We start from the raw sequence: 57,671 nt of genomic DNA, 5'->3' as shown, positions 1-57,671 counted from the left end.
CAGGATCTTTTTGCGGATGCGGATGCTCTTGGGCGTGATTTCGAGCAGCTCGTCGTCCGAGATGAACTCGAGCGCCGCTTCGATCGACATCTGGCGCGGCGGGATCAGGCGCAGCGCATCGTCCGAACCGGCAGCACGCATGTTGGTCAGCTGCTTTTTCTTGCAGACGTTGACCGCCATATCTTCGCCGCGCGGGTTCTCACCGATGACCATGCCTTCGTATACCTGCGTGCCCGGGCCGATGAACAGCGGGCCGCGCTCCTGCGCGTTGAACAGGCCGTAGCCGACGGCTTCGCCCGTCTCAAACGCGATCAGCGAGCCGGTGGTGCGCTTCTGGATCTCGCCCTTGTACGGCTGATAGCTGTGGAAGACCGAGGACAGGACGCCTTCGCCCTTGGTGTCGGTCAGGAATTCGGTGCGGTAGCCGAACAGGCCGCGCGCCGGGATCAGGAACTCGAGGCGCATGCGGTCCGAGCCCTTGGGGTTCATGGAGACCAGTTCGCCCTTGCGGCTGCCCATCTTCTCCATGATCGCGCCCACTGCGTCCTGCGGTACGTCCGCGATCATGCGCTCGATCGGCTCGCATTTCTTGCCGTCGATTTCCTTGAACAGCGCCTTGGGTGCGCCGACCTGGAACTCATAGCCTTCGCGGCGCAGGTTTTCGATCAGGATGGACAGATGCATTTCGCCGCGGCCGCACACGCGGAAGGAATCGGTCGTGTCGGTCTCGTTGACGCGCAGGGACACGTCCTTCAAAAGCTCGCGGAACAGGCGCTCACGCAGGTGACGCGAGGTGACGAACTTGCCTTCCTTGCCGGCAAACGGCGAATCGTTGACCGAGAAGGTCATCTCGACCGTCGGCTCGGAGATCTTGACAAAGGGCAGCGGCTCGACGTGCTCGGGGTCGCACAGGGTCTCGCCGATGGTGACGTTCTCAATGCCCGAGAAGCACACGATCTCGCCCGCCTTGGCTTCGTCCACCGGCTGGCGGTCGAGTTCTTCGATCGTGTACAGCGTGACGACCTTGGCGTTATACGGCTGGGTGGAGCCGTGGTAGTCGCAGACCATGACCTGCTGGCCGACCTTCATCGAGCCGCGCTCGATGCGGCCGATGCCGATGCGGCCGACGTACTCGTTGTAGTCGATCGAGGAGACCAGCATCTGGGTCGGGCCTTCGGTATCGACATGCGGCGCCGGGATGTGCTCGAGGATCTGCTCGAACAGCGGGGTCAGGTCGGTGCCCGGCACGTTCGGGGACATGGACGCGGTGCCGGCGCGGCCCGAGCAGTAAACGATCGGGCTGTCCAGCTGCTCGTCGGATGCGTCGAGGTTCAGCAGCAGCTCGAGGACCTCGTCGCCGATCTCGTTGAGGCGTGCGTCCGGACGGTCAATCTTGTTGATCGCAATGATGATCTTATGGCCGAATTCCAGCGCCTTCTGGAGGACGAAACGGGTCTGGGGCATCGGGCCTTCCGCCGCATCGACCAGCAGCACAACGCCGTCCACCATCTTGAGGATACGCTCGACCTCGCCGGAAAAGTCCGCGTGGCCCGGGGTATCGACGATGTTGATCTTGACGCCCTTGTAATGTACCGAAGTGTTTTTTGCCAGAATGGTGATGCCGCGCTCACGCTCGATGTCGCCCGAGTCCATGACGCGCTCCTCCACCACCTGATTTTCACGGAATGCGCCCGCCTGCTTGAGCATCTGGTCGACCAGCGTCGTTTTGCCGTGGTCAACGTGTGCAATGATGGCGATGTTGCGCAAATCGTTACGAACCATATCTATTCCTCCATCTGCGGATAATTTTCATACAGATATATTATACCCGCTTTCCGGTAGGTTTTCCACCTGTGTTATCATCAAAATTCGCGTGAAATACGCGCGCAAAACTGGCAATTTTGGCGCGTTTATGTCGGTATGCGCGGATTTTCGCACGGGGGATGCATGTCTTGACAGCGGTGGGGCGGCACAGTATACTGAAAGCAGAACAGACGGCGGAACGCCGGCAAAAAGGAGGATGCCTTATGCGAAAATGTGGGAAACGACTGTTGTGTGCCGTGCTGACGGGCGCGCTGTGTCTGGGCGCAGCGGGAGCTGCGGGCACGGGGAACCTGACGCCAAAGGGGGCGCGGGCGTATCTGGACGCGATCGTGCAGCTGCAGCAAACGTACGGCACGGCATGGACGGCGCCGCAAGGCAGCCCGCTGAGCGGCATGTGGCAGGGGCTGTCGCTGGCGCAGCTGGTGGATTTTGATGGCGACGGCACGCCCGAACTCTACTGCGGCAGCTATAGCGGCCAGCATTTGTACACCTATGACGGCGCGCTGGTCGATCTGGAGATCCCCCGGCAGGTGAGTAACTTCGGCACGGACGTCTCGCCGACCACGCTGCTGTATGTCGATGCGGACAAGGCGTATCTGGTGGACGGCCATGAGGTGATGAACGGCGGCGAGGTGCGGTATCTGACCAAACAGGGCGGCCAAATGGTGGCTGCGCTGACCTATACGGACGCGATCGGGGAAAATCCGGACGGCACTTGGGGCGCGCATCTGTGCACGGTCAACGGGCAGTCGGTGTCCTCGGAGGCGCTCCAGGCCGCGTTGGAGCAGCTGACCGCGGGCATGACAAAACTGGATTACACCTATTGGAATATCCCGTTGGAGCAGCAAAACGTGCGGGGCACGGTGCAGCAGACCATCACCGCGCTGCGCGCGCTGACCAATCCGACGGCGGCGGTCTCCGCGCACAAGGTTACGATCGACGGCAAGTCGGTGTCGCTGGCGGCCTATGAGATCGGCGGCAACAACTACTTCAAGCTGCGCGATCTGGCGCAGGCGCTGTCCGGTACGGCGGCGCAGTTCGAGGTCGCCTGGAACGGTGTGGAGCAGCGCATCGACCTGACCGACGGCGCATCGTACACGCCGGTCGGCGGCGAACTGGCAGCCCTTCCGGCGGGCAGCCGGCCGGCTGCGCTGACCGAGGCTTCGGTCTATCTGGGCGGCAAGGCGCTCGACCTGACCGCTTATGAGATCGGCGGCAACAACTACTTCAAGCTGCGCGATCTGGGCGCGGCGCTGGACTTCGGCGTGCAGTGGGACAGCGCTTCGCAGACCGTGGTCATTGACACGGATGCGCCGTATACCGAATAACGATCCGGCGACAGCGGCGGCCCGCCTGCGCGGACTGCCGCTTCGCATTTTGGGCCGCGCCCAAAGCGGGCGAAATCCCGACCGGCTGTGCGGGATTTGGCCATTTTCCTATGGCAACTCGCGGGGAAATGTGCTATAATGGTTTCGCAATACAAAACAAAGATAGAGGAAAACCATATGAAAGGAATTATTCTTGCCGCAGGCAAAGGCTCGCGCCTGTATCCGATGACGCGACCGGTGTGCAAACCGCTGCTGCCGGTGTACGACAAGCCGATGATCTATTACCCGCTGGCGGTGCTGCTGCAGGCGGGCATCCGCGACATCCTGATCATCATTCCGCCCGGAGAGGAAGGCCCGTTTTATCGTTTGCTTGGTTCGGGCGGCCGCTTCGGCGTGGACATCACCTATGAGGTGCAGGAAGTGGCGCGCGGCATCGCGGACGCGCTGCTCATCGGTGAGCAGTTCATCGGCGAGGATGATGTTTGTCTGGTGCTGGGCGATAATATCTTCTATTCCCCGGATTTTGAATCCTATCTGCAGCAGGCGCTGAGCTGGGGGCAGGGCGCTTGTGTGTTCGGATATTATGTGGACGATCCGCGGGCGTTCGGCGTGGTCGAGTTCGACGAAGAGGGCCGCGCGGTTTCCATCGAGGAAAAACCGCGGTACCCCAAGTCCAACTATATCGTGCCCGGCCTGTATTTCTATGACAATACGGTCATGGAGATCGCGCATAACCTCAAGCCGTCGGCGCGCGGCGAGCTGGAGATCACGGACGTCAATCTGGAGTACCTGCGCCGCGGTGCGCTGCGCGTGGTCAAGCTGGACAAGGACTTCGTCTGGCTGGATGCCGGCACGGCGGAAAACCTGCTCGATTCCGCGCAGGAGGTCAAGCGTGTGCAGGATGAAACCGGCCGCTATATTGCCTGTCTGGAAGAGATCGCGTATCAGCGCGGGTACATCAGCCGCCAGACGCTGCTGCGCCATGCGTCCGATCTGGATAAAACGTTGTATGGCCAATATCTGCAATGCCTGTAAAGGAGTTTTTTACCAATGGCAGTTTATACCGAAACCAAAACTTACCGCACCCGCGCCCATATGGGCATGATCGATGTGACCGATGATTTCCGCGCGGCGGTGCACAACGCTTGCCGCAACACAGGCATAAAGTCGGGCATCATCACCGGCTTCACGACCGGCGGCGTGGCGGGCCTGACCACGCTCGAGTTTGAGCCGGGCATGGTGCACCACGACCTCAAGGCCGCGCTGGACGTGTTTTCGCCCTATAAGGACGAGAACGGCCGTGTGATCTACTACCATCACCACGACACTTGGCACGATGACAACGGCTCGTCGCACATCAAGGCGGCGCTGCTCAGCCCGTTCATCGTTATCCCCTTTGTCGAAGGGGAGATCACCATCGGCCCGTGGCAGAACCTGACGCTGGTCGAGTGCGACACCCGCGACCGCACGCGCGACATCGTCTTTCAGGTGATGGGCGAATAACCAAAAACGGAGACAGAAAAAGCCGGCAGCATAAGCTGCCGGCTTTTTTGCGCCTTTGCGCCCGCAAACGGACAGGGAAAAGCCGCAGGGCAGCAGCCCTGCGGCTCTTATGAGGATTATCCACACTGAAACGGGAAGGAGAACAGCACCGGACCCGTCGTTGGCTTCCGGCGGATCGCACACCGCGGGATGCTCCGGCCCGTGGCGGAGAATAGGAGGTACAATCGGTGCTGCCCGGGGGATCAGTGGGAGAGAGGAGGCTGAATTACTTGGAAGCCTTTGCAGCCTTGATCGCGTCGATCATCATCGGAACAACCTTGAACAGGTCGCCGCAGATGCCGTAGTCTGCTACGTCGAAGATCGGAGCGGAGTCAGACTTGTTGACCGCTACGATGCACTCGGAATCCTGCATGCCAGCCTTGTGCTGGATCGCACCGGAGATACCCAGCGCAACATACAGCTTCGGATGTACGGTCTTGCCGGTCTGGCCAACCTGATGGTCGGCAGTCAGCCAGCCAGAGTCGATCGCTGCACGGGAACCGCCGACAACGCCGCCGAACAGGCCAGCCAGCTCTTCCGCCAGCTTGATGCCGGTCTCAACGTCCTTAGAGATACCACGGCCAACGGAAACGACTACGTCTGCGCCGGTCAGGTCAACGAGCTCCTTGGCTTCCTTGACAACTTCCAGAACCTTGGTCTGCAGATCTGCCTCAGACAGCTGTGCCTCAACCTTCTCGACAACAACAGCGTTTGCCTTCGCTTCGTTGTACTCGCCCTTCTTCAGAACGCCCGGACGAACGGTCGCCATCTGGGGACGGAAGCGCGGGCAGATAATGGTCGCCATCAGGTGGCCGCCGAATGCCGGACGGGTCATCTTCAGGTTGCGGTCGGCACGATCAAGCGCGTCGATCTGTGCTTCGGGCAGGGTGGAAGCTTCCTTCAGGAAGGCAGCGTACTTCTCAACGTCAACGTCGAGGTGCGTGCAGTCTGCGGTCAGGCCGGTGTGCAGGCGAGCTGCGCAGCGCGGGCCCAGGTCACGGCCGATGTTGGTAGCCGCGATCAGCAGGATCTCCGGCTTCTTGGCCATAACGGTATCGCAGATTACCTTTGCGTATGCATCGGTGGTGTAGGTCTCGAGCAGGTCGTTCTCGCAAACAAGGACCTTATCCGCGCCGTAAGCGCCCAGTTCCTTGACCATGGAGTCGCCTACGCCCTTGCCGCCCAGCAGCAGGCCGCATACCTCGACGCCCATGTCGTCCGCCAGCTTGCGCGCCTCGGAGATCAGCTCAAGCACGGTCGGCTGGAGCTTGCCCTGGCGCTGTTCACAAAATACCCATACGCCGGAAAAATCGGCGAGGTTGGTGTTATTGAAATCAGCCATTGTTCAATATTCCCCTTTCAGTTAAATGATGTGCTTCTTCTGAAGCTCGCCGACCAGCTCTTCGCAGGTGGACATATCGGCACCTTCGAGCATCTTGCCCTGGCCCTTCTGCGGGGGCGTAAAGGACTTGAAGATGTTGGTGGGAGAACCCTTCAGGCCGATGGTAGCCGGATCGATCAGCGGATCATCCTTCAGGGCGTTGTAGTCATAAACCGTAACCGGCTTGTCATAGCACTTCATGATGCCCTTGATGGACATGTAACGGGGAACGTTCAGCTCCTTGATGCAGGTCAGCAGGCAGGGAGTGTGGGTCTGGATGGTCATGTAACCGTCTTCCAGCATACGCTTGACGGTGATGGTGTTGCCTTCCTTCTTGATATCGGCAGCGTAGGAGATCTGCGGGATGCCGAGCTTCTCCGCGATCTGGGAGCCTACCTGCGCGGTATCGCCGTCGATAGCCTGACGGCCGCAGTAAACGATGTCGTCATCCTCAAGGCCGAGCTTCTTGATGGCTGCGGCGAGGATCTGGGAGGTTGCGAAGGTATCCGAACCGCCGAACTCACGGCCGGAAACCAGAATCGCTTCGTCCGCGCCCATAGCGAGCAGCTCACGCAGCATGCCCTGCGCCGGGGGAGGACCCATGGTGACAACAACAACCTTGCAGCCGGTCTCGTCCTTGAGCTTGAGGGCGGCTTCCACCGCGTTCTTGTCGTCCGGGTTGATGATGGTGGCCATGGATGCGCGGTTCAGGGTGCCGTCGGGATTGACCGCAACCTTGCCGGAGGTATCCGGAACCTGCTTTACACAAACGATTGCTTTCATGTTCTGTTTTCCTCCTATTCTTACTTGCCGAGAATGTTGCCGGAGATAACGACGCGCTGGATCTCGCTCGTGCCTTCGTAGATCTCGGTGATCTTGGCGTCACGCATCATGCGCTCAACCGGGTAATCCTTGGTGTAGCCGTAGCCGCCGTGGATCTGAACTGCCTTGGTGGTGATCTTCATGGCAGCCTCGGAAGCGAACAGCTTTGCGGTTGCAGCGTCAACCGTGAAGCGCTTGCCTTCGGTCTTGAGGGAAGCAGCCTTGTAGGTCAGCAGGCGGGCAGCCTCGATGGCAACGTGCATATCGGCAAAGACGAACTGGGTGTTCTGGAACTTTGCGATCGGACGGCCGAACTGCTCACGGGTCTTGGCGAAGGCCATAGCCTCTTCCATTGCGCCTTCGGAGATGCCGAGCGCCTGGGCAGCGATGCCGATACGGCCGCCGTCGAGGGTCTGCATGGCGATCTTGAAGCCCTTGCCTTCCTGGCCGAGCAGGTTTTCCTTCGGAACGATGCAGTCAGTGAACACGATTTCCGCCGTGGGCGAGCCGTGCAGGCCGAGCTTTTCCTCGTGCTTGCCGACAGAGAAGCCCGGGAACGAGCTTTCCACGATGAACGCGGAAATGCCGCGGGTGCCCTTGGATTTATCGGTCATGGCGAACACAACGAAAACGTCCGCAACATAACCGTTGGTGATGAAGATCTTGGAACCGTTCAGTACATAATGGTCGCCGTCGAGGACCGCGGTGCAGGTGCCCTTGGCAGCGTCGGAACCAGCGTCCGGCTCGGTCAGCGCGAACGCGCCTACCTTGTGGCCTTCGGTCAGCATGCGCAGATACTTTTCCTTCTGCTCAGGGGTGCCGTGCTGGATGATCGGGCCGCAGCACAGGCCGTTGTGGGTAGCGAGGATGTCGCCGGTGGAAGCGCACTGCTTGGACAGTTCTTCGATGGCGATGGCGGAGCAGATGTCGTCCGCGCCGGCGCCGCCGAACTCTTCCGGTACGATCATGCCCATAACGCCCAGATCAAACAGCTTTTCGATGGTCTCACGGGGGTAGGTAGAGGTTTTGTCGGTTTCCGCAGCGATGGGCTTGACTTCGTTTTCGGTGAAGTCATGCATCATCTGGCGAACCAGTTCCTGTTCACGGGTCAGATGGAAATCCATGTTCAAGTCTCCTTTTTTGATGGAAATTTATTGCCGATGCCGACGGAGAGCCGGCGTTCTGCCATAAAAAGTGCCGTGACGAACGGCAGGAAAAGACCAAGCCATCGGTTTTGCCGCGCACAACAGATGGTTTGGTTTCGGTTTTGTTTTGTGTATCTTTTTGTTAAGTCTTGCTTTCGTCTACCAATATACCACACGGAAAATCATGCGTCAATTGTCAAAATTGACGGAATAAAATGAGAAATTTGTTAATTTGTAAGTATGTTTTGGGCATGTTGTGCAACTTAGCAAAAAGCATGCACAACCCCTTGGGGAAAAAGATGAAAAAATGGGAAAAACAAACAAAAATACAAAGGGCTTGAGAAGGGCGGCGGCAGGCAAAAGACAGCGGCCGGACCCAAGTGGGTCCGGCCGCCGAAAGGGGGGAGAGAATGGATCGGGATTCAGAAGCCGACCAGCGCGCCGCCGTCCACGGGCAGGCACACGCCGGTGACGTACTTGGCCGCGTCCGAGCACAGGTATACGGCGGCCCAGCCGATGTCGGCCGGCTCGCCGACGCGGTTCATCTGGATGCGGCCGAGGATTTTGGCGCGGCGCGGGGGATCGTTGTCGGTCGCCGCGCGGTACATGGGCGTGTCGATCCAGCCGGGCGCGATCGCGTTGACGCGCACGCCGTCCGCTGCGACCTCGGCCGAGAGCGTGTGCACCATGCCGAGCACGCCGGATTTGGCGGCCGAATATCCCATGACGTAGGGCTGGCCGATGTAGCTGGTCATCGAGGCGATGAACAGCACGCTGCCGCTTTTCCGCGCACGCATCTGGGGCAGCAATGCGCGGGTCAGCGCGAACGAGCCGACCAGATGGGTTTGCAGCACGCGGGAGAAGTCGGCCGGCTCCATCTCTTCGATCGGCTTTTTGCAGTGGTTGCCCGCGTTGTTGACCAGAATGTCCACGCAGCCGGTCGCAGCGAGAATCCGGTCCGCCAGCGCGGGGGTAGCGTCGGTCTGCGCGACGTCGCTCGCAAAAAACAGCGCTTTGTTGCCGAACTGGGCGCAGTTTTCGTCAAAATGGGCCTTGTCGCGGCCGACCACGACCACGCGTGCGCCCGCTTGGATCATGCAGCCGGTCATGGCAAGGCCAAGCCCGGTCGCGCCGCCCGTGATGAGCGCGGTTTTGCCTTCCAGGGAAAACGGATGATTCATCTTTCAACACTCCTGTTCACAGCGGGGCGTCGCCCCGACTTGTTTGTCCTGATATTTATAAGGAATGCAGTATTCCTTGTGACCGAGCGCTTCGCTGCACGTCTGCTCGCCGGACGCGACCGCGATCACCTTGTCCGCCAGCCGCAGGCCGAGCGCTTGGGGCGTTTCCGCACCGGTCAGCACCGGTCCTGCGTCAAAGTCCATGTCGCCCTGCATGCGGCGGAAGGTGCGGCTGTTGCCGGTCACCTTGATGACCGGCGCGACCGCTGAGCCGACCACGTTGCCGCGTCCGGTGACCAGAATGGTCAGGTGGCAGCCCGCGGCGATCAGATCCATCAACCCTTCGTTGTCGTTCGGGTTGGTGATGCCGAACTGCATCCAGTGCGGGTCGGGCGTGGAGTCGAGCAGCCACAGGCCGGTGTGCGGTGGGCGCTGCCCGACCTTGATGACGCCCTCGATCGGCTGGCTGCCGCTTTTGACGACCGCGCCCATGCTTTTCTCTTCAATGGTGGACAGCCCGCCCGCGAAATTGCCCGGACTGACCGAATATTGCCGCACGGACTTGCAGTAGTCCATCGCCTTGTGATAGGTGTATACGATTTCGCGCCGCGCCTGTTCGTTTGCTGCGCGCCCGGCCAGCAGATCGACCAGCCCGACCGCTTCGACGATTTCCTCGAACACGGCCGTGCCGCCGTGGGCGACCAGATGGTCGTAAAACCGGCCGACCGCGACATTGCCCGCCAGTCCGCTGGTGTAGTCCGAGCCGCCGCACTCCGCGCCGACCACCAGATCGCGCAGCCGCATGGGGACGCGCGGCGTGTCGCGCAGCTGCGCGCGCAGCCAGCGGACGCAATCCACGCCATGCGCGATGGAGGAGGCGGTGCCGCCCATGTCCTGAATGAAAAACCAGCTTGCGGGGCGTCCGGCCTGGCGGGCGGCTTCGGCCAGCCGCTCGGGCTGGGTGTATTCGCAGCCCAGTCCGACCGCGAGCACCGCGCCCACATTGGGATGCCGGATGAGCGCGAGCAGCAGGCGCACGGCATATTGGTTGTCCGTGCAGCCGGCAAAGCCGACCAGCTCGGTTTCGCTGTCCGCCGCCTGCCGGACGATCTGCTCGGCGACAAAGTGCGCGCACTCGACCGTGTACACGACCAGCACCTTGTTGCGGATGCCGATCGAGCCGTCCGCGCGGCCGTAGCCCTGCCAAATGACTTGTTCGGGTTGCATCTTGCCGCCCTCCTTATTCATAGCTGATGTCGGTGGGCGCGCCGGTCACCACGTCCAGATGGGACGAGCGCTCGTCCACCAGACTGCGCATGCAGTGCAGGTGCACCCAGCTGCCCGCCGGGATGGGCGCGGTCGCGCGGCCGATGACCACGCCGTACTTGACAATGTCCTCGCCCGCCGCGATGTCGCGCAGCGCCAGCTTGTGCCCGTCCGGGATGTCCTGCGTGGCGGTGGTTTCCGGCTGCACCGGCTCGCCGGTCAGGCGCACCGCGCCCGGTGTGAGCGCGGCGAGCGCGGTCGCGACATTGTCGCGCCGGTCGATGACGAAAGCGGTCTGTTCCAGCGTCATGCCGCAGTCCTCCTCACAAAATGCCGAACACGCGGAAGGCTTCGGTTGCGGACATGCCGCCTTCGATCGCGGCGCGCACCTTCTTTTCGCCCGCGGCCTTCTCGAGCGCCTTTTCGAGCACCTCGTCCGCGACCTCCTGCGGGATGACCAGCACGCCGTCTACGTCGCCGAAAATTAGATCGCCGTCGTGGATGGTGACCTGGCCGATTTCGATCGGGCAGCGGAAGTCCACGACCTGCGTGCGCACGGACGAATCCTGCGCCCATGCGCCGCGCGAGAACACCGGCCAGTGCTGCGCAAGCACCTGCGGTGTGTCGCGGTGGTAGCCGTTGACGACCGCGCCTGCCGCGCCGCGGGTGCGGGCGGTGGCGGTCAGCAGCTCGCCCCAGTAGGCGCAGCGGCCCGTGCCGCCGGTGGCAAGGTAGATCTCGTTTTCCTTGAGCTGGTCGAGCGCTTCGGTCAGCAGGCCGAACGGTTTTTCCTGCGGGCCGAACACGTCGATCATCAGCACGGTCATTGCGTATCCGGCGAGCTTCATCTCCTCGCGCAGCGGGCGGATGTCGGGCGGCAGGAACTGGTGCGTGTAGCCCATCGCGTCCAGAATGTCCCCCACGACCGGGGTGTACAGCTTTTCCTTCATCAGGCGGAATTTCTCCGCCTCGTCCTTCCAGAGCGGCATAGGACTTCCCTCCTGTGATATATCAGTAAATACAGCATAGCACGCCGTCTGCCGGAATGCAAGCGCCAAGCCTTGCGTGGCTGAAAAAAATATGATAGGATAATCCCGTAAGGGCATGCTCTGCCCGCAGGAGAGGAGAAGCAAGTCATGGCGGAAAAACCCATTTCCTTGACCGAACAAGCCTATCAGGTGCTCAAACAGCGCATACAGGACTGCGAATATATGCCCGGACAGCCGCTTTCTGAAAAAGGGCTATGCGAGACGCTCGACTGCGGGCGCACGCCGGTGCGCGAGGCGCTGCTTGCGCTGCGGGGCGAAGGGCTGGTTGAGATTTTCCCGCGCAAGGGCATCCGCGTGGCGGGTTTCTCCCATGCGCGCATCAGTGAGATATATCAGATTCGCAAGCTGATCGAGCCGACGGTTTGCGTCAAATATTGTCTGCGGTTCGACAAGGCCGCGCTGCTGGATTTTGACCGGCGGTTTGCGTCGCTCGACCGCGCGGACGACCGCGCCTACTATCAGCTGGACACCGACTTTCACCGCTGGCTGGTGGCGGCGGCGGAAAACCGCACGCTGGACACGTTTTTCGCGGGGCTGATGGAGGTGCAGTACCGGTTCGGGGTGTATTCCGTGCGCGTGGGCACGGCCGAGAAGCGGGACTATTACACCGAGCACCATGAGATCATCGAGGCGCTGCTCGCGGAGGATCTTTCGCGCATTGAGCGCGCGCTGGTGTCGCACACCAACTACTCCGAGGTGATCGCGCTCAAGACACTCGAGGCGGTGCACGCGCTGTAAAAGCCCCTTGCGGCGGCGCAAAACGCGTAGTATAATAGCGGATACATCCGGACGGGCTTTTCGCGTGAAGCGCCGGACGGGAAACCGGAAACAGGGGGAATGGACCATGCCGCCGATCAATATCCTGATCAAACCCGCCTCATCCGCCTGCAATATGGCGTGCCGCTATTGCTTTTACCGGGACGTGGCCGAGCACCGCGCGCAGGCGTTCGAGGGCATGCTGTCGCTCGAGGACATGGAACGCGTCATCCGGGCGGGCATGGAGTATGCCGAGCATATCTGCTCGTTCGCGTTTCAGGGCGGCGAGCCGACGCTCGCAGGGCTGGATTTTTACCGCCGTGTGGTCGAGCTGCAAAGCAAGTATGCGCGGCCGGGCGTGGAGATCCGCAACGCGATCCAGACCAACGGCCTGCTGATCGACGAGGCATGGGCGAAGTTTTTCGCGGAGCATCACTTTCTGGTCGGCCTGTCGCTCGACGGCCCGGCGGACCTGCACAACCTCAACCGGGTGGACGCCGCGGACGACGGGACGTTCAACCGCGTGCTGCGCGCGGCGCAGCTGATGGAAAAGCACGGCGTGGAGTTCAACATCCTGTGTGTCGTGACCGGGCGCAACGCGCGCGCGGTCGAGAAAATCTACCGCTTTTACCGCAGGCAGGGCTTCCGCTGGCTGCAATTCATCCCTTGCCTTGAGCCGATGGAGCAGCAGCGCGGCGAGGAAAAGTACCATCTGTCCGCCGAAGGCTACGGCGACTTCCTCATCCGCCTGTTTGACCTGTGGTATGACGACCTGCGGCACGGCGAATATGTCAGCATCCGCCATCTGGACAACTGGCTGTCCATCCTGCTGGGCGACCGGCCCGAAGCCTGCAACATGGCGGGACAGTGCTCGGTGCAGTTTGTCGTCGAGGGCGACGGCGGCGTGTACCCCTGCGATTTTTATGTGCTTGACGAGTGGCGCATGGGCACGGTGGGGGAAACCTCCTTTGCGGAGATGCAGCAGGGCGAGGTCGCGTGGCGGTTTGTTGAGGCGTCGCTGCGCGTGCCCGAGCAGTGCCGCGCCTGCCGGTGGTACGGCCTGTGCCGCAACGGCTGCCGGCGCGACCGGCTGGTGCTGCCGGACGGCGCGATCGACCAGACCTGTTACTGCGCGGCGTATCGGAAGTTCTTCACGCAGCGCGAGGGCAAGCTGATGGACGCGGTGCGGCTGATTTGCCGGATGCGCGGCTGAGAAAACCGAAGAAAGTGCGGAAAACCGCGGTACATGGCGACATGTACCGCGGTTTTTTGTTGCAATTATGCAAAGTGCGCGGGTATGCGCCGGGCGTGCTTGTCGAGAATGCACATAAAATTGAAAAATGACATCAGATATTTGAAAGATTTACAGACGGGCGAAATTTATAATGGTCCTATCATGGGCGGGGTGTGTGCCGCCCGAAAAAACGGCTTTGCCGGAAAAGGGGAGTTGCGCATGAAAGCGATCCTTTTGCTGTTTGATTCACTCAACCGCCATTGTCTCGAGCCCTACGGCTGCGACTGGACGCATACGCCGAATTTCCGGCGGCTGGCGGCGCGCACCGTGCAGTTTGACCGCTGCTACGCCGGTTCGCTGCCCTGCATGCCCGCGCGGCGCGAGCTGCATACCGGGCGGTACAACTTCCTGCACCGCAGCTGGGGGCCGGTCGAGCCGTTTGACGACTCCATGCCCGAGCTGCTCAAGCGGCACGGCGTGTACACGCACCTGATTTCCGACCATCAGCACTATTGGGAGGACGGCGGCGCGACCTACCACACGCGGTACAGCTCATGGGAGTGCGTGCGCGGGCAGGAGGGCGACCCGTGGAGGGCGCAGGTCGCCGACCCGGACATTCCGCCGCATCTGGGACAGGCCGGACGGCAGGATGAGGTCAACCGGCAGTATTTCGGCAGCGCCGATGAGCAGCCGTTGGGACAGGTGTTTTCGCTGGCATGGGAATTCCTCGACCGCACCCGCAACGCGGACAACTGGCTGCTGCACATCGAGCCGTTCGATCCGCACGAGCCGTTTTTCACCCAGCCGGCATATCAGCGGCTGTATCCCGACGATTACGACGGCCCGCGCTTTGACTGGCCGCCGTACGACCACGTCACCGAGCCGCTGGGCGCGGCGGCGCACTGCCGTAACCAGTACGGCGTGCTGCTGTCCATGTGCGACGACTATCTCGGCCATCTGCTCGACTACATGGACGCGCACGACATGTGGCGGGACACCATGCTGATCGTGGCGACCGACCACGGCTTTTTGCTCGGCGAGCACGGCTGGTGGGCGAAAAACCGCCCGCCGTTTTACGAGGAGCTGTCGCACACGCCGCTGTTTCTCTGGGACCCGCGCGCGGGCTGCGCGGGCGAGCGGCGGCAGGCGCTCGTGCAGACCATCGACCTTGCGCCGACCTTGCTGGGCTTTTTCGGCGTCGCGCCGACGCCCGACATGCAGGGGCACGACCTGCGGGACACCGTGCGGACGGACAAGCCGGTGCGCGAGGCCGCGCTGTTCGGCATGTTCGGTGCGCACGTCTGCGTGACCGACGGGCGGTATGTGTACATGCGCGCCGATCGGCCGGATACGCCGCTTTACGACTATACGCTGCTGCCGCTGCACCAGCGCGCGATGTATGCGCCGGAAGAATTGCAGCAGCTGGAACTGGCCGAGCCGTTTTCGTTCACCAAGGGCTGCCGCGTGCTCAAAATCGCGATGCCCAAGGATTTTTATCCGTGCATGTCGGTCGCGGCGGAGGAAAACCGCGATCTGCTGTTCGATCTGCAAAGCGACCCGGGGCAGATGCAGCCGCTGGACGATCCCGCGCTCGAGCAGCGCATGATCGCGCTCATGCGCGCGCTGATGCAGGCAAACGACGCGCCGGCCGAACAATACCGGAGGATTGGTTTACAGGAGCCATGACAATATAGGAGGGAAACCGTATGAAAACCGTATTTATCCTTTGCGACACGCTCAACCGCCGCATGCTGCCGGCCTACGGCGGGGACGCTATCACCCCGAATATGGATCGGCTGGCGCGCCGCTCGGTGGTTTTTGACAACCACTGGTGCGGTTCGGCGCCGTGCATGCCCGCCCGCCGCGATATCATGACCGGCCGCCTCAACTTCCTCGAGAAGCCGTGGGGCGCGATGGAACCGTTCGACCAGTCGCTGCAAAGCATCCTGTCGGGGGAAAAGAACATCCACACCCAGATGTTCTCCGACCATGCGCACTATGTCATCCCCGGCGGCGAGAACTACACCAAGGGCTTCACCGCGTGGGAGGTCAACCGCGGGCAGGAGGGCGACCCGGTCTGGACGCGCCCCTGCAAGGACGGCATCCGCCCGGATGTGCCGCCCGAAGGCTTCAAGGGCACCTGGTCCGAGGCCGAGCGCGAGAACCGTTCGCACTTCCGCACCGAGTATGACTACCCGAGCGTCAAGACCATGTGGCACGCGGCCGAGTGGCTGGAGGACAACCACGACGCGGATAACTTCTTCCTCTGGGTCGAGGCGTTCGACCCGCATGAACCCTTCGACTGCCCGAAGTACTATCTGGACATGTACGAGCAGGAAGGCGACTACGACGGCCCGGACTTCACCCATCCGTCCTACGCGCCCAACGAATTCACGCTCGAGGAGACCGAGCATCTGCGCCGCCGCTGCAAGGCGCTGACCACGATGACCGACCGTCATCTGGGCGAGATTCTGGATGTCATGGACAAGTACAACATGTGGGAAGACACCATGATTATCCTGACCACCGACCACGGCTATCATCTGGGCGAGCATGGCTACATGGCGAAAAACTACATGTCGCCCTATAACGAAGTGTTCCACATCCCGCTCATGGCGGCAGCGCCCGGCGTTGCGCCCGGCCGCTGCAACGCCGTCACCCAGAACATCGACGTGCTGCCGACCGTGCTGGAATACTTCGGCATCTCCGAGGACGTGCTGCAATACCCGATCCACGGCCGCAGCCTGCTGCCCGCGATGCGCCGCGAGACCGATACCGTGCACGAGAGCACGATCTACGGCTATTTCGGCAAGCAGATCGCGTGGACGGACGGCAAATACACCTATTTTCGCGCCGCCAAGGACGAGAGCAATACCCCGCTCTATGTCTACACCGCCATGCCGACCGTGCTGCGTCAGGTCTACGGCGGCAACGACGGCGTGAACGTGGTCGATTACGGACGGATCGAAATGGGCCGCTTCCTGTCGTGGACCGACTACCCGGTTTACCGCTTCCCGGCGGACATCATCCATTGGGGCAACGCGTCGCAGGAATTTGTCGGCCGGTCGCCCTTCAATGCGGAGACGCTGTTGTTTGATATCCAGGCGGATTATGCGCAGGAGCATCCGATTCTGGACAAGCAATTGGAGAGTGCCTGCATGGCGCAGCTGAAGCAGTGTATGGAGCGGTATGACGCTCCCGCAGAGCAGTTCGAACGGATGGGTCTCTGATTTCTCGCTGCATACCGAAATGCACACTCTTGTTGGAAGAATAAGGGTGTGCATTTTTGCCGTTTATCGGGTATCATGGGGGATACATGCCAGAAATACCAGAACGGTGCAAAGGGAGGAAAGAGGCTTTGAGCGGAAAAAGGCAGCGGCCAAGACGAAGAAAGAAAATGTCGCAGTCGGTGATTGCGACCAGTCTGCTGTGCATTGTGGTTTCGGTGATCATCGCGGTCAGCGCGATCGCGTATTTCACCTTTTACCTGGTTTTGGAGGAAAAGGGAGAATCCCGCGTGGATGTTTTGCAGCAGATCAGCGACAGCAACTCGGTCAACCGGACCAATATGGTCAACGTCATGAACATGGTCTACGACGATTTCTATGAGGTGCTGACCGCGGACGCAAACGACCGGACCACGCAGCAGATCGCACATCAGCTGGAGGCGACCGAGGCGCTGCTGCAGCATATCGGCATGGATTTTACGATCGACATCGTCATGAACGACCATCGCCAGTTCACCACGGACGACGACAAGAGCAACATCGAGAGCTTGCAGAGCACCTACTGGTATATCCGCCATTACAGCGGCGAGACCGATACCAGCTGGAACCTGCGCTTTTGGGATGTGAGCGATATCTCCAGCTACGGCCTGTCCTACGGCAGGACGGTGTACGCGCCGGACGGGACGCCGATCGGCGTGATCGTCATCACCAGCGAGCATGAAGCCCTGTTCCGAACCTTCCAGAAGCTGGTCAGCGACGGCGCAAAGGTGTACATCCTCGACCAGAACGGCATCATCATCTGCCACACCAACGCGCAGCGCGTGGGCAACTGGATGACGAGCATGGAGGCGTTTCAGGAGGAATACGGCTATAACTCCTATCGCATCATCCAGCGGGGCGACGAAAATGTCATTCTGGCCAGCTATTGCGACAAGGACAGCGGCTGGACCTTTGTCGAGGAGCAGAACATCGACGCGCTGCTGCAGGAGGGCTTCGCGCTCATCCGCAACTGCCTGCTGGTGGTGCTGGCCGGCTGCCTGGTCGCCGGCATTCTGGCCTATGTGCGCGTCAAGCAGGTGACCGACGTGCTGGTCGAAGTGACCGACACGATCGGCGATATGCGGGCCGACCGTCTGACGCCGCTGCCGGTCAGCGAGACCTACGAGGAGACCTTTGTCCTCACCACGGCGTTCAACGGCATGATCCACCGCATCAAAGAGCTGATCGAGGACATCCGGCTGCGCGAGCAGGAAAAGCAGCGCACGGAATACGACTTTCTGCAGGCGCAGATCAACCCGCATTTTCTCAATAATACGCTTCTGGCGGTCAAAAGCCTGATCGCCATGGGGCATGTGGATCGTGCGAGCCGCATGATGAACGAGCTGGTCGAGCTGCTGCATATTCCGTCCACGCCGGAGATCCAGTTTGTGCCGCTGGGGGAAGAACTGCATCTGGTGCGCAATTACATCGCCATCATGAACTGCCGGACGGAAAAAGATGTGGAGTTTTTCTGCGAGATTCCGGAGCAGATGCTGTCTATTCCGGTGCCCCGCATGATCTTGCAGCCGATCGTCGGCAATTCCTTCTTCCATGGCTTTGCGGAGAAGGACGAGGGCTGCGAGATCCGGATGCGCGCGGGTTTCCGCGGCGCGGCACTCTACATTGAGGTGACGGATAACGGCGAGGGCATCGCGCACAAGCGGCTGGACGAGATCGCGTCGGGCCACTACAAGTCCGGCCGGATGCACCACGGCATCGGCCTGAAAAATGTGCAGAAGCGGCTGGAGATCATCTACGGCGGCAATTCCGGCGTGCGGGTGAAAAGCCGGCTGGGAGAATATACGACGGTGACGGTCACAATGGACCGATACAAGGAGCTGAAAAACAAGCGCAAGACCGCGTTGGATGCGGCAAAGGAGGCGACACATGAAGATCATGGTGGTTGACGATGAACCGCTCATCAACCAATATATCGTGCAATGCATCCGCAATGCGGACCCGGAAAACGAGATCATCGGCGCGGTGACCTCGGGCGCGAAGGCGCTGGCAACGCTCGAGAAAACGCCGGTGGATCTGGTGTTTGCCGATATCACCATGCCCAAAATGGACGGCATCGAGCTGCTGCGCGAGATCAAAAAACGCGATCCGTCGGTCAGCGTGATCATGCTGACCTGTCACGATGATTTTGAGTATGCGCGCGCGGCGATGCAGCATCAGGCCAGCAATTACATCCTCAAAAACGAGGTCAGCGTGGAACGGATGCGCGATGTATTGAAAGAAATGAAGCAGGGCCGGCAGGAGCACAGTGCCAAGGGTGCGGCGCAGCAGATCAGCCGCAACAATTACCTGCGCCGTCTGGCGGAGCAGGACGAAAGCGTGCAGCCGATCCGGGAAAGCGATCTGCGGGCCAATCACATCTACTTAAGTGACCGGGCGTTTGTGGTGGTCGCGTTCCGCAACAGCGCAAGCAACGTGGACCGGATGCAGGAAAGCCTGCGGGGCGGGTTTGAAAATCCGCTGTTTTATGCCTATAACAGTCAGGAAATGTATCTGCTGGTCAACCTGCACAAGGAGGAAGGCCCCTTGCAGGACGACCGCGCCGCCGCCGTGTTCCGCAGCGCGGACGACCGGTTTGACGACGCGGTCGGATGCAGCCGCGTGCACTATCATCTGGAGAAATTGCAGCAGGCCTTTGCCGAGGCGGACGAGGACCGCGACAGCCGGTTTTATCAGACCGCGGCCGAGGCGGGGGCTGAGGAAATGGGCATCCGCCAGGTGGAGACCTACATCATGCGCGCGACCCTTCAGATCGAGGAGAAGGAGATCGGCAAAGGCTGCACCGAGATCACCAAGCTGATGGGGTATGCGCAGCGATATCATGTGCGGGTGCCGTTCCTCAAGGAGGCGCTGCTGCAAATGTTTGCCGGCATCCGGGTCAAGCTCGGCATGGAACTGGAAGAGGTGGAGGCCGGCATCGAGAACAGCCGCACCTATCCGGAAATGCTGCGCTGCGTGCAGCAGGGGCTCGATCTGCTGCGCGGGCAGGACAAGCTGTATTCCGCCCCGATCCAGCGGGCGATCGACTACATCGGCTTTCACTATACCGAGGATATTTCGCTCAACACGGTGGCGGATTTTGTCTATCTCAACCGCGACTATCTGTCCCGGCAGTTCAAAAAAGAGGTCGGGGTCAATTTTTCGGAATTTTTGATGACCATGCGGATGCGGCGCGCCAAGCGTCTGCTCGAGACGACCAATATGCGCATTTCCGACATCGCGCTGAGCGTCGGCATCACCAATATGAGCTACTTTTCCACCGTTTTTCACAAATCCTTCGGCTGCAAGCCGAACGACATCCGAAAAAAGAAGAAAGCCGAATGATGTCATAAATGTGAAAAACGGGGTCAAAAATTAAAAAGACTTTGTGTAAATTTTACGGTAAACTGAAGTCAAATCAGAGGGAGGTATGAATCATGAAAAAAAGATTACTCGCATTACTTCTTACCGGTGCAGTATTGACCAGCCTGGCCGCATGCGGCGGCAACGATGCAAACGCGGGCGGCGATGACCAGAACGCGTCCCAAGGCTCGAGCGACGGCACGTTCACGGCGTCCGGCCAGACCCTGAACGTAGGCGTGCAGTCCAACATCATCTCCATCCCCACGGTTTATGCAGAAGAAAAAGGTTATTTTGACGAACTGGGTCTGGATGTCAACCTGATTATGTTCCCGAACGGTTCTCCGGAAAACGAAGGCCTCGCAGCCGAGCAGCTGGACGTCGCGTCCAACGGTCTGGCTTCGGTGTATTCGATGGCGTCCGGCCTGTGCGACTGGATCGCGGAATCCGACAGCGGTTCGGTCACGGTAAACGTTTATGTCCGTCCGGACAGCCCGGTGCTCCAGCACAAGGGTGAGATCGACGGCAAGCCGGATATGTACGGCAGCGCGGACAGCCTCAAGGGCCTGACCGTTCTCGGCCCGACCTCCACGATGGAGCAGTGGGTTGCCGCTTCTTACTTCTCGCAGTTCGGTCTGACGGCCGGCGCGGATTACGAGTACCTCAACATGGACCGTGCAGCGGCGGCGCAGGCGATCCTGACCGGTGAAGGCGACGTGTTCGTTGCCACCGACGTGGACTACTGCAACATGATGGAAGACAACGGCATGGTAGCGGTTGCCGACTGCCTGGAAGCGACCGACACCGAATTCCTCAACGGCTTCCTGGCCCGCAAGGACATCCTGGAAAACCGTTACGGCGATGTGGTTCTGTTCCTGCGCGGCATGTACAAGGCTGCCGAGGAGCTGCAGGCCGATCCGGATCTGCGCAATGAGTTCGCGCTCAAGTTCTATTCGGAAAACGGCAAGCCGGCGGACGCAGACGACGTCAAGGCGGAAACCGAGATCCGTCCGTTCATCGTGCCGGACGATCTGACCGCGGATGATTATTACCTGGGTTCGGGCACGCTGCAGGTTGGCAATTTCTTCGCTTCGATCGGCACGATCGAGGAGGATCAGGTGCAGTTCATCGAAGAGGCGATCAACGTCGGACCGGTACAGGATGCGCTGGGCATCACGGTCAAGGCGGCAACGCTCGAATAACGCCCAAACAACACAATAAAAAAGCCTGCGAAAGGGGGCCCATGCTCCATGGGCTCCCTTTTTGCGGAAAAATGACGGCAAACAGGCGATTTTTTCGGCTGATGCAGCAAGGGAGCGGGGCAAATGAAAGGCAAAAAGAAGTTTCAGATCAACAAATATTTCTTCATCAGTATACTATCCATCTGCTTGGGCATTTTCGTCTGGTGGCTGGTGACCGACGGATTGGGCATCTTCCGTTCGAACGCGCTGCCGTCTCCGGTCAAGGTGTTCGAGTCCTTCATCAAAAAGTGGTATGAGACCAAACCGGACGGCGCAACGCTGCTCGAGCACCTGATCGCAAGCTTGCAGGTCGCACTGGGCGGCTATGTGATCGGCGCGATCATCGGCATCCCGCTCGGCATCTTCATGGCGTGGAACGATAAGGTCGATATGTGCGTGCGCCCGGTGTTCGATCTGGTGCGTACCATCCCGGGCGTTGCGTGGACTTCGGTCATGGTTACGCTCGTCGGCATCGGGTTTCTGTCCAAAGCGTTGGTTATTTTCATTTCGGCCATGGTCGCCATGGTCATCAACAGCTATTCCGGCATCAAACAGACCAAAACCGTGCATCTGTGGGTCGGCCAGACCTTTGGCGCAAGCAACTGGGAGCTGCTGACCAAGATCGCGATTCCGTCGGCGCTGCCGATGATCTTCACCGGCCTGGATGTTGCGCTGGGTTCCGCATGGACCACGCTGGTCGCAGCCGAACTGCTCGCATCCACCAAGGGCCTGGGCTTCATGATCCAGCAGGCGCGCGGCATCTTCCGACTGGATATCGTTATCGTCGGTATGATCGTCATTGCGATCACGGGCGCCGTGCTGTCCTCGATCATCCAGTGGCTGGGCAGAAAGATGATTAAAGGAGGCAGAACCTGATGACTGAGAAAAAGAAAAGAGTGCTGTTCGGTGCATTGGGTATCTTCATCTTCCTGTGCATCTGGTATGCCGCAACAACGCTGACGTCGCTGGGCAAGGTCATGCCCGATCCGGTCACCGTTCTGGCCGGGTTCTTCACCGCGTTTGTCGAACCGATCGGCACCCATTCCATGATCATGCACATTCTGGTCAGCCTGCGCCGCATGCTCATCCCGTATTTCTTCGGCGGCGTGCTGGGCGTGCTGGTCGGCATCCTGATGGGCTGGTACAAGCTGGCCGACGCCATCCTCATGCCCTATATCCAGATGATCCGTCCGATCCCGCCGATCGCGTGGATCCCGCTTTCGATCGTATGGTTCGGCTTTGACGAAGGTTCGAAGTACTTCCTGATTTTCCTGGCGTGCTTCTTCACCATCGCGCTGACCACCTACAACGGCGTACACTCGGTTGACGAGACGCTGGTGCGCGCGGCGCGCATGCTGGGCGCGAAGGACAACCAGCTGTTCACCTCGATCGTGCTGCCGACCACCGTGCCCTACATCTTCTCCGGTTTGCAGGTTGCGCTCGGTTCGGCATGGGCGACCATCGTCGCGGCGGAAATGATCCGTTCGTCCGAAGGCGTTGGCTGGCTGATCATCAGCGGTCAGGAAGTAGGCAATATGACCCAGATCATGGTAGGCATTATGGCGATCGCGCTGACCGGCCTGCTGATCACGTCGATTATGAGAGGAGTGGAGTCTAAATTATGCGCATGGACAGTGAGAGGCAAGTAAGCACAAACGACGCGCTGATTGAATTCCGCAAAGTCGATAAATTTTTCAACAAGCCGGAAGAGGGCCGCTATCAGGTCGTCGGCGACCTGAACATCCAGGTGCGCGAGAACGAATTCCTCGTGCTGTTCGGCCCCGGCCAGTGCGGCAAGAGCACGATCCTCAACATGGTCGCGGGCTTTGAGATGCCCTCGGCGGGCGAAGTGCTCTGTCAGGGCAAGCCCATCGAAGGCCCCGGCCCGGACCGCGGCATGGTGTTCCAGAACACCGCGCTGTTCCCGTGGCTGACGGTCATGGGCAACGTGGAATACGGCCCCAAGATGCGGGGCGTGAAAAAGGAAGAGCGCCGCAAGAAGGCGCAGCATTACATCGATCTGGTCGGCTTGCAGGGGTTTGAAAATTCCTTCCCGGTCAAGCTGTCCGGCGGCATGCAGCAGCGTGTCGGCATCGCGCGCGCTTACTGCAACGAGCCGCTCGTCATGCTGCTCGACGAGCCCTTCGGCCATCTGGACGCGCAGACCCGCTATCTGATGCAGGACGAGCTGACCCGCATCTGGCAGGCGGAAAAGCGCACGGTCATTTTCGTCACCAACAACATCGAAGAGGCGGTCTATCTCGCCGACCGCATTCTGGTGCTGCGCAATTGCCCGACCGGCGTCAAGGCGGAATACGAGATCACTCTGCCGCGTCCGCGCAATTACACCGACCCCGAGTTCCTGCGGCTGCGCCGCGAGATCGACTCGGTGGTTGACCACACGCTGTAAAGGAGGCCGCTGCAAATGGCAAACAAGGAACCCAAGGTTCGCGTGCAGAACCTGACCAAAAAGTTCGGCGACCTGCTTGTGCTCGACAACCTCAACTTCGAGGTGGAGGAAGGCGAATTCCTGTGCATCGTCGGCCCGACCGGCTGCGGCAAGACCACGTTCCTCAACAGCCTGACGCGCCTGTATGAGCCGACCGCGGGCGATATCCTGGTCAACGGCATCCCGGTCGATCCGAAAAAGCAGAACATCTCTTATATCTTTCAGGAGTATTCCTCCTTCCCGTGGCTGACGGTCGAGCAGAACATCCGCTTCGGGCTGGAGATCAAAAAGACCCCCAAGGCGGAAGCGGACGCCAATGTCGAGGAGATGCTCGACATCGTCGGCCTGACCAAGTTCCGCAACTATTATCCGAGCCAGCTGTCGATCAGTATGCTCCAGCGCGTGGCGATCGCGCGTGCGTTTGCCACCAAGCCCGAGCTGCTGCTGATGGACGAGCCGTACGGCCAGCTGGACATCGACCTGCGCTTCAAGCTCGAGGACGAGCTGATCAAGCTGTGGAAAAAGACCGGCACGACCGTGCTGTTCATCACCCATAACATCGAAGAGGCGGTTTACCTCAGCCAGAAGATCATGGTGCTGACCAACAAGCCGACCTCGGTGAAAACCGTACTGGACAACCCGCTGCCGCTGCCGCGCGACGTCGTTTCGGAAGAATTCGTCGCGCTGCGCAACAAGGTCACCGACCTGATCAAGTGGTGGTAACCCCGTTCGGCGGACACCGGATGAAAAACGATCATATCTCTCTCTTCTTCTTTCTGATTTCCCCTTGGTTTGGCTTTGCCGGGCCAAGGGGAAATCCACCTATGAACCAATTTGCGTGAGAAAGGTGTGGATAGCATGCCGCGCAATATCCTTTTGCTTATGACCGACCAGCAGCGGGTCGAGTATGTCGGCTATGTGCCGGGCGGTGTGGTGGATACGCCCAACATCGACCGCATCGCGCAGGGCGCGTATTTCACCTGCTGCAACACGACCAATCCGATCTGTTCACCCGCGCGCACCTCGCTGATCACCGGGCGCTATCCGCGCCAGATCGGCACGCTGACCATGTCGGGCGACCTGTTTCCGCAGATCCCGACCTTCATGCAGGCGCTGCAGCGTGCGGGGTACAAGACCTACGGCATCGGCAAGTTTCATTACAACCAGACCTATCCGTGGTCCACGCCGCGCGGCTGCGGCATGGACCCGGTCGCGGGCGAGGACGGGGAGAAGGCCTATGGCTACGACTTCGTCTGGGAGACCGCGGGCAAGCAGCAGGCGGTTTCCAACTACTGTTTTTACTGCGATTATCTGCAAAAGAAAGGCCTGCTTTCGCAGGTGCGCGACTTTTTCCAGCAGTGCGGCGGGTCAAACGGCGATGTGCCGCATCACAACTACGACAAGGCGCTGCCGTGGCCGTTCGATGAGGAGGACTACATCGACGTGGTCACCGGCCGCGTCGCGTGCGAGCAGCTGCGCGCCCATCCGGCCGACCAGCCGTTTTACATGAAGGTGTCGTTCTGCGGGCCGCACAAGCCCTATGACGCGCCGCAGCGCTATCTGGATATGTTCCCGCTCGAGCGGGAGGACGACTTCCTGCTGCCCGAGGGACAGCAGATCGCGCCCGAGGACAAAGAAGCCCTCTGGCGGCAGCGGCGCTCGTCCAAGGCGATGATCAAGCTGATCGACGACCAGATTGGCCGGATCCTCGACCTGCTTTCAGAGCGCGGCATGCTGGAGGATACGCTCATCCTGTTCACCTCGGATCACGGCGACATGCTGGGCGACCACTATCTGCTGCAAAAGGGTGTGCCGTGGCGGCAGGCGGTCAACGTGCCGCTTGCCGTGCGCCTGCCGGGCGCCGCGCCGATCGGGGAAAACACCTCGCCGGTTGAGCTGTCCGACCTTGCGGCGACGATTTTGGATTACGCCGGACTAGACCCGGCCGCGGCGCTCAGCCGCAGCTGGCCGGCGTATAACGATGTCATCCCGTGCCGGTCGCTGCTGCCCGTGCTGCGCGGGGAGACCGACCGCTGCCGCGATTTCTGCTTTGCCGAGAGTGACTTTACCGAGGAGCGCATCGACGGCGTCCCGATCACGGACACGCCGTATTGGCGCGGGGCGGACGGCCGCCGCAGCAACGCATGGCAGTCGATCATCACGGAAAACAGCAAGTACATCAAGTATCTGGGTTATCAGCTGGGCGAGGCGCCTTACGAGGAGTTCTACGACCTGACGCGCGACCCGATGGAGACGAAAAACTGTGTCTCCGACCCCGCGTACCGCGCGCAGGTCGAGCAGGCGCGCGCCCGTCTGGCTTATATGGTCGATCACCATCCGGCGGCACAGAAAACCTGGTGCACCGCCTGCGCGCAGACGCGCGGCATTCGATAGGGGGGACGCAAGATGAAAACCATCGTTGTGCTGATGGACAGCCTCAACCGCCGCTTTCTGCCCGCCTACGGCAACACTTGGGTACGCACGCCTAACATGGACCGCCTGGCGGCGCGCAGCTGCGTGTTTGACAACCACTTTGTCGGCTCGGCGCCCTGCATGCCCGCGCGGCACGACCTGCTGACCGGCCGCATCGACTTCCTCGAGCGCAACTGGGCGCCCGTGCAGCCGTTTGACTGCACGCTGCCCGATGTGCTGCACCGCAACGGGTATTTCAGCCATCTGGCGACCGACCATTTCCACTATTTCCATCTGGGCGGCGAGAATTACCATGCGGTGTTCGATTCGTGGGAGTTTTTCCGCGGGCAGGAGACCGACGTGTGGGCGTCCAACCTCGGCAAGATGCCCGAGCGGCCGCATTACGGGCAGGACGAGGCGCAGTATGTGCGCAACCGCGCGCGCTTTACGGACGAGTCTGAATACCCCTCGCCCAAAACGCTGCACCATGCGGCGGATTGGGTGGAAGAGCACCACGCGGACGACAACTGGTTTTTGCTGGTCGATTCGTTTGACCCGCACGAGCCGTTCGACTTCCCGGACGAGGACGCGGCGGAGTACCCGGACGACTACAAAGACAAGCTCTATTACTGGCCGGAATACGCGGGCAGCGAGCAGGCGACCGCGGAGGCGATCGAGCATCTGCGCCGCCGGTACGCGACGCTTGTGACCATGAGCGACCGCTGGCTGGGCCGCCTGCTGGACGTGCTGGACAAGCACGACCTGTGGGAGGACACGATGGTCGTCCTGACCACCGACCACGGCCACATGCTGGGCGAAAAGGGCTTTCTGGCGAAAAACTACATGCCCTGCTACAACGAGATCTACCAGATCCCGATGATGGTCTGGACGCCGGGCATGACCGGCCCGACACGCTGCGCGGCGCTGACGCAGAACATCGACCTGATGCCGACCATTCTGGATTTCTTCGGCATCGGGCAGAAGGACTGCCGCTATCCGCTGCACGGGGCAAGTCTGCTGCCGCTCATGCGGGGCGAGTGCGACCGCATCCACGAGTCGGTCATTTACGGTGTGTTCGGCCGGCAGGTCAACATCTGTGACGGGCGCTATACCTACTTCCGTTCGGCGGTGCGCGAGGATAACCGGCCGCTCAACCTGTATACGGCGATGCCGAGCACGATCTGCCATTACTGGGACTTCGACCACTTAACCGACGTGTCGCAGATCACGGCCGGGCCGTTTCTGTCCTATACGGACTATCCGGTGTTCCGCATCCCCAACACGATCACGCGCTTTGCCAATGATTCGCAGAATTTTGCCGAGCGGTATGAGATCGTGGGGCATAATCTGCTGTTCGATCTGCAAACCGATCCGCAGCAGGAGCATCCGCTGGACGATCCGGAGATTGAGCGCATGATGTGCGGCAAGCTGGCGCAGGCCATGGCGCGGCATGACAGTCCGGCCGAGCAGTTCGAGCGGCTGGGGCTGACGCCGCCGCGCGGTTAAAAAAATGGCGGTTCGGGAGAACGGCCGAGAGAAATGAGGGTGGGATCGCATGTATGTGATCTGTTTTCTGACCGCTTTTCTGGCCTGCATCATCGGCAAGATCTGCGGTATGGGCGGCGGTGTGATCATCAAGCCGGTGCTGGACGCGACCGGCGTGATGCAGGTGGCGGCGATCAATTTCCTGTCCGGCTGCACGGTCATCGGCATGACCTGCTGGTCGGTTGGTAAATCCATGGTCAAGCGGGATTCCCAGATCGACCTTGCGGTTTCCACGCCGCTGGCCATCGGCGCGGCGGCGGGCGGCCTGTTCGGCAAGCAGCTGTTTTCCGCGGTGGCGGGGTTGTTTGCGGATGCGAACACCGCGGGCGGCGTGCAGGCGGGGCTGCTGCTGGCGGCGACGTTCGCCACGCTGCTGTATACGGTCAACAAAAGCCGGCTGCACATGCTGCAGGTGCGCAGCAAGCCGGCCTGCATCCTGATCGGCCTAGGTCTCGGGATGCTGGGCACGTTTCTGGGCATCGGCGGCGGACCGTTCAACATGGCGGTATTGTATTTCTTTTTCTCCATGTCCACCAAGGTGGCCGCGCAGAACAGCTTGTATGTCATTTTGATCAGCCAGTCGGTCGGCATTTTGGCCACGGCATTGGGCGACGGCATTCCGGCGCTTTCCGTGTGGTTGCTGGCCGGCATGGTGCTGTGCGGCGTGGTCGGCGGCGAGGTCGGCGGCCGGATCAACAAGCGGCTGAGCGAGCAGCGCGCCACGCGGCTGTTTGAGGCTTCCATGGTGCTGGTCATGGCGATCAGCTGCTACAATATCTATTCGTTCTTTTTCTGAATGCGGCCGTGGAGCGCGGGATAGAAAAAGTCTGCAAGGCAACCTGCCTTGCAGACTTTTTTGTGTTTCGCCGGCGGAAGGGAAGGCCGGCTGCGCTGAACAGCGGAACGCCCGCGCTATCGCAAAGCCGTCAGGATCTGCCGTGGCTGCAATTGGAAAATGAACCAACCGCCCTTGCAGATCGCGATCACGATCAGCAGCAGTTCGAGCCCCGCGAGCGCCAGCAGTGGGATAAAGCCGAACGAAAAGTCGATGTGCTCCGGCCCGCCGTAGCTGCCGCTTTCACAGGCGAACAGCTCGGACATTTTGCCGCTCATCGCCGCGTTGTAGATTTCCTCTTCGGTATATTCCTTTGCCTGCGGCTGCGCTGCTTGGATGGTCGAGGCAAGCATCTGATTGCCGATCGCGTTGGCACTCGGTATGCTTGCCGGCAGCGCGACCAAAAGCGCCAGCGCCGCCACGATCACCGCTTCCAGCACGAACTGGCCGAGGATTTTCGCCTTGCTGAAGCCCAGCGATAAGTAAATCGCGACCTCCTGCCGGCGGCTGCGCACCCACATGGTGAACACGATCAGCAGCACGATCATGCAGCCTGCGACGATTGCGCCCACCAAGCCCGCAACCATGTTCCGGATGGAATGGAGCGGATCGACGGTGGATTTGTACATGGTGTCGTCCAACGATATGGCGCAATAGTCCGAATCCGGGAATTTTAGTTGCTTTGCCTGTTTTACAATTTCTGCGAGATGGGATGGATCATCCACAAAAACAGTGAGATTATAGTAGGAAAAATCGCCGATATAATCTTCATAATAGTTTTCATCCCACGCAGTTTTGATCTGCGATACCGTATCTTCATCTGCCATCAGCCAGTTATAGGTGATATTGTACTCATGCACATTTTCGCCGGTCGGCTGATACCCATTGACATGGAAAATACCGACGATCTCGAGTTCCCACTCCGCAAGCACCTTCGTGGGATCGTATTTTCTCAAATCATACCAACCAAGCTGCTGGTTGCGCATGCTGATCTGAATCGTATCCCCGAGCTGAAGGTCATTCTGCGCTGCGAGTTCGTCGGAAATCAGAACTTTCTGCCTGTCATGCGCCGTAATATGCCGGCCGGACACCAGTTCGAACGCGCCGGTGCGGAATTTGTCGTTCAGTGCCGTCTCGGTATTGCTGTATATCGCGGTTTGCGCTGCGTTCAGCTCACTGCTCACCAGGCCGCCCCACTCGACATCGGCGGCTTTGTATGCCTTCCGCTCCGGGTCCGATGTGTAATATTGATAGCGGTTCGCCGCCGCGCCGGGATAGAGCTTGATGTTGTCCACGACCACATACTGCTTCAGTTCGCCGTTGTACGCGGTCACGCCGTCCAGCTGCATCACCTTTTCTGCCAACTCATGGTTGAGCACGGCGCCGGTATACGTTTTCTTCATGGAGCCGTCCCGCGACAATACCATTTGATAATACTCTGTATTTTCCGAATCCAAAGGCAGTATTTTGCAGACAAAGCTCGTCCCCAGTCTGTTCTGCACCTCTTTGGTGACCGCGCCGATGCTGTTCCATACGGTAACGCCGATGGCAAGGCTGAACGAAATGACAAACAGCAGCAAAAACAGCAGTATGCTGCGTTTGGCGTTGCGCCTGAGGTAAAGGGAAGTCCGCTTTCCCATGTGACAACCTCCTTTGAAACAGACGGCAAAAGCGGAACGGGGCCCGGCCGGACGTTTCGTTCGGACAGCCCGAAACGGGAATCGTCCCGGCGTTTCGGATGCTTCTGTGTTCATTGTACCAGTTGGCGCGCGGGCGGTATAGAGACAGGATCGACAAAATATTTTTGGGAATTTCTATGCCGGAAAGTGCTGTATTTTCCCTTGGATTGTGCAGCAAAGAAAACATTTGTTTGTTTTGCATGCGTCGCCTTGCGGGGATGCAAAGGCGTGGCGCTTGCATGCGGTTCACTGTTTGCGGGAGCCGTGGATTACGCCGACCACAAACAGCAGCACGGCGCAGATAAAAATGGTTTTGGCCCACCAGATGATGTTGTACAGCATAGGGCGCCTCCTTTGGATGGAGAAGTAAAAAAAGCGAACCCGTCACTTTCGTGACGGGTTCGCTTTGGTGACCCAGCGGGGATTCGAACCCCGGACACCCTGCTTAAAAGGCAGGTGCTCTGCCGACTGAGCTACTGGGTCATATGAAATTGTGCGAAGAAAAGTGGCAGGGACGGCTGGATTCGCTTTTCTGCGGAAAAGCCACGGCGGTTGCAACATGCCGCCGGCATCTTGCCAAGAGCCGCCTTTCGAATCCAATGGAAAAAATGGCAGGGACGGCTGGATTCGAACCAGCGAATGTCGGCGTCAAAGGCCGATGCCTTACCGCTTGGCGACGCCCCTGTATCCGTTGAATCAAACGACAGACCGTACCCTAAGCATAACGCGCTGCGATAGGCAGCGCGTCATAGGGTTTATATGGGGTGGGTAAAGGGACTCGAACCCTCGACCCTCGGAACCACAATCCGATGCTCTAACCAACTGAGCTATACCCACCATATTCTATTTCGCCAGCGGAAAGTTGGCACGCCAGGAGGGATTCGCTTTTCTGCGGAAAAGCCACGGCGGTTCAAACAATCCACAGGATTGTTTGTAAGAGCCGCCTTTCGAATCCCTAGCCATGCCTGCGAAAAAATCTTGGCACGCCAGGAGGGATTCGAACCCCCGGCCTACTGCTTAGAAGGCAGTTGCTCTATCCGGCTGAGCTACTGGCGCATATCAATTCCGGCAACCCGTGCCTAAAAGTATGGAGCGGGTGATGGGAATCGAACCCACGTGTTCAGCTTGGAAGGCTGACATTCTACCATTGAACTACACCCGCGGGTTTTTCTGACGCTTAAATAGTATACCAACGATTGCGGATTTTGTCAACAGGTTTTTTCATTTTCTTTGTCAGAAATTTTACCGGCCGAATCGGAAATTTCTGCAAACCGTCCGGCACGTCATCAAAAGGGCATAGGGGCGTGTTATACTGGAAGCACAAAGGGGGGATGCAGCGTGGGCTACACGATTTTACTGGCCGAGGACGAGCCCGCCATGCGCGAGGTGGTGGCGGATTATTTCGCGGAGAAAAGCGGCGGCGCGCTTCGGGTGGAGACGGCCGCGGACGGTGACACCGCGCTTGCACGGATCGAGCAGCGCGCGTTCGACCTGCTGCTGCTCGACGTGATGCTGCCGGGGACGGACGGCTTTGCGCTGTGCCGCGCCGCGCGGCAGCGGGGCGACGTGCCCATCCTGTTCGTGACCGCCCGGGAGGACGAACAGGACAAGCTGCACGGCTATGGCCTTGGCGCGGACGACTATGTGGTCAAGCCGTTTTCGCTGGCGGTGCTGTACGCCAAGGCGCAGGCGCTGCTGCGCCGCGCGAAAGGGCTGACGCAGGACGACGTGCTGCGGGCGGGGACGCTTACGCTCGATCCCGCGCGCGGCACTGTGACGGCGGGCGGGGCGCCGGTTGCGCTGCCGCCCAAGGAATTTGCGCTGCTGCGGGCGCTGATGGAGCGAAAAAACCGCGTGCTGACGCGTGACGAGCTGTTAAATCTCGCGTGGGGGTGGGATTTTGACGGCACCGACCGCGTCGTGGACAGCCATATCAAAAAGCTGCGGCGCGCGCTGGGCACGCACGCGGGCTGCATCAAGACCGTGGTCAAGCAGGGCTACAAACTGGAGGTGGATGGAGATGAAAACCAAACGTAGGAATTTTTGGAGTTTCTTTTGGCGCGTGGGCGCAGGATTTTTGGCATTTTATCTGGCGGTGATGGGACTGTTCACCTATGTGACGGCGCAGCGCAAGCTGGAGGAGGCGCGTACGAGCGCGGGAGATCAGGCATTACTCGAACCGGGGGAGAAGCTGTCTCTGGATTGGCCAAAGGCGCTCTACCGTACATGCAATCGGTCCGATTTGCGGCCGCTGGCGATGGTCGGCATTTTCGATAAAGACCGCAACTTGCTTGCGTCGTCAGGCAATTATTATAACCTCGACTCGACGTATCTTGATCTGGAACGCTGGCTGACGGAAGAGGAGCAGTTCCGGTTGGTGGAGCTTGAGCAGGAAAGCAGCCAGCCGATTACGCGCAATAGCACCGGCAGGATAGGATATGTGTTGCATTATCAGGGCTGGCAGGATGGCGCTTTTTTGATCCCGTACCGGCTGACCTATACTACGGTGAAATACGAGGTGCTGGAGGATGGCGGGATCATGGAGACTGAGCTTGATGGCGAAACCGTGCTGATGGAACGCCAGCCGGATATTGACACCAGCGGCCTTTTCTGGAACGACCAGCCGTTTGAATGTTATATGGGCGGCACGCCGGATGGATTCACCCTATCGGGGTTTGATGTGGAGGACGGTGTTTCCGGTTACGTCAAAGCGCGGGATTCTGCGGAATTGGCGCAGATGCGTGCGCGCATGATGACGCTGGCTGAGGGCGTGGATAATATGAACTTTATCATCGGCGCATGGGATGATGATAATACGATTTTCCACTATTACGTGGAGGTCGGCAGCTATCTCGGGCAGGATGGCTTTTCTTATGAGCCGACGGATTATTCCGTGGTCTACATCTGGTCGTACTATCCGCTGCGCGAAGCGATAGACGAGCTGGGGCTGGTTTATGGGATGGGGTTGGCAGCGATGCTGGCCATGTCCGCCATCCTCGCTTTCGCCCTGCTGCGCGTGTGGCGCAAGCAGGCGCGCGTCGAGCAGGCGCGCCGCGACACGACCGCCGCACTCGCGCACGAGCTGAAAACGCCGCTGTCCGTCCTGTCCGCGACCGCCGAGCTGCTCTCGGACGACATGGCGCAGGACAAGCGCACACACTATCTGGACGTCATCCGGCAGCAGGCGCAGCGCATGGACGGCAGCGTGCGGCGCATGCTTGAGCTGTCCCGGCTGGAGGCGGGCACGAAGGCCCTGCGGCGCGAGAAGGTGTCTCTCTCCGCCCTCGCGCGTGAGCGGCTGGATGCCGCCGTTCCGCCGGACAGCCGCCTGCACACGTCGGTCGTGGTAGACGGCGCGGACGAGGCCGACGCCGACCGTGCGCTGCTGGCCCGCGCGCTGGACGCGATCCTGGAAAACGCGGTGCAGCACACCCCGCCGGATGGCAGCATCACGGTGCGCATCGAGCGCGGCGTGTGCGCGGTCGTCAATACGGGCGAGCCCATCCTACCCGCGGCGCTGCCCCGCCTGTGGGAGCCGTATTTTCAGGCCGACCCCGCGCGCACGGCCAAAGGCGACGGGCTGGGACTGTCGATCGCCAAAACCGTGTTCGACCTGCACGGCTACGCCTATGGCGCGGAGAACACCCCCGCCGGGCCGCGGTTCTGGTTCCGGTTCGGATAAGGCCGCGTCCCGCAGACAAAAGGCAGGATAGACCGCAAAAAGCCACCCTTCGGGGTGGCTTTTTGTCGTTATGGCAGGTCGATCGTGACCGCCTGATCTTCAAGCAGAGTGAGATCGTCGTCCGGCTGCCAGAAGGATACGCCTGCGATCTTGGCGACTTCCTCCTCGGTTGCGTCGGGATAGTACAGCGTCGCGATGATTTTGCCGGTTTCCCGGTCGGTATAGCTATCGATCGCTGCAAATTTGTTAAAGGAAAGGGGATTGCCTTCCGCATCGGTCAGGTTAAACTGGCCGTTTTCCTCCCAGACGGCACCGTGTACCGAGAAGGTGGCAACAGCCCTGTCCGCGCCGACTTCGATCGTTTCCAGCGTGACACCGTTTTTGCAGCCGTCGGTCAGCGGCAGGCTGTCCAGCGCGCCTTTGACCTCATGGGCGTGATAGCTCCACTGGATCGGGATCAGCGTGATCGACTTTGTGGTTTCATCCGCACCGATGAACTCGAACACATTGACCGAACGACTCAATGCGCTGCTGGTCATTGCGGCAGGCAGGCGGAGCAGGAAGTTGCCCTTGTCATCGCGCAGGACAAAGCCATCCCATGGAATGTCGTCACCGCTTACGCGCTCACTGAGTGTGATGGTCGAGCTGAGCGGCGAGACAGACACGCGCTCGATGCGCGGTGTGCGGCTTATCGTATAGTTTTTGCCAGCCTCGTCTGTACCGCTAAACTGGACGGTGAAATCCTGCTTCGGTTCGACCGTCCGCGTTTCGACAGCGACCGCGCTCTTGTCCACCGACAGTTCAAACTGGATGTCGCCCTCGTTCAGGCGGCTGGTGCCGCTGGTATAGAGCAGCAAATCGAATTGTTCGGGCAGCGTTTGCTTGAGCGTCAGACGGTGTACGCCTTTGAGCGTGTAGTCGTCCACAAAATAGGCTTCGTTGTCCACCCAGCCGCCGGTGTCTAGTTCTTTGCCGTCCACCTTGGCGCAGAACACCGGCGCAGTCCAGCCTGCGCGCCAGCTTTCCGGCTCGCTGTCCGTTCCCACCTGATCCAGCGGCGTGTCGCTCGACATGGTGAAGAAGATGCTCATATAGCTGTCATCTAACGCGATATTGTCGATGGTCAGCGTCACACCGTTCACGGTTTTGCTTGCGCCGATCGCGGCGTTGAACTGTTCGTACTCGGTTTGCAATGCGTTATACTCGCTGTTGCGGCCGGTGTGGAAATAGCCGATCGCGCCCTGCGCCATTTGGATGACCGTGGGCGCGGCCGCGGCCGCTCCGACCACCAGTGCGGCGGCGATGCCGATGCAAAGGGCCACGCGCGCCGGGCGGCGCTTTTTGAGGGGCGTCACCTGCTCCGGCAGGTCGGCTAGCCGCGCGTCCATGCGCTCGTCAAAGCCTTCCGGCATCGGGCTGCCCTCGCGCTGTGCGCGGGCTTTCAGCTTTTCGTCAAACGTCATCTGTCATTCCTCCTCCAGCAGCGTGCGCAGACGGCTGCGCGCACGGGACAGGCGGCTGCGCACCGTCCCTTCGCGCACGCCGAGCACTTTTGCGATCTCGGCGGTCGTCATATCCTCGTAGTAAAACAGCACGGTCGCGACGCGGTAGTCCTCGGGCAGGGCGCAGACCGCGTCCCACAGGGTGAAGTTATGTCTGTCCTCCGCGCCGCCCGCAAGCGGCTCCAGATCGTCCGTATAGGTCAGGCGCGCGGTTTTGCGGTGGTGCTCGTGCGCGCAGTTGACCGTGATTTTAATCAGCCAGCCCTTGAGCGCCTTTTCGTCGCGCAGCCGCCCGAAGGCCTGCCACGCGCGCAATATCGCTTCGCTCACCGCGTCCTCCGCGTCCGCGTCGCAGCTTAGCAGCGCCCGCGCGGCGCGGTACATCGCGCGGCGGTGCGCGGTCACGGCGGCGGCAAAGCGCGTGCGTGTGTCGTCCTGTGTCTGGCTCAGTATCATTTCCATGGTATCACCTCGTCTCGTTGTCCGGACACCCTTAAGATGCACGGCGGCGGGGGATTGCTCCCGGAGAAGGGCAAAAAATTTGCCGCCGGACGTTTGGCCCGGCGGCAGGTTGTTAAATTGTGTCGATGATGAGTTTGCCGTCTGCGGCACGCAGGTACGCGCCCTTGAGCGGCTGCTCGCCCGTGACGATCGTGGTCGCGAGCGGGTTTTCCACCTCTTTTTCGATCAGGCGGCGCAGATTGCGCGCGCCGAACTTGAGCGAGAACGACTTTTCGACGAGCCAGTCGAGCAGGCTGTCGTCCCACGTCAGGCGGATATCCTTGTCGGCGAGGTTGTCGCGCAGTTCGCTCAGCATGATGACCGCGATCTTGCGGAAGTCCGCTTCGGTCAGCTGGTTGAAGGCGATGATCTCGTCGATGCGGTTTAAGAACTCGGGGCGCATGATGTCCTCGAGCGCCTTCATTGCGCGTTCGCGGCTCTGCTGGCTGACCGTGCGGCCGAAGCCCGCAGGCGCGCCGCCGGTCTGCGAACCGGCGTTCGAGGTCATGACAATGACCGTATTCTCAAAGCTGACCACGCGGCCCTGCGCGTCGGTCAGGCGGCCGTCGTCCAGAATTTGCAGCAGCGCGTTGAGCACATCCGGGTGCGCCTTCTCGATCTCGTCGAACAGCACAACCGAGTACGGGCGGCGGCGGATCTTTTCGGTCAGCTGACCGGCCTCGTCATAGCCGACATAGCCCGGAGGCGAGCCGATCAGGCGGGAAACCGTGTGCTTTTCCATATATTCCGACATGTCGAGCCGCACCAGCGCGTCGGGCGAGTCGAACAGGTCGAGCGCGAGCTGTTTGACCAGCTCGGTCTTGCCCACGCCGGTCGGGCCGACAAACAGGAAGGACGCGGGCTTGCGCTTGGGGCTGATGCCCGCGCGCGAGCGGCGGATGGACGCGCAGACCGCGTCCACGGCTTCGTCCTGCCCGATGACATGCGCTTTCAGGCGGTCTTCCATGCCGCGCAGTCGTGCGGACTCCTGCGCCGCGACCTTGGCGGCCGGGATGCCGGTCCACAGCTCGATGACCGAGGCGAGCAGCTGTTCGTCAACCGCGGGCGCGGGCTTGCACAGCAGCTCGTGCAGCCGGCCTTCGACTTGCAGCAGCCGCTGGCGGCAGGACGCGATGCGGGCATAGGTGTCCTCCTGCTCATCGCGCGCGCTCGACTGGGTCAGCAGGTCAAGCTGGGTCTGCAGGCCCTCCATCTCGGTCTGCAGCGCCGGGATCTCGGACAGCTGCGGCGAGTCCAGGTTGAGCCGCGAGCAGGCCTCGTCGATCAGGTCGATGGCCTTGTCGGGCAGGAAACGGTCGGTGATATAGCGCTCACTCATCTCGGCGGCACGGCGGCAGATATCATCCGGCACCTGCACGCCGTGGAAGGTCTCGTAGTACGAGCGGATGCCCTTCAAAATCTCGGTCGTCTCCGCGACCGACGGCTCGCCGATATACACCGGCTGGAAGCGGCGCTCGAGCGCGGCGTCCTTCTCGATATATTTGCGGTATTCGTTCAGCGTGGTCGCGCCGATGACCTGAATGTCGCCGCGGGCCAGCGCGGGTTTGAGGATGTTCGCGGCGTTCATCGAGCCTTCCGAATCGCCCGCGCCGACGATGTTGTGCACCTCGTCGATGACCAGAATGATGTTGCCCAGACGCTTGACCTCGTCGATCAGGCCCTTCATGCGGCTTTCAAACTGGCCGCGGAACTGCGTGCCGGCCACGAGCGCGGTCAGGTCGAGCAGGTGCACTTCCTTGTTCCGCATCTTGAAGGGAATACGCCCCTCGTTGATGCGCACGGCCAGACCCTCGGCGACTGCCGTCTTGCCGACGCCCGGTTCGCCGATCAGGCAGGGGTTGTTCTTCTGGCGGCGGTTTAAGATCTGGATGACGCGGTCGGTCTCGCGGTCGCGGCCGACGATGTGGTCGATGCGGCCTTCGGCGGCCTTGCGCGTCAGGTTCTCACAGTAGTTGTTCAGGTACTTGCGCTTTTTGTCGTCGCGCGGGGGCGCCTGCGTGCGCGTGCGCGCGCCTTCGGCCGGGCGGCGCGGCGCGTCCGGCGACAGCGGCGGAACAGCCGCGGGCGGGTTGGACAGCGGATCGGTCTCGTGCGGCGCATCGTCGTCCGAGCCGTCCGCACCGGCGGTGACCAGATCGTTCAGATCGGCCAGCGAGTCGATCTCGCCCGACAGGGCCTCGAGGTCGTCCTCGGTGATGCCCATTTGCTCCATGATGTTGTCGAGCGGCTTGACGCCCAGCTCACGCGCGCACTTGAGGCAGAGCCCCTCCTGCGTGGTTTTGTCCGGGCCTTCGATTTTGGTGATGAATACCACGGCGATGTTCTTTTTGCATCGCGAGCACATTGGCATGTTCATAACAAAAAAACTCCTTTGGGGAAGTGGGAACGCGTATTTCAGATGGCCACCGGCAGCACGTCGATCAGTTTTGCCAGCAGCAGGCTATCAGACACCCGTTCGGGGGAAAGCCAGCCGAGCGGGGAATAGGCGATGGGATAGACCCACCAGACGCCCAGCAGGATCAGGACGATCAGGATGCCGCCCGCAGCCAGCCCGACCACGCCGCCCGCGAGGGAATCCAGAAACCCTAATGGGGTCAGGTGCGCGATCGTGTGCAGGCTTTTGACGGCAAAGCCGATCAGCCAGCCGAACAGGATGCAAAACAGGATGAGCAGCAGCACGAACGCCACGCTTTCGGCCATGGAGACCGCGGCCTCGGTCGCGGACTGGCGCAGCGCGTCCAGCGCGCCGGCGGCGCCGCTCACGCCTGCCTGTTTTTCAAAAACGTCGCCGACAATCGGCGTGACGATCCATTTCGCCACATAGGGCGCCGCCCAGCGGGCCGCGAAAAAGGCGGCAGCCACCGCGATCACGCGGCCGACCAGACCGTACAGCGACCCGAAAAAGCCGCGCCGGAAACCCAGCACCAGATTGACCAGCAGAATGGCCAGAATGATCAGGTCGGGCAGGTTGCACAGGCCGGTGAGCACGGATAAAACGTCAGTAGGCATTGGTCAGATCCTCGGAATGTTCGGAGTGCGCGGTAAACAGGCGCGCGTTTTTGGTGTACAGCGCGCAGACCGTGCCGTCGTCGGTCAGCAGCACGCGGCGCGCGCCGACCGCTTCGGTGTTGCTCCACTGGGGGGTGAAGGACGTATCGTAAACGGTCACGCCTGAGGCGCTCAGCACGGCTGCGCCGCCGGCGGAGATCGCCAGCGCGGACGGCTCCTCGCTCAGCGCGTAGGGGCCGGACAGCGTGCTGCCGCGCACCGTGTACAGGTCGCTGCGCGCGCCGCCCGAATACGAGCGCGTGGCAAGCGCCAGCACGTTGTCATGCGCGGTAAACGCGATCAGGTCGCTCGAGGCTGCGGTGAGCACATGCTCGGCGTCGCCGCTGCGGCGCACCAGATACAGCCCGTCGTCGCACAAAACCGCCGCCGTGCCGTTTTCCGGATAGCACAGGGTCATGCCCAGCGCATCCTCCAGCGTGACGTCCGCGTCCAGATCGCCGCTGGAGACGTTGTAAAACAGCACATGCGAGTGCAGCGACACGCCGTCCTGCCGGAAGGCGAGCACGGCAAGCGTTTTGCCGTCCGGTGAAAGCGAGGACGACACGATATAGTATTCCGACGACTGGTATTTGAATACCTCCTTGCCGGAGGTGTCGTACACGGCGACTGCGGTGCGGTAGCCCTGCTCGTCGGTGACCAGCACAAAATGTCCGTCCTGTCCGAGGCTGCCCGTGATGATCGAGGAGTTCGCGGTCAGTTCGGCGACCGCCGTGGCGGAGTTGGTCAGCACGGCATTCAGGCCGCCGCGGTCGTAAGCCAGCACATAATCGTCGTTGGCTTCCACCACGGGGGAGGAATAGCCCAGCGCGTGGGTCATGGTGACGACGCTGCCGGGACGCGCAAGATACAGCGAGTCGTTATCCGCATAGGCGATGCCGGAATCAAACAGCGCGGCGTCGGAAAATGTGCCGTTCTGGTAATTGATGGTGGTGATGTCGCCCTCGTGCTGCTTCAGGCCCGCCACCGCGTATTCCGCAAGGCTGCGGATGGAGGTGGGGGTGAACAGCCGGTAGTTGGAGAGCAAAAACAGCACGGTGCAGACCAGCAGCAGCCAGCCGCACACCGTGCGCAGCAGCACGGTGACGCGCACGCGTTTGTCCTTGCTTTCCAGCAGCAGATGGCGGCGTTCTTTCCGCGTGGACGGGAAACGGACGATATTCTGTTTGGATTTGGGGGACTGTTGTTCGCTCATGTTGCTCCGTCTCCTCATTGTATCGCGTTTGGGGGCATAAAATGTGAATAAAAAATAAATTATCCGAAAATGGGTTCAGGTGTCCAGCCGGAAGCGCGCAAGCTCAGGCGTATGCTCATACCACAGCCGGTTCATGAACAGGCCGCAGGCGGGCAGGGTCGGACCGGCCTGCTCGCGGTCGCCCGCGCGCAGAATGGCCGAAACGTCGTCCGGCGTCAGCTTGCCGCCGCCGACATAGGTCAGGGTGCCCGCGATCGCGCGCACCATGTTGTACAGAAAGCCGTCGCCGCATACGCGGATGCGGATCAGGTCGTCCACCGGCTCGACCTCGCACCAGAAGATGGTGCGCACGGTGCTTTTGACCGGCGTGCCCTGACTGCGCACGGCGGCGAAGTCCTGCCGTCCGACAAAGCGCTGCGCGCCTTCCTGCATGCGCGCGATGTCGAGCGGATAGTTGTAGCGATAGGCATAGCGCGCGTGGAACGGGTTGCGCAGGGTGGACGGGAAGATATAATAGGCGTATTCCTTTTTGGTGCAGTCAAACCGCGCGTCGAACGCGTCCGGCACCTGTACCGCGCCCGACACCGCAATGTCGGGCGGCAGAAAACTGTTTAAGGCATAGGGCAGACGGTCCATCGGGATGGTGCAGTCCGCCTTGAAGCTGGCCACATAGCGCCGCGCGTGTACGCCGGAGTCCGTGCGGCCGACGCCCGAGACGTGCGTTTTCTGGCCGAGCAGACGCTGGATCGCGGTTTCCATGGATTCCTGAATGGACGGGCCGTTTTTCTGCACCTGCCAGCCGTTATAGGCCGTCCCGTCATAGGACAAAACCACTGCAATATTCATAGGCCGAACTGCCTCAGCACAAGGACCGCCGCGAACAGCACTGCGCAGATCAGGATCGCGCAGATGTCCACGCGCTCAATTTTGAGCTGCTTCATGCGGGTGCGGCCGACGTCGCCGCGGTACAGACGGCACTCCATCGCGGTTGCGAGCTCGTCCGCGCGGCGGAACGCCGAGATAAACAGCGGCACCAGAATCGGGATCATCGCTTTTGCGCGCTGCACCAGACTGCCGGATTCAAAATCCGCGCCGCGCGCTTTCTGCGCCGAGATGATCTTCTCGGTCTCCTCGATCAGCGTCGGGATGAAGCGCAGCGCGATCGACATCATCATGGAAAGCTCGTGCACGGGTGCGTGCAGCTTTTTGAGCGGCGAGAGCAGACGCTCAAGCCCGTCGGTCAGCTGGATCGGGCTTGTCGTATAGGTCAGCATCGAGGTCGCAATGATCAGCAGCATCAGGCGGATGACCATAAAGACCGCCAGCCGGATGCCCTGCTTGCTGATGTGCAGGAAGCCCCATTGCCAGATATAGTCGCCGGGGGTGTAGAACAGGTTGAGCAGCGCGGTGAACGCCACGATAAACAGGATCGGCTTGAGTCCGCGCACAACCAGTTTGGGCGAGATGCGCGAAATGCCGATGATAATGGCCAGAAACGCGACGATCAGCACATAGGAAATCGGGCCTTCCGCGAGGAAGAGCAGCACGATGAACGCGATCGTCAGCACAATCTTGACGCGGGGGTCAAGCCGGTGCACGGCGGTGTCACCGGGGAAAAACTGGCCGATGGTGATGTCCTTGAGCATCAGCGCGCGCCCCCTTTCGCTTTGCAGGCGCGCAGGGCGTCGAGCGCCTGCTGCACCGTATAGACCGAAGTGTCCACATCATGCCCGCGTTTTTTCAGCTCGAGCATGACCTTGGTGATCATCGGGATGTCGAGTCCCGCCGCGATGATCTCCTCCGCGTGCGAAAAGACCGCGCGCGGCGTGTCGCAAAACAGGACTTTGGCATGGTTCATCACGAGCAGGCGGTCAGCCAGCCCCGCGATGTCCTCCATCGAGTGCGACACGATCAGGATGGTCGCGCCCGACTGCTTGTGGTATTCCTTGACCAGACCGAGGATCTCGTCGCGGCCGTGCGGGTCAAGGCCCGCGGTCGGCTCGTCGAGCACGAGCACTTCGGGGCGCATGGCCAGGATGCCCGCGATCGCGACGCGGCGCTTTTGTCCGCCCGACAGCGCAAACGGCGACTGGTTCGCCATGCTTTCGTCCAGACCGACCGCGCGCATGGATTCCAAAACGCGCTCGTCGATTTCGTCTTGCTTGAGCCCCATGTTGGTCGGGCCGAAGGCGATGTCTTTTGCGATCGTCTCTTCAAACAGCTGGTATTCCGGGTACTGAAACACCAGACCGACGCGGAAGCGCGTCTCTCTGGCGCACTTGCCCTTTTCGTTCCAGATGGACTGGCCGCCCAGCAGCACTTCGCCTTGGTCGGGCTTCAAAAGCCCGTTGAAATGTTGGATGAGCGTCGACTTGCCCGAGCCGGTGTGGCCGATGACGCCCAGAATTTCGCCTTTTTCGATTTTCAGATCGACATGGTCGAGCGCGACGCGCTCAAAAGGGGTGCCTGCGCCATAGATATGGGTCAGGCCCCGGGTTTCCAGAATGGTTGACAAAGGATTCGTCCTCCCGTGTGTCAAAATCAGTGGGCGCGCAGCCTCACTGTAGGTATTTCTCTAAGATGTCCGCGCATTCGTCTACCGAAAGCGCGTCGATGGGCAGGGTTTCGCCGTCCTGCCGGTCGAGGTCGTACAGCACCTCGATCGTCTGCGGCACGGTCAGGGACGCGGCGCGCAGCGTGTCCACCTGCGTGAAGATCTCGCGCGGCGTGCCGTCCATGAGCACGTTGCCCTGATGCATCACGACCACGCGTCCGGCCTGCACGGCTTCGTCCATATGGTGGGTGATCAGGATGACCGTGATGCCGTATTTGCGGTTGAGCTCGCGCACCACCGCCATGACCTCGCGCCGGCCCTGCGGGTCGAGCATGGCGGTCGGCTCGTCGAGCACGACGCAGCGCGGCATCATCGCGATGACGCCCGCGATCGCGACGCGCTGCTTCTGTCCGCCGGACAGGCGGTGCGGCGCCTGCGCGCGGTATTCGTACATGCCGACGGCTTTGAGCGCGTCGTCCACGCGCTTGCGGATCTCGGCGGGCGGAACGCCCATATTTTCGAGCGCGAACGCGACGTCCTCCTCGACCACGGTCGCAACCAGCTGGTTGTCCGGGTTCTGGAACACCATCGAGACGGTCTTGCGGATCTCGTAGGTGTTGTTTTCGTCACGCGTGTCCATCATATCGACGTAGCACACGCCGCCGGTCGGCAGGCGGATGGCGTTGAAGCAGCCCGCGAGCGTGCTTTTGCCCGAGCCGTTGTGGCCCAGCACCGCGACGAACTCGCCGCGCTTGATCGAGAGGTTCACGCCCTTGAGCACGGGCACGGCAAGCTGGCCTTCCTCGACGGGGTAGGCGTATTGCAGGTTTTCGGTTTTGATGATTTCAGACATAGTATTCGTCCTTATGGCAATCAGAATTTTGGCAGATTGGACTCGTTGATCGCGTCCTTGACCGCCTTTTTGATGACAAAATACAACAGGAATAGGCCAATGGCCATGGGGATCAGGGAGTAAATCAGAAAGGGGAGATATGTCGTAAACCAATATAACTGATGCATTACAGTCAACTCCTTTTGTCTCTATCCCGGTGTGTGGTTGTTCGTTTTAGGTTTCCGCGATAAAGCGTGCAGACGAGCCGCACGGCAGCACAAGCCCGGTCGCCTCGACCGGCAGGCCAAGCTCCTGCGCTTCGATTTTGCCCGCGGCGCGTTTGGCCGCCGTGATGCCGAGCAGATAGCTCATCACCGAGGGCGCAAGCCCGGTCGAGTAGCTCGAGATCAGCACGAACAAAGGCTTGTCCGAGAGTACCCCCATGGTCAGCTCGACAAAGTCGGCCACATCCTCTTCAATCTTCCAGGTTTCGCCCGACGGGCCGCGCCCGTAGGAAGGCGGGTCCATGATGATGGCGTCGTACTTGCGGCCGCGCCGGATCTCGCGCTGGACGAACTTTTTGCAGTCGTCCACGATCCAGCGGATCGGGCGGTCGGCCAGGCCGCTGGACGCGGCGTTCTCGCGCGCCCACTGCACCATGCCCTTGGAGGCATCCACATGGCAGACTGATGCGCCTGCGTTTGCCGCGGCGAGCGTTGCGCCGCCCGTGTAGGCGAACAGGTTGAGTACGTTCACCGGCCGTCCGGCGTTCCGCACCATATGGTCGATAAAGTCCCAGTTGGCGGCCTGCTCGGGGAACAGGCCGGTGTGCTTGAAGCTCATGGGCTTGAGCTGGAAGGTCAGGTCGCCGTAATGGATCGCCCACTGCTCGGGCAGTTTGCGGATTTCCCATTGTCCGCCGCCCGCCTTGGAGCGGTGATAGATGGCGTTCGGTTTCTCCCACGCGCGGCAGCCTTCCGCCCGCGGCCAGATGGCCTGCGGGTCGGGCCGCTGCAAAATCTGATTGCCCCAGCGCTCAATCTTTTCGCCGCCGCCGCAGTCGATGACGGCAAATTCTTTCCAGTGATCCGCGATCCACATAAAACATATCCCTCGTTCTGATGTGAGATTTACACAATATATCAGTATCTATTCTAACACCAAAGCGCGGCGCGCGCAATCAAAAAGAAACCCTGTCAAGACAGGCCTTTTTAGCGAAAACGGCAAAAAAGCGCACACGCCCGCAAAAAGCGGGGTGTGCGCCGGGACGCGAAGCCTGTATCAGGCGTGGGATTCGGATGTATGGGACAGACGGCGGGCAATGACGATGAACATGATGATACTCATCACGACCGAGAACAGGTCGGCCGCCGGCTGGGAGAAGATGATGCCGGTCATGCCGAGGTACGCGCCCGCGATGATGACGCAGGGGACAAAGACGAAGCCCTGACGGCTGACGGCGAGCACCAGCGCGGCAGCCGCGCGGCCCATGGCCTGCAAAGCGTTTTGCAGCACGAACATGATGCCGAGCACCGGGGCGGAGAACATCAGCGCGCGCAGCATGGGCACGCCGGCCTCGATGACGGCCGGGTCATTGATGAACAGCGAGATGATCGAGTCGGCGGTGAACCAGTAGATCACGGTCAGGATGATGCCCATGATCGTCGTGCACACGGCCGAGAAGTTGACCACGCCGCGCACCCGGCGGATGTTGTTCGCGCCGTACGCGAAGCCGATCAGCGGCTGCACGCCCATGGCAAGGCCGAGCTGGACGAACACCACCAGCATGTTGGCCTTCATGGCAACGCCCATGCCGGCGACCGCGTTGTCGCCGTAACCGGCGAGGTACTTGTTGAGCAGGATGTTGGACAGGCTCATCAGGATGTTGTTGAGCGAGGCGGGCAGGCCGATCGCGATCACGCCGCCGATGATGCCGCGCACGGCAAAGTCGCGCGGGTGGATGGACAGCACGGTCTTGCCGCGCAGGAAGTAGAACAGGTAGAAAAAGCAGGCGCAGATGTTGCCGATGACGGTCGCGATGGCCGCGCCCGCAACGCCCCAGTTCAGCGCAAGGATCATGATCGGGTCGAGAATGATGTTAATCACCGTGCCGACCATGTTGCCGACCATGGACGCAGTCGCCGCGCCTTCGCCGCGGATCAGGTTGCAGAAGCCGTTGGCGAAAATGATGAACGGCGCGCCGAGCGAGATCCAGAACAGATAGTCGTGGGCGTAGCCGATGGTGTACTCACTCGTGCCGATGACCGACAGGATAAACGGCATGGCGGCAAGGAACACGAAAATCATAATGACGCCCCAGATGAGCGAGCCGTAGCAGCAGAACGCGCTGACCTTTTTGGCGCGCTCGCCTTCGCCCGCGCCCAGCAGACGCGAAATAAGCGACGAGCCGCCGATGCCGAACATGTTGCCGAAGGCCATCAGAATGAGAAACACCGGCGTTGCCACCGAGACCGCCGCCACCTGATTGGCGTCGCCCGTCTGGCCGACGAAAAAGGTGTCCACCATGTTGTACAATACGACCACCAGCATGCTCAGCATGGTCGGGACGGCCATCTGTGCGACCGCCTTGGGGATCGGTGCGTCGCGGAACACAGAATCGTTATTATCTCTCATTATATTACCTCCTGTAATTATGTAAATGTAGTTAGCTACATAACTGGGCGAAAAAATATCAGCTTTCGCTGATATTGCGGTAGACGCGGGACAGATATTCTTCCAGCTGCGCCATTTCCGCTTCGGAAAAGCCGCGGGATGCCTGGGCGTCCAGATATAGTCGGATGTCGTTCATCACGCGCTGCACTTCGCTGAATTTGTCGGTCAGCCGGATGGTGCGGCAGCGGCGGTCGCGTTCGGATACGGCCGTGGTGACAAAGCCCTTGTCCTCCAGCCGACGCAGGAAGCCGATTACCGTCGGATGCTTGAGCCGGAAGTGCTGGCCGATGTCCTGCACCGTGGTTTCCTGATCGCCGCGCGCGTTCAGATACAGCAGCACGTCGCTCTGCGCGCAGGTCAGGCCGAGCGGGCGCAGCGCCGCGTCTGCGTGCGCCATGAACTGAATGCTGATCATTTTGATGTATTCGCCGGGGAAAACCGGACTAAGCAAGACAGCACCTTCCTTCCAATTGAGTAGCTTGCTACATAATTTTATCAACAGAAAGCCGTCTTGTCAACGGCTTTCCGAAAGTTTGGCGATTCGGCGCAGTGGGCACGAAAAGCACGGCGCGCGGTTGTGCAAATTTGCGCCGCGCTATTTTTTGCGTTTGGCCTTGGCCCAGCCCTTTTTCTTCGGCGGGGCGGGGAGGTGCGCCGCGGGACGCGCGCCCTTGGCGGTCTTGCCCGTGCGCCCGGACGGCACCGGCGGCTTTTCGCCGCGCGCGGGGCGGATCAGGCATTCCTTGCCGTAGCCGATCAAGTCCTCGCGGCCGGCTTTTTTGAGCGCGGCCAGCACAATCGGCCGCTTGTCCGGCCGCCGCCATTGCAGCAGCGCGCGCTGCATGGCCTTTTCCTCGGCGGTTTTGGCGACATAGACCGGCTTCATCGTGCGCGGGTCGATCTCGGTGTAGTACATCGCGGTCGAGAGCGTGCCCGGCGTGGGGTAGAAGTCCTGCACCTGCTCAGGCATGTAGCCGACGTGGTTGAGGTACTCGGCCAGCAAAATCGCGTCGTCCAGCGTCGCGCCGGGGTGCGAGCTCATCAGGTAGGGGACGAGGTACTGCTTGCGGCCCAGTTTCTGGTTGATGCGGGCGTATCGTTCGCGGAACTGCTCGTATACGGAAAATGATGGTTTGCCCATATAATACAGTGCGTTATCACTCATATGCTCGGGCGCGACCTTGAGCTGACCCGAGATGTGGTGCTCGACCAACTCGCGGAAGAATGCGTCGTTGTGGTCGGCCATCATGTAGTCATAGCGCAGGCCCGAGCGCACGAACACCTTTTTGATGCCCTCGATCTGGCGCAGCTCGCGCAGCAGGTTGAGGTAATCCGTGTGGTCGGCCTCGAGGTTTTTACACGCGGACGGGAACAGGCAGCGCTTGTTTTTGCACAAACCGTGCTCTTCCTGCATTTTGCAGGACGGGAAGCGGAAGTTGGCCGTCGGCCCGCCAACGTCGTGGATATAGCCCTTGAAGTTCGGCATCTGCACGATCTGCTTGGCCTCCGCGATCACGCTTTCGTGGCTGCGCGCCTGCACATAGCGCCCCTGATGGAAGGCGAGCGCGCAGAAGTTGCACGCGCCGAAGCAGCCGCGGTTGTGGATGATCGAGAACTGCACTTCCTGAATCGCGGGCACGCCGCCGAGCGCTTCATACGACGGATGATAGGTGCGCATGTAGGGCAAGGAATAGACGTGGTCCATTTCGGCGGTTGTAAGGGGTTTCGCGGGCGGGTTCTGGATGAGCACGCGCTTGCCGTGGCGCTGCAAAAGCGTTTTGCCGCGCACCGCGTCCTGCTCGTCGTACTGCAATTTGACCGAGCGGGCATAGTCCGGTTTGCTGGCGCACACGTCCTCGTAGGACGGGCACTCAACTGCGTTTTCGATGCCGTCCGCGTCGTGCGCCAGATAGGCTGTCCCGCGCACGCCCACGCAGGCCTCCGCGCCCTTTTTGCCGTGCTTCAAGTTGTTCGCGAGTTCCACGACCGAGTGCTCGCTCATGCCGAACATCAGCCCGTCTGCACCGGTCGATTCCAAAATCGAGGGCATGACGCGGTCGGCCCAGTAGTCGTAGTGCGCGAAGCGGCGCAGGCTGGCCTCGATGCCGCCGAGGTAGATCGGCGTGTCCGGGAAGGCGCGCCGCGCGAGCATGGCATAGACGGTCACCGCGCGGTCGGGGCGGCGACCCGCCTTGCCGCCGGGCGTGTAGGCGTCGTCCGAGCGGCGCTTTTTCGCGGCGGTGTAGTGCGCCACCATCGAGTCGATGTTGCCGCCGTTGATGAGCACCGCGTAGCGCGGCCGGCCCATCGCGGCAAAGTCGTGCTCGTCGTGAAAATCCGGCTGGCTGAGGATCGCGACCTTGTAGCCCGCGTCCTCTAAAACACGCGAGATGATCGCGGTGCCGAACGAGGGATGATCGACGTACGCGTCGCCGGTCACGAGCAAAAAGTCGCAGTAATACCAGCCGCGATCTAGCATATCCTGTTTGGAAATGGGGAGAAAACCGTTCATTTTTTTCCTTTCGCTTTACAAAACGTAAAAGATCGACTATCATGGAAGATACAGTCCGGCAAGACAAAGGCGGTTGACCATGCTCCTCGCAAGGGAGGTGGTTTTTATGGAGATTGTGTGGCAGATCATTTTGCTGCTCATTCTGCTTGAAATCATCAAGACCATAAAAAAATGACCGCCCACTTGCCCCGGGTACGGTCATTTTTTTTGAAATGATAGATACTTAGGGTCAACCGTCTTTGCCGGACTGCCCTTTTGCTACTCTTATTATAACGAATTTACCCTGTTTGTCAAGAGTGGAAGGCAAAAGGTGTAAAAAATAACCGCTTCCGTTTAGGAGCGGTTATTTTTATGTCACAAAGTGAGGATGCCCTCAGTTATCGAGGTAGAACTGCACCAGTTCCTGCATCAGCTCGTCGCGGTCGATCTTGCAGATCAGGCTGCGCGCGTTGTTGTGGTTGGTGATGTACGTCGGGTCCTCAGAGAGGAGATAGCCCACGATCTGGTTGATCGGGTTATACCCTTTCTCCTTAAGCGCGTCGTATACTGCGGTCAGCGTGCGCTTCATCTCCTTGTTGGACTCGTCTACAAGGCTGAATTTTCTCGTGCCGTCAAGCATGTCTGTCTCCTTTCCGATCCTACCGGTTGGTTTTTTGCTATAAACAGCATAATACAAAACGGCCGAAAAGTAAAGTCTTATCCGCGCAAAACCGCGCCAAAATCTTTTTCCAGCGCTGCCAGCGCATTTTTCATCGCCTTATCGCATTCCTCGTCGGTCAGCGTGCGGTCAGGCGCGCGCATGGAAAGCGAGTAGGCGACCGACTTCTTGCCTTCCGGGATGCCCTTGCCCTTATATACGTCAAACAGCTTGACGTTTTCCAGGATATGGCCGGCGGCCTTCTCGATCGCGGCCTGCATGGAAGCGGCGGGCACCGTGTCGTCCACCAGCACGGCGATGTCGCGGGTCGAGGCCGGGAACTTGGGCAGCGGGTGGTAGAGCTTGACCGGGTCGATCGCGGCAAACAGCTTGTCGAGCGGCAGCTCGGCAGCCAGCACCTCGCCGGACAGGCCGTAGCGCGCAGCGACGGTCGGATGCACCGTGCCGAACACGCCGATCACCTCGCCGCCGATCAGCACGTTCGCGCAGCGGCCCGGATGATAGGACGGGTTGTTCTTCTCGGGCACGAACTGCACGTCCTTGATGTTCAGCTCGCGGCAGATGGCTTCCACCACGCCCTTGAACTGGAAGAAGGACAGGCGGCCGTAGGTGCCGAGGGTGAGGACCTTTTCCTCGTGCGGCAGCACATCCGGATCGGCCTTGCCGTCCTTGACAGTCGGGAGATAGACCGTGCCCAGCTCGAACAGCGACGCGGTCGGGTTGCGGTGCGCGTGGTTGTGCGCGAGCGATTGCAGCATGGAGGGCAGCACGGTCGTGCGCATGATGCTGAAGTCCTCGCCGAGCGGGTTCAGAATAGTCGTGGAAATGCGGCGCGGGTCGTCCGCTGCCCAGCCGATCATGTCATAGAACTTCGGGGAGATGAACGAGTGGCTCATCGCCTCGTCAAAGCCGGCGTCGCGGCAGGTCTCGGAGACCGTCTTTTCCGCCATCTGCTTGGGGGTGTACTCGCCCTGCACCATCTCGCCGGCGTACAGCGTGGTCGGGATCTTATCGTAGCCGTACATACGGGCGACTTCCTCGGCCAGATCGCACATGCGCGTGATGTCCACGCGGAAGGACGGGATGATGACCTTGCCGTCCTCGACGCGGAACTCGAGACGCTCCAGATATGCCTTCTGCTCGTCGGCGGATAGCTCAAGACCGAGCAGCGCGTTCATCTTGTCCGGCTCGAAGGGCAGCGTCTTGGGGGTCAGGTCGGCAGCGCAGGCATCGATGATGCCGTCGACGACTTCGCCCGCGCCCAGCAGCTCGACCAGCTCGCAGGCGCGCTGCACGGCGGGCATGGTCAGCGACGGGTCAAGGCCCTTTTCGAAGCGGCCGGATGCCTCGGTGCGCATGCCGAGCGCCTTGGCGGTGACGCGCACGGTCGCGCCGTGGAAGCAGGCGGACTCGAACACGACGGTCTTGGTGCCGTCAACGATTTCGGAGTTTGCGCCGCCCATGACGCCCGCGACCGCAACCGGCTTGTCGTTGTCGCAGATGGCGAGCATCTTGTCGGTCAGGTCGTGGTCCACGCCGTCCAGCGTCTGGATGGACTCGCCACCCCGCGCGCGGCGCACGACGATCTTGCCGTCGGACAGGCAGGAGTAGTCAAACGCGTGCATCGGCTGGCCGTACTCGAGCATGACGTAGTTGGTGATATCGACGATGTTGTTGATCGGGCGCACGCCGCAGGCGTGCAGACGCTCACGCATCCACGCCGGGGACGGCTCGATCTTGATGTTCTTGACAAGACGCGCGGTGTAGCGCGGGCACAGGTCGGTGTCGATTACCTGCACCGACATATATTTGTTGATGTCGTCGCCGATGCTCTTGACCACCGGCTCCTTGACCGCGAACGGGCGGTCGAAGGTCGCGGCGGTCTCGCGGGCGAGGCCGATGACGCTGAAGCAGTCGGCGCGGTTGGAGGTGATCTCAAAGTCCGCGACATACTCGTCCAGACCCATCACCTTGCAGATGTCGTCGCCGGGCTTGCAGTCCTCATTCAGGATAAAGATGCCGTCGGTGATGCAGTGCGGGAACTCGGCCTGCTGCGCGTGCAGGTCGTCCGGCGTGCACACGGTCAGCTTTGCGGTATCGACCGCGATGAAGTCGCCCTCATGGATGTTGGAGCAGTCGGTCGAGACGGCGGTTTCGCCCGCGCCGAAGTCCACGGTCAGGTCGTACTGGGAATAGCCGGTGGTCTGAACCGACAGCACCTTGGCGCACAGCGTTTTGCCGTAGATCTTGTAGCCCGCGGTCAGCTCCTCGGGCAGCGAGGGCTTCTGGTCCTTGAGGCAGGTGTAGTCGTTTAGGATGGCGGCCGGCTTGATGACCGCGTAGGGCGCGTTGTGCACGTCCAGCTGCAGTTCCTTGAGCGAGCACAGCATGCCGTTGGACACCTCGCCGCGCAGCTTGCCCTTGGTGATCTTGACACCGCCGGGCAGCGTGGACTTGTGCTTTGCCACCGGGATCAGGTCGCCGACATGGATGTTCCACGCGCCGGTGCAGATCTGGGTGACCTCGTCGCCCACGTCGATCTGGCAGATCCACATGTGGTCGGAATTGGGGTGGCGGGTCATTTCATTGATACGGCCGACCACAACGTTCTGGATCTCCTCGCCGAGGTTGTAGACCTCCTCGACCTTGGAGCCGGACATGGTCATGCGGGCATCGTACTCCTTGGGGGTGATGCCGGAAATATCGGTATAATCCGAAAGCCAGGAAAGCGGCAATTTCACAAAAATTCCTCCTTGAATTTTTTCGATTGAAACCACGGTTTCAATCGAGGGGAATGCGCCGAACATGGTTCGGACGCATTCAGGGCTGCGAAAAGTTCCGGCGAGCGAAACTTTTCTCCGCTCTGGTATCAAAACCGTGATACATGCTCCCGGTTTTGATGAAAACCGCGGTGCGGTTTTCTATTTTATACGCGCATTGCGCGCTCGTAAAAAGTCCAGCTTTGCCGGACTTTTTACACCCCGACCCAGCGCCCTTGGGGCGCGTCGTTCGGGTATCGAGAACAAGTTTCTCCGGAACTTGTTCTCGTATATAGGGGACTTTTGAAGTCCCCTATACTTTTTAGAACTGCTCCAGGAACCGCACGTCGTTCTCATAGAACAGGCGGATATCGTCGATCTTGAAGCGGCCCATGACCGTGCGCTCCAGGCCGATGCCGAACGCATAGCCCGAGTACTCTTCCGGGTCGATGCCGCTGGTTTCGAGCACCTTGGGGTGCACCATGCCGCAGCCGAGGATCTCGATCCAGCCCTCGCCCTTGCACAGCGGGCAGCCCGCGCCGTGGCAGCGGTAGCACTGGATGTCCATTTCGGCGCTCGGCTCGGTGAACGGGAAGTGGTGCGGGCGGAAGCGAACGACCGTGTCCTCGCCGTACAGCTTCTTGGCGAACAGCTCGAGGATGCCCTTGAGGTCGCTCATGCGGATGCCCTTGTCAACGACCAAGCCCTCGATCTGGTGGAACAGCGGGGAGTGGGTGGCGTCCACGGCGTCCGAACGGTAAACGCGGCCGGGCGCGATGATGCGGATCGGCGGCTTTTTCTTTTCCATGACGCGCACCTGCATGCCCGAGGTCTGCGTGCGCAGCACGACGTTGTCCGAAATGTAGAACGTATCCTGCGTGTCGCGCGCGGGGTGGTCCTTCGGGATGTTGAGCGCTTCGAAGTTATAGTGGTCGAGCTCGACCTCCGGGCCTTCCGCGATCGAGAAGCCCAGACCGATGAAGATTTCCTTGAGTTCGTCCAGTACGATGTTGAGCGGATGCTTTTTGCCGATGACGACATCCTCACCCGGCAGGGTGACGTCGATGGTCTCGGCCTCGAGCTTGTGCGCGAGCGCTGCCTGCTCGATGACTTTCTTCTGCTTTTCAATGATGGTTTCGATCTCGGCGCGCACGTCGTTGATCAGCTGACCGACAGCCGGACGTTCCTCCGGAGCAACGTCCTTCATGCCCTTGAGCAGAGCGGTCAGCTCGCCCTTTTTGCCGAGGAAGCGGACACGCGCCTCGTCGAGCGCGCGGGCGTCGTTTGCCGCGGCAAGCTGATCTTTCGCGGCCTGCAAAATGCCTTGCAGTTTTTCTTTCATGGTGACTCTCCTTTATGAAAAATCGTTCAGGGACGCAATAAAAAAAGCCTTTCGTCCCGCAAAATAGGGACGAAAGGCGTGCAAACACTGTCTTCCGTGGTACCACCCTGATTCCCGGACGGGCCGGGCACTCATTGAACGCCGGTAACGGGGCGTTACTTCGCCTGCGCCTACTGTTTTGGTTCAGCGCCGGTGCTCGCAGGGGAACTTCGCGTCAGGTCTCTTTGGACGGCTCGCAGCCAAAGGCCGTTTTCTCTGAAAAGAGGGGAGTGACGGTACTTTCCCTGTTCATCGCAGGTGTCATTCTTCCATAACAGTATTATTAAAACACAGTTTTTGGGCAAATGCAAGGGGAAAATGCATTTTTATCCCCTCAAAGCCGGAGCGCGCTGTAAAATGGCGTAATCAGCAGCGTGCCGATGACAAAACTCAGCAGGTTGGCGGTGATGGCATAGGCCACACGGCGCGCGCGGGTATGACCATGCAGAAAACGCGCATAGGCAAGCGACTCGATGACGAAAATGACCGCTTCGATGGCAAACGCCCAGAAAAAGGCGTGCTCTCGGTTGGAGGAGAGCAGGATGCGCCCATAGGTCAGCGTCATCAAAGCCTGCGTTGCAAGGTTGACCAGCAGGAATGGTACGATGTTTTCGCCCAGCGGAAAGCCAAACAGCAGCAGGACGACTACCTCAATCAGCAGCGTGAACAGAAACGTGCACGCGAACTGCTTGAGCAGGGTGAACCAGGCGCCCAAGGTGGAAATCGCGCCGGTCTGTGCGTCGACGGAAAAGGTTTGCATCGCGCGGATGCGTTCCGCCTCGTCCGTGACTAGCAGCGTGCCGTCCTCGTGCAGCACGGCCACGCGGAACGGCCCCGGGTAGGGGACGTCCATAAAATACATGGGCTGGTCGTCGCGGTCGTATGATGTCCAGTCCCACACATGCCAGCCATCCGGCAGGGCGGCGGTGAGTGCTTCGGGCGGGGAACTCAAGGGTTTGGTATACGGCTCGCGTCCCAGCAGGGCGACATGCGTGATGCCGTCGTCCAGACCGGCAATGCCGATATAAATGGATGTATACGGCAGGCCGTTGGCGCTCGCGGTTGCGGGCAGCAGCACGAGAAGCAAGGCAAACAGGCAGAGAACAGAACGGAGCTTTGCACGCATGGCGGTCGCCTCCCCTACGTTTTGATACCTTTATTATAGCAAAAGGGATGTAAAGAACAAGTTACAGGACGACATAGTTTGAGCCGATTTTGTGCAAAATAAAGGCAGTATTTTGGTAATGGTGCTTGACAACCTTTCAGAATGTGGATATACTGATTAAGTTAATATGCAAAATGCAATGACAAAGAGGAGTATTCCTGTTCCCCGCGCGTCAAGAGAGAGGGCGGTTCGGTGCAAGCCCTTCGGCAGGCAGGAAGAAGGTCGCTTTCGAGCAGGAGGGCTGAAATGAGTAAGCCGTCCCGTCCCGCCCACGTTACGGGTCAACGAGTGCGCGGCTTTTTTGCCGCGAAGTTAGGTGGTACCACGGAGCACGCTTCGTCCTAGTATGGACGGCGTGCTTTTTTTGTTTGCCCGTATTCCGCGGGCGACGGCAAGTGTGCGGCTGCGCGCCGCAGGCGCACACGAGGGGAAAACCCGTGGTTTCCCCCTCTTGCGAATCACCCTCTTCCTGCAGGGCGCGCTTTGCGCGCAAAGGTGGGTTCTGCCAAACGGCTGCCACCCGACTGCTGAGAGAAACAGCAAGGGAGATCTGCCACCCCAGAGGGCGCTGCCGCGCCGGCGGCGGTGCATGTGAAAACCAGTCAATTTAATTCAAAAGGAGATAGAGCCATGAGCGAACTGCCCAAGACCTACGACCCAAAAGCGGTCGAGGACAAGCTGTACAGCTTCTGGAATGACTCCGGCTTCTTCCACGCCGAGGTCAACCCGGACAAGAAACCCTATACCATCGTCATCCCGCCCCCGAACGTGACCGGCCAGCTCCACATGGGCCACGCGTTCGACGAGACCTTGCAGGATATCCTGATCCGCACCAAGCGTATGCAGGGCTACGAAGCACTGTGGATGCCCGGCACTGACCACGCGGGTATCGCGACGCAGATCAAGGTGGAGGAGAACCTGCGCAAGGAAGAGGGCCTGACCCGCTACGACCTTGGCCGCGAGAAGTTCCTCGAGCGCGTCTGGGACTGGAAGAACAAGTACGGCGACCGCATCATCAGCCAGCTGAAAAAGCTCGGCTCGTCCTGCGATTGGGAGCGCGAGCGCTTCACGATGGACGAAGGCTGCTCCAAGGCAGTCCGCGAGGTGTTTGTCAACCTCTATAACAAGGGCCTGATTTACAAGGGCCACCGCATTATCAACTGGTGCCCGCACTGCGCGACCGCGCTGTCTGACGCCGAGGTCGAATACGAGACCCAGCCGGGCAAGCTGTGGCACATCCGCTATCCGCTGGCGGACGGTTCGGGCGATCTGGTCGTTGCGACCACCCGCCCGGAGACCTTCATGGGCGATACCGGCGTTGCCGTCAACCCGAATGACGAGCGCTACAAGCACCTGATCGGCAAGACCTGCATTCTGCCGATTATGAACCGCGAAATCCCGATCTTCGGCGACGATTACGTCGATATGGAATTTGGTACGGGCTGCGTTAAGGTCACGCCCTGCCACGACCCGAACGACTTCGAGATGGGCCAGCGCCACAACCTCGAGCAGATCCTCGTGTTCAACGAGGACGCGACCGTCAACGAAAACGGCGGTAAGTACGAGGGCATGGACCGCTACGAGTGCCGCAAGGCGGTTATCAAGGACCTCGAAGAGGGCGGCTATCTGGTCAAGATCGAGGACCACGAGCACAACGTCGGCACTTGCTACCGCTGCGGCACGACGGTCGAGCCGATGACCTCGGCTCAGTGGTTCGTCAAGATGGCGCCGCTTGCGAAGCCCGCGATGGACGTCGTCACCGAGGGCAAGACCAAGTTCGTGCCCGACCGCTTCTCCAAGACCTATCTGCGCTGGATGGAAAACGTGCATGACTGGTGCATTTCGCGTCAGTTGTGGTGGGGCCATCGCATCCCGGCGTTCTACTGCGACGACTGCGGCGAGATGACCGTCTCCAAGGAAGACGTGCACGTCTGCCCGAAGTGCGGCTCCAAGAACGTCCGTCAGGAAGAGGACGTGCTGGATACCTGGTTCTCCTCCGCGCTGTGGCCGTTCTCCACGCTCGGCTGGCCGGACAAGACCCCGGAGCTTGATTACTTCTACCCGACCTCCACGCTGGTCACCGGCTACGACATCATCTTCTTCTGGGTCGCGCGCATGATCTTCTCGGGTGTCGAGCACATGGGCCAGACCCCGTTCAAGACCGTGTATATCCACGGCCTGGTGCGCGACGCGCAGGGCCGCAAGATGTCCAAGTCGCTCGGCAACGGCATCGACCCGCTGGAAGTCATCGACCAGTACGGCGCGGACGCGCTGCGCTTCACCCTCGCGACCGGCAACAGCCCCGGAAACGACATGCGTTTCTCGGACGAGCGCGTGCAGGCGTCGCGTAACTTCTGCAACAAGATCTGGAACGCGTCGCGTTTCATTCAGATGAACCTGACCATCAGCAAGGACGAAAAGCCCGCGCTGCCCGAGACGCTTGCGCTCGAGGACAAGTGGATCGTGTCCAAGTACAACACGCTGGTTGCCGAGGTCACCCGCAACATCGACCAGTACGAGCTGGGTCTGGCGGCTTCCAAGCTCAACGACTTCATCTGGGACAACTTCTGCGACTGGTATATCGAGATCGCCAAGACCCGTCTGCAGGCGGGCGACGAGAGCGTCCAGAAGGTGCTGTGCTATGTGCTGTCGGGCGCGATGCAGCTGCTGCATCCGTTCATGCCGTTCATCACCGAGACCATCTGGCAGGCGCTGCCGCACGAAGGCCCGTCGGTCATGGTGTCCAAGTGGCCGGAGTACGACGAAAAGCTGCACTTTGCCGCCGAAGAGGCACAGATGGAGACGCTGATGGACGCGGTGCGCGCCATCCGCAACCGCCGCAGCGAGATGAACGTCCC

47 protein-coding genes, 5 tRNA genes and 2 other annotated features (2 of these 54 only partly in view) are annotated in these 57,671 nt (G+C 60.6%); of the genes, 20 read left to right on the top strand and 32 right to left on the bottom strand.

Going from position 1 to position 57,671, the window contains the following annotated elements; genetic code table 11:
• A protein-coding gene (typA, locus tag EJL02_RS04595; RefSeq protein ID WP_125115236.1) for a translational GTPase TypA crosses the window boundary here: on the bottom strand, nt 1–1,782 show its 5' portion. It extends 45 nt beyond the left edge of the window; the window shows 1,782 of its 1,827 coding nt (coding positions 1–1,782); its start codon is at nt 1,780–1,782; the stop codon falls past the left edge of the window.
• Between the two features lie 245 nt (nt 1,783–2,027).
• On the opposite strand from typA, the gene EJL02_RS04590 reads away from it, so the two are divergent.
• From EJL02_RS04590 to EJL02_RS04580, 3 genes are all read left to right on the top strand, one after another.
• Entirely contained in the window at nt 2,028–3,152 is a 1,125-nt protein-coding gene (locus EJL02_RS04590; RefSeq protein WP_164510289.1) for a stalk domain-containing protein, read from the top strand.
• 177 nt (nt 3,153–3,329) lie between these two features.
• Complete coding sequence (gene rfbA / locus EJL02_RS04585; protein WP_125115234.1) at nt 3,330–4,187, top strand: glucose-1-phosphate thymidylyltransferase RfbA; 858 nt, start codon at nt 3,330–3,332, stop codon at nt 4,185–4,187.
• 15 nt (nt 4,188–4,202) lie between these two features.
• Nucleotides 4,203–4,655: a YjbQ family protein gene (locus EJL02_RS04580; protein ID WP_125115233.1), complete on the top strand. Its 453-nt coding sequence runs from the start codon at nt 4,203–4,205 to the stop codon at nt 4,653–4,655.
• 265 nt (nt 4,656–4,920) lie between these two features.
• Here EJL02_RS04580 and acrA read toward each other — a convergent pair whose 3' ends face one another.
• The 7 genes from acrA to EJL02_RS04545 form a co-directional block, all read right to left on the bottom strand.
• Nucleotides 4,921–6,036 (bottom strand): acryloyl-CoA reductase electron transfer subunit beta, encoded by a 1,116-nt coding sequence (acrA, locus tag EJL02_RS04575; protein WP_125115232.1) that lies wholly within the window; start codon nt 6,034–6,036, stop codon nt 4,921–4,923.
• A gap of 21 nt (nt 6,037–6,057) precedes the next feature.
• The gene (gene acrB / locus EJL02_RS04570; protein ID WP_125115231.1) at nt 6,058–6,858 is read right to left on the bottom strand and encodes an acryloyl-CoA reductase electron transfer subunit gamma; all 801 of its coding nucleotides are present in this window, start codon (nt 6,856–6,858) and stop codon (nt 6,058–6,060) included.
• Between the two features lie 20 nt (nt 6,859–6,878).
• The gene (locus EJL02_RS04565) at nt 6,879–8,021 is read right to left on the bottom strand and encodes an acyl-CoA dehydrogenase (RefSeq protein ID WP_125115230.1); all 1,143 of its coding nucleotides are present in this window, start codon (nt 8,019–8,021) and stop codon (nt 6,879–6,881) included.
• 443 nt (nt 8,022–8,464) lie between these two features.
• Entirely contained in the window at nt 8,465–9,223 is a 759-nt protein-coding gene (locus EJL02_RS04560; RefSeq protein WP_125115229.1) for an SDR family NAD(P)-dependent oxidoreductase, read from the bottom strand.
• Between the two features lie 3 nt (nt 9,224–9,226).
• On the bottom strand, nt 9,227–10,450 hold the full coding sequence (locus EJL02_RS04555) for a UxaA family hydrolase (RefSeq protein ID WP_125115228.1): 1,224 nt from the start codon (nt 10,448–10,450) through the stop codon (nt 9,227–9,229).
• Between the two features lie 13 nt (nt 10,451–10,463).
• Nucleotides 10,464–10,799, bottom strand: coding sequence for a UxaA family hydrolase (locus tag EJL02_RS04550; RefSeq protein ID WP_125115227.1), 336 nt, complete (start codon nt 10,797–10,799; stop codon nt 10,464–10,466).
• Nucleotides 10,800–10,812: 13 nt separating this feature from the next.
• Nucleotides 10,813–11,478, bottom strand: coding sequence for an RraA family protein (locus EJL02_RS04545; protein WP_125115226.1), 666 nt, complete (start codon nt 11,476–11,478; stop codon nt 10,813–10,815).
• 147 nt (nt 11,479–11,625) lie between these two features.
• Between EJL02_RS04545 and EJL02_RS04540 the strand changes: the two genes are divergently transcribed.
• The 14 genes from EJL02_RS04540 to EJL02_RS04475 all read left to right on the top strand — a co-directional run bounded on the left by EJL02_RS04540 (nt 11,626) and on the right by EJL02_RS04475 (nt 28,594).
• Complete coding sequence (locus tag EJL02_RS04540; protein WP_125115225.1) at nt 11,626–12,276, top strand: GntR family transcriptional regulator; 651 nt, start codon at nt 11,626–11,628, stop codon at nt 12,274–12,276.
• A gap of 106 nt (nt 12,277–12,382) precedes the next feature.
• Complete coding sequence (locus EJL02_RS04535) at nt 12,383–13,507, top strand: anaerobic sulfatase maturase (protein ID WP_125115224.1); 1,125 nt, start codon at nt 12,383–12,385, stop codon at nt 13,505–13,507.
• A 240-nt stretch (nt 13,508–13,747) separates the two neighbouring features.
• On the top strand, nt 13,748–15,214 hold the full coding sequence (locus EJL02_RS04530; protein WP_125115223.1) for a sulfatase: 1,467 nt from the start codon (nt 13,748–13,750) through the stop codon (nt 15,212–15,214).
• A 20-nt stretch (nt 15,215–15,234) separates the two neighbouring features.
• A complete protein-coding gene (locus EJL02_RS04525) occupies nt 15,235–16,758 on the top strand; it encodes a sulfatase (protein WP_125115222.1) in 1,524 nt (507 codons plus the stop codon).
• A 167-nt stretch (nt 16,759–16,925) separates the two neighbouring features.
• The gene (locus tag EJL02_RS04520; RefSeq protein WP_164510288.1) at nt 16,926–18,701 is read left to right on the top strand and encodes a sensor histidine kinase; all 1,776 of its coding nucleotides are present in this window, start codon (nt 16,926–16,928) and stop codon (nt 18,699–18,701) included.
• Nucleotides 18,682–20,136 carry a response regulator gene (locus tag EJL02_RS04515; protein WP_164510287.1) on the top strand — a complete coding sequence of 485 codons (1,455 nt, stop codon included), beginning with the start codon at nt 18,682–18,684 and terminating at the stop codon, nt 20,134–20,136. The genes EJL02_RS04520 and EJL02_RS04515 overlap by 20 nt, the downstream gene beginning before the upstream one ends.
• A 92-nt stretch (nt 20,137–20,228) precedes the next feature.
• Entirely contained in the window at nt 20,229–21,353 is a 1,125-nt protein-coding gene (locus EJL02_RS04510) for an ABC transporter substrate-binding protein (protein ID WP_125115219.1), read from the top strand.
• A gap of 123 nt (nt 21,354–21,476) precedes the next feature.
• Nucleotides 21,477–22,268 carry an ABC transporter permease gene (locus EJL02_RS04505; RefSeq protein ID WP_125115218.1) on the top strand — a complete coding sequence of 264 codons (792 nt, stop codon included), beginning with the start codon at nt 21,477–21,479 and terminating at the stop codon, nt 22,266–22,268.
• Nucleotides 22,268–23,041 carry an ABC transporter permease gene (locus EJL02_RS04500; RefSeq protein WP_125115217.1) on the top strand — a complete coding sequence of 258 codons (774 nt, stop codon included), beginning with the start codon at nt 22,268–22,270 and terminating at the stop codon, nt 23,039–23,041. Before EJL02_RS04505 ends, EJL02_RS04500 begins: the two co-directional genes overlap by 1 nt.
• Entirely contained in the window at nt 23,014–23,802 is a 789-nt protein-coding gene (locus tag EJL02_RS04495) for an ABC transporter ATP-binding protein (protein WP_442857997.1), read from the top strand. Before EJL02_RS04500 ends, EJL02_RS04495 begins: the two co-directional genes overlap by 28 nt.
• A gap of 15 nt (nt 23,803–23,817) precedes the next feature.
• Nucleotides 23,818–24,564, top strand: a complete 747-nt coding sequence (locus tag EJL02_RS04490) for an ABC transporter ATP-binding protein (protein ID WP_125115216.1) — start codon at nt 23,818–23,820, stop codon at nt 24,562–24,564.
• A 135-nt stretch (nt 24,565–24,699) separates the two neighbouring features.
• Entirely contained in the window at nt 24,700–26,235 is a 1,536-nt protein-coding gene (locus EJL02_RS04485; RefSeq protein ID WP_125115215.1) for a sulfatase family protein, read from the top strand.
• 12 nt (nt 26,236–26,247) lie between these two features.
• The gene (locus EJL02_RS04480) at nt 26,248–27,759 is read left to right on the top strand and encodes a sulfatase (protein WP_125115214.1); all 1,512 of its coding nucleotides are present in this window, start codon (nt 26,248–26,250) and stop codon (nt 27,757–27,759) included.
• Between the two features lie 49 nt (nt 27,760–27,808).
• The gene (locus tag EJL02_RS04475) at nt 27,809–28,594 is read left to right on the top strand and encodes a sulfite exporter TauE/SafE family protein (protein ID WP_125115213.1); all 786 of its coding nucleotides are present in this window, start codon (nt 27,809–27,811) and stop codon (nt 28,592–28,594) included.
• A 116-nt stretch (nt 28,595–28,710) separates the two neighbouring features.
• Here EJL02_RS04475 and EJL02_RS04470 read toward each other — a convergent pair whose 3' ends face one another.
• The 6 genes from EJL02_RS04470 to EJL02_RS04445 form a co-directional block, all read right to left on the bottom strand.
• Nucleotides 28,711–30,273, bottom strand: coding sequence for an ABC transporter permease (locus EJL02_RS04470; protein WP_164510286.1), 1,563 nt, complete (start codon nt 30,271–30,273; stop codon nt 28,711–28,713).
• Between the two features lie 446 nt (nt 30,274–30,719).
• A tRNA-Lys gene (locus EJL02_RS04465) sits at nt 30,720–30,795 on the bottom strand.
• Nucleotides 30,796–30,921: 126 nt separating this feature from the next.
• A tRNA-Gln gene (locus EJL02_RS04460) sits at nt 30,922–30,996 on the bottom strand.
• A gap of 76 nt (nt 30,997–31,072) precedes the next feature.
• Nucleotides 31,073–31,149: transfer RNA gene (locus EJL02_RS04455), tRNA-His, on the bottom strand.
• A gap of 142 nt (nt 31,150–31,291) precedes the next feature.
• Nucleotides 31,292–31,368, bottom strand: a tRNA-Arg gene (locus tag EJL02_RS04450).
• Nucleotides 31,369–31,400: 32 nt separating this feature from the next.
• Nucleotides 31,401–31,474 (bottom strand) — tRNA-Gly (locus EJL02_RS04445).
• A 176-nt stretch (nt 31,475–31,650) separates the two neighbouring features.
• Between EJL02_RS04445 and EJL02_RS04440 the strand changes: the two genes are divergently transcribed.
• Together EJL02_RS04440 and EJL02_RS04435 are read left to right on the top strand one after the other, a co-directional pair.
• Nucleotides 31,651–32,349, top strand: coding sequence for a response regulator transcription factor (locus tag EJL02_RS04440; RefSeq protein ID WP_125115211.1), 699 nt, complete (start codon nt 31,651–31,653; stop codon nt 32,347–32,349).
• 40 nt (nt 32,350–32,389) lie between these two features.
• Entirely contained in the window at nt 32,390–33,994 is a 1,605-nt protein-coding gene (locus EJL02_RS04435; protein ID WP_164510285.1) for a sensor histidine kinase, read from the top strand.
• 68 nt (nt 33,995–34,062) lie between these two features.
• On the opposite strand, the gene EJL02_RS04430 is transcribed toward EJL02_RS04435, so the two are convergent.
• The 18 genes from EJL02_RS04430 to EJL02_RS04350 form a co-directional block, all read right to left on the bottom strand.
• Nucleotides 34,063–35,457: a DUF4179 domain-containing protein gene (locus EJL02_RS04430; protein ID WP_125115209.1), complete on the bottom strand. Its 1,395-nt coding sequence runs from the start codon at nt 35,455–35,457 to the stop codon at nt 34,063–34,065.
• A 3-nt stretch (nt 35,458–35,460) separates the two neighbouring features.
• Nucleotides 35,461–35,958: an RNA polymerase sigma factor gene (locus tag EJL02_RS04425; protein WP_125115208.1), complete on the bottom strand. Its 498-nt coding sequence runs from the start codon at nt 35,956–35,958 to the stop codon at nt 35,461–35,463.
• 112 nt (nt 35,959–36,070) lie between these two features.
• Nucleotides 36,071–38,374 carry an ATP-dependent Clp protease ATP-binding subunit gene (locus EJL02_RS04420; RefSeq protein WP_125115207.1) on the bottom strand — a complete coding sequence of 768 codons (2,304 nt, stop codon included), beginning with the start codon at nt 38,372–38,374 and terminating at the stop codon, nt 36,071–36,073.
• A gap of 38 nt (nt 38,375–38,412) precedes the next feature.
• Nucleotides 38,413–39,027 carry a CvpA family protein gene (locus tag EJL02_RS04415; RefSeq protein ID WP_125115206.1) on the bottom strand — a complete coding sequence of 205 codons (615 nt, stop codon included), beginning with the start codon at nt 39,025–39,027 and terminating at the stop codon, nt 38,413–38,415.
• Nucleotides 39,017–40,279 (bottom strand): DUF5711 family protein, encoded by a 1,263-nt coding sequence (locus EJL02_RS04410; RefSeq protein WP_125115205.1) that lies wholly within the window; start codon nt 40,277–40,279, stop codon nt 39,017–39,019. Before EJL02_RS04410 ends, EJL02_RS04415 begins: the two co-directional genes overlap by 11 nt.
• A 75-nt stretch (nt 40,280–40,354) precedes the next feature.
• Nucleotides 40,355–41,125 carry a tRNA pseudouridine(38-40) synthase TruA gene (gene truA, locus EJL02_RS04405; protein WP_125115204.1) on the bottom strand — a complete coding sequence of 257 codons (771 nt, stop codon included), beginning with the start codon at nt 41,123–41,125 and terminating at the stop codon, nt 40,355–40,357.
• Nucleotides 41,122–41,925, bottom strand: a complete 804-nt coding sequence (locus EJL02_RS04400; protein WP_125115203.1) for an energy-coupling factor transporter transmembrane component T family protein — start codon at nt 41,923–41,925, stop codon at nt 41,122–41,124. The genes truA and EJL02_RS04400 overlap by 4 nt, the downstream gene beginning before the upstream one ends.
• Entirely contained in the window at nt 41,925–42,794 is an 870-nt protein-coding gene (locus EJL02_RS04395; protein ID WP_125115202.1) for an energy-coupling factor transporter ATPase, read from the bottom strand. Before EJL02_RS04395 ends, EJL02_RS04400 begins: the two co-directional genes overlap by 1 nt.
• Nucleotides 42,795–42,837: 43 nt before the next feature.
• Nucleotides 42,838–43,686: an energy-coupling factor transporter ATPase gene (locus EJL02_RS04390; RefSeq protein ID WP_125115201.1), complete on the bottom strand. Its 849-nt coding sequence runs from the start codon at nt 43,684–43,686 to the stop codon at nt 42,838–42,840.
• A gap of 20 nt (nt 43,687–43,706) precedes the next feature.
• Nucleotides 43,707–43,853, bottom strand: coding sequence for a hypothetical protein (locus EJL02_RS14130; RefSeq protein ID WP_164510284.1), 147 nt, complete (start codon nt 43,851–43,853; stop codon nt 43,707–43,709).
• Nucleotides 43,854–43,899: 46 nt separating this feature from the next.
• A complete protein-coding gene (locus EJL02_RS04385; RefSeq protein ID WP_125115200.1) occupies nt 43,900–44,766 on the bottom strand; it encodes a class I SAM-dependent methyltransferase in 867 nt (288 codons plus the stop codon).
• Between the two features lie 180 nt (nt 44,767–44,946).
• Nucleotides 44,947–46,299, bottom strand: coding sequence for an MATE family efflux transporter (locus tag EJL02_RS04380; protein ID WP_125115199.1), 1,353 nt, complete (start codon nt 46,297–46,299; stop codon nt 44,947–44,949).
• A gap of 58 nt (nt 46,300–46,357) precedes the next feature.
• Nucleotides 46,358–46,789 (bottom strand): MarR family winged helix-turn-helix transcriptional regulator, encoded by a 432-nt coding sequence (locus tag EJL02_RS04375; RefSeq protein ID WP_125115198.1) that lies wholly within the window; start codon nt 46,787–46,789, stop codon nt 46,358–46,360.
• A 144-nt stretch (nt 46,790–46,933) separates the two neighbouring features.
• Nucleotides 46,934–48,850, bottom strand: coding sequence for a YgiQ family radical SAM protein (locus tag EJL02_RS04370; protein ID WP_125115197.1), 1,917 nt, complete (start codon nt 48,848–48,850; stop codon nt 46,934–46,936).
• Nucleotides 48,851–49,223: 373 nt separating this feature from the next.
• Nucleotides 49,224–49,469 (bottom strand): IreB family regulatory phosphoprotein, encoded by a 246-nt coding sequence (locus EJL02_RS04365; RefSeq protein ID WP_031475480.1) that lies wholly within the window; start codon nt 49,467–49,469, stop codon nt 49,224–49,226.
• Nucleotides 49,470–49,546: 77 nt separating this feature from the next.
• Nucleotides 49,547–52,249 carry a phenylalanine--tRNA ligase subunit beta gene (gene pheT / locus EJL02_RS04360; RefSeq protein WP_243114401.1) on the bottom strand — a complete coding sequence of 901 codons (2,703 nt, stop codon included), beginning with the start codon at nt 52,247–52,249 and terminating at the stop codon, nt 49,547–49,549.
• Nucleotides 52,250–52,589: 340 nt separating this feature from the next.
• A complete protein-coding gene (gene pheS / locus EJL02_RS04355; protein WP_125115195.1) occupies nt 52,590–53,609 on the bottom strand; it encodes a phenylalanine--tRNA ligase subunit alpha in 1,020 nt (339 codons plus the stop codon).
• A gap of 62 nt (nt 53,610–53,671) precedes the next feature.
• Nucleotides 53,672–53,910, bottom strand: a binding site (T-box leader).
• A gap of 72 nt (nt 53,911–53,982) precedes the next feature.
• Nucleotides 53,983–54,774, bottom strand: a complete 792-nt coding sequence (locus EJL02_RS04350; protein WP_125115194.1) for a hypothetical protein — start codon at nt 54,772–54,774, stop codon at nt 53,983–53,985.
• 169 nt (nt 54,775–54,943) lie between these two features.
• Nucleotides 54,944–55,160: a binding site (T-box leader), on the top strand.
• Nucleotides 55,161–55,443: 283 nt separating this feature from the next.
• On the opposite strand from EJL02_RS04350, the gene EJL02_RS04345 reads away from it, so the two are divergent.
• Nucleotides 55,444–57,671, top strand: the 5' portion of a protein-coding gene (locus EJL02_RS04345) for a valine--tRNA ligase (protein WP_125115193.1). The gene runs 394 nt beyond the window's last position; 2,228 of the gene's 2,622 nt are visible here — the first part of the coding sequence; its start codon is at nt 55,444–55,446; its stop codon lies beyond the right edge, outside the window.

Source organism: Agathobaculum sp. Marseille-P7918 (assembly GCF_900625105.1).
Lineage (GTDB): Bacteria > Bacillota > Clostridia > Oscillospirales > Butyricicoccaceae > Agathobaculum.
The sequence above is the reverse complement of the archived record's forward strand: the minus strand, read 5'-3'. Positions and strand labels throughout refer to the sequence as shown.

Coding starts and splice junctions, on each gene's coding strand:
- EJL02_RS04415 (WP_125115206.1), bottom strand. CDS start 39,027: ATGCCTACTGACGTTTTATCCGTGCTCACCGGCCTGTGCAACCTGCCC.
- pheS (WP_125115195.1), bottom strand. CDS start 53,609: ATGAAAGAAAAACTGCAAGGCATTTTGCAGGCCGCGAAAGATCAGCTT.
- EJL02_RS04490 (WP_125115216.1), top strand. CDS start 23,818: ATGGCAAACAAGGAACCCAAGGTTCGCGTGCAGAACCTGACCAAAAAG.
- EJL02_RS04580 (WP_125115233.1), top strand. CDS start 4,203: ATGGCAGTTTATACCGAAACCAAAACTTACCGCACCCGCGCCCATATG.
- EJL02_RS04385 (WP_125115200.1), bottom strand. CDS start 44,766: ATGTGGATCGCGGATCACTGGAAAGAATTTGCCGTCATCGACTGCGGC.
- EJL02_RS04555 (WP_125115228.1), bottom strand. CDS start 10,450: ATGCAACCCGAACAAGTCATTTGGCAGGGCTACGGCCGCGCGGACGGC.
- EJL02_RS04390 (WP_125115201.1), bottom strand. CDS start 43,686: ATGTCTGAAATCATCAAAACCGAAAACCTGCAATACGCCTACCCCGTC.
- EJL02_RS04520 (WP_164510288.1), top strand. CDS start 16,926: ATGTCGCAGTCGGTGATTGCGACCAGTCTGCTGTGCATTGTGGTTTCG.
- EJL02_RS04515 (WP_164510287.1), top strand. CDS start 18,682: ATGAAGATCATGGTGGTTGACGATGAACCGCTCATCAACCAATATATC.
- EJL02_RS04350 (WP_125115194.1), bottom strand. CDS start 54,774: ATGCGTGCAAAGCTCCGTTCTGTTCTCTGCCTGTTTGCCTTGCTTCTC.
- EJL02_RS04560 (WP_125115229.1), bottom strand. CDS start 9,223: ATGAATCATCCGTTTTCCCTGGAAGGCAAAACCGCGCTCATCACGGGC.
- EJL02_RS04535 (WP_125115224.1), top strand. CDS start 12,383: ATGCCGCCGATCAATATCCTGATCAAACCCGCCTCATCCGCCTGCAAT.
- EJL02_RS04590 (WP_164510289.1), top strand. CDS start 2,028: ATGCGAAAATGTGGGAAACGACTGTTGTGTGCCGTGCTGACGGGCGCG.
- EJL02_RS04365 (WP_031475480.1), bottom strand. CDS start 49,469: ATGCTTGACGGCACGAGAAAATTCAGCCTTGTAGACGAGTCCAACAAG.
- EJL02_RS14130 (WP_164510284.1), bottom strand. CDS start 43,853: ATGCATCAGTTATATTGGTTTACGACATATCTCCCCTTTCTGATTTAC.
- EJL02_RS04505 (WP_125115218.1), top strand. CDS start 21,477: ATGAAAGGCAAAAAGAAGTTTCAGATCAACAAATATTTCTTCATCAGT.
- EJL02_RS04470 (WP_164510286.1), bottom strand. CDS start 30,273: ATGGGAAAGCGGACTTCCCTTTACCTCAGGCGCAACGCCAAACGCAGC.
- EJL02_RS04545 (WP_125115226.1), bottom strand. CDS start 11,478: ATGCCGCTCTGGAAGGACGAGGCGGAGAAATTCCGCCTGATGAAGGAA.
- EJL02_RS04370 (WP_125115197.1), bottom strand. CDS start 48,850: ATGAACGGTTTTCTCCCCATTTCCAAACAGGATATGCTAGATCGCGGC.
- EJL02_RS04475 (WP_125115213.1), top strand. CDS start 27,809: ATGTATGTGATCTGTTTTCTGACCGCTTTTCTGGCCTGCATCATCGGC.
- acrA (WP_125115232.1), bottom strand. CDS start 6,036: ATGGCTGATTTCAATAACACCAACCTCGCCGATTTTTCCGGCGTATGG.
- EJL02_RS04530 (WP_125115223.1), top strand. CDS start 13,748: ATGAAAGCGATCCTTTTGCTGTTTGATTCACTCAACCGCCATTGTCTC.
- truA (WP_125115204.1), bottom strand. CDS start 41,125: ATGAATATTGCAGTGGTTTTGTCCTATGACGGGACGGCCTATAACGGC.
- EJL02_RS04495 (WP_442857997.1), top strand. CDS start 23,014: ATGCGCATGGACAGTGAGAGGCAAGTAAGCACAAACGACGCGCTGATT.
- EJL02_RS04525 (WP_125115222.1), top strand. CDS start 15,235: ATGAAAACCGTATTTATCCTTTGCGACACGCTCAACCGCCGCATGCTG.
- EJL02_RS04510 (WP_125115219.1), top strand. CDS start 20,229: ATGAAAAAAAGATTACTCGCATTACTTCTTACCGGTGCAGTATTGACC.
- EJL02_RS04430 (WP_125115209.1), bottom strand. CDS start 35,457: ATGACGTTTGACGAAAAGCTGAAAGCCCGCGCACAGCGCGAGGGCAGC.
- EJL02_RS04410 (WP_125115205.1), bottom strand. CDS start 40,279: ATGAGCGAACAACAGTCCCCCAAATCCAAACAGAATATCGTCCGTTTC.
- EJL02_RS04380 (WP_125115199.1), bottom strand. CDS start 46,299: ATGAGAGATAATAACGATTCTGTGTTCCGCGACGCACCGATCCCCAAG.
- EJL02_RS04485 (WP_125115215.1), top strand. CDS start 24,700: ATGCCGCGCAATATCCTTTTGCTTATGACCGACCAGCAGCGGGTCGAG.
- EJL02_RS04425 (WP_125115208.1), bottom strand. CDS start 35,958: ATGGAAATGATACTGAGCCAGACACAGGACGACACACGCACGCGCTTT.
- acrB (WP_125115231.1), bottom strand. CDS start 6,858: ATGAAAGCAATCGTTTGTGTAAAGCAGGTTCCGGATACCTCCGGCAAG.
- EJL02_RS04480 (WP_125115214.1), top strand. CDS start 26,248: ATGAAAACCATCGTTGTGCTGATGGACAGCCTCAACCGCCGCTTTCTG.
- EJL02_RS04540 (WP_125115225.1), top strand. CDS start 11,626: ATGGCGGAAAAACCCATTTCCTTGACCGAACAAGCCTATCAGGTGCTC.
- EJL02_RS04420 (WP_125115207.1), bottom strand. CDS start 38,374: ATGAACATGCCAATGTGCTCGCGATGCAAAAAGAACATCGCCGTGGTA.
- EJL02_RS04550 (WP_125115227.1), bottom strand. CDS start 10,799: ATGACGCTGGAACAGACCGCTTTCGTCATCGACCGGCGCGACAATGTC.
- EJL02_RS04565 (WP_125115230.1), bottom strand. CDS start 8,021: ATGGATTTCCATCTGACCCGTGAACAGGAACTGGTTCGCCAGATGATG.
- rfbA (WP_125115234.1), top strand. CDS start 3,330: ATGAAAGGAATTATTCTTGCCGCAGGCAAAGGCTCGCGCCTGTATCCG.
- EJL02_RS04400 (WP_125115203.1), bottom strand. CDS start 41,925: ATGCTCAAGGACATCACCATCGGCCAGTTTTTCCCCGGTGACACCGCC.
- EJL02_RS04500 (WP_125115217.1), top strand. CDS start 22,268: ATGACTGAGAAAAAGAAAAGAGTGCTGTTCGGTGCATTGGGTATCTTC.